At 66.6% G+C, this 55,738-nt stretch carries 54 protein-coding genes (2 of these 54 running past the window's edge); 31 read left to right on the plus strand and 23 right to left on the minus strand.

The window, feature by feature from the left end; translation table 11 throughout:
- Window positions 1-150, plus strand: the 3' end of a protein-coding gene (locus AC1DVR_RS02440; protein ID WP_477998926.1) for an ABC transporter permease. The gene continues 819 nt to the left of window position 1, outside the view; only the last 150 of its 969 coding nucleotides appear in the window; its start codon lies beyond the left edge, outside the window; its stop codon occupies window positions 148-150.
- Window positions 151-199: 49 nt separating this feature from the next.
- On the opposite strand, the gene gloA is transcribed toward AC1DVR_RS02440, so the two are convergent.
- Window positions 200-586 (minus strand): lactoylglutathione lyase, encoded by a 387-nt coding sequence (gloA, locus tag AC1DVR_RS02445; RefSeq protein ID WP_477998927.1) that lies wholly within the window; start codon window positions 584-586, stop codon window positions 200-202.
- Window positions 587-772: 186 nt separating this feature from the next.
- Here gloA and AC1DVR_RS02450 point away from each other — a divergent pair, with 186 nt between their 5' ends.
- From AC1DVR_RS02450 to AC1DVR_RS02480, 7 genes are all read left to right on the plus strand, one after another.
- Entirely contained in the window at window positions 773-2,206 is a 1,434-nt protein-coding gene (locus AC1DVR_RS02450) for an FAD-binding oxidoreductase (RefSeq protein WP_477998928.1), read from the plus strand.
- 13 nt (window positions 2,207-2,219) lie between these two features.
- Window positions 2,220-2,948 carry a FadR/GntR family transcriptional regulator gene (locus AC1DVR_RS02455; protein WP_477998929.1) on the plus strand — a complete coding sequence of 243 codons (729 nt, stop codon included), beginning with the start codon at window positions 2,220-2,222 and terminating at the stop codon, window positions 2,946-2,948.
- A gap of 97 nt (window positions 2,949-3,045) precedes the next feature.
- Entirely contained in the window at window positions 3,046-3,792 is a 747-nt protein-coding gene (locus AC1DVR_RS02460; RefSeq protein ID WP_477998930.1) for a FadR/GntR family transcriptional regulator, read from the plus strand.
- 173 nt (window positions 3,793-3,965) lie between these two features.
- A complete protein-coding gene (locus tag AC1DVR_RS02465) occupies window positions 3,966-4,952 on the plus strand; it encodes an aldo/keto reductase (RefSeq protein ID WP_477998931.1) in 987 nt (328 codons plus the stop codon).
- 78 nt (window positions 4,953-5,030) lie between these two features.
- Window positions 5,031-5,363 (plus strand): hypothetical protein, encoded by a 333-nt coding sequence (locus AC1DVR_RS02470; RefSeq protein WP_477998932.1) that lies wholly within the window; start codon window positions 5,031-5,033, stop codon window positions 5,361-5,363.
- 300 nt (window positions 5,364-5,663) lie between these two features.
- Window positions 5,664-5,819: a hemin uptake protein HemP gene (gene hemP / locus AC1DVR_RS02475; RefSeq protein ID WP_477998933.1), complete on the plus strand. Its 156-nt coding sequence runs from the start codon at window positions 5,664-5,666 to the stop codon at window positions 5,817-5,819.
- A complete protein-coding gene (locus AC1DVR_RS02480) occupies window positions 5,816-6,337 on the plus strand; it encodes a hypothetical protein (RefSeq protein ID WP_477998934.1) in 522 nt (173 codons plus the stop codon). The genes hemP and AC1DVR_RS02480 overlap by 4 nt, the downstream gene beginning before the upstream one ends.
- A gap of 3 nt (window positions 6,338-6,340) precedes the next feature.
- Here the strand turns inward: AC1DVR_RS02480 and AC1DVR_RS02485 are convergent, their stop codons facing one another.
- From AC1DVR_RS02485 to AC1DVR_RS02500, 4 genes are read right to left on the minus strand one after another with little or no spacing between them, the layout of a single operon-like run.
- Window positions 6,341-7,129 carry a heme ABC transporter ATP-binding protein gene (locus AC1DVR_RS02485; protein WP_477998935.1) on the minus strand — a complete coding sequence of 263 codons (789 nt, stop codon included), beginning with the start codon at window positions 7,127-7,129 and terminating at the stop codon, window positions 6,341-6,343.
- Window position 7,130: 1 nt separating this feature from the next.
- Entirely contained in the window at window positions 7,131-8,183 is a 1,053-nt protein-coding gene (locus AC1DVR_RS02490; RefSeq protein WP_477998936.1) for a FecCD family ABC transporter permease, read from the minus strand.
- Window positions 8,184-8,187: 4 nt separating this feature from the next.
- Window positions 8,188-9,072 (minus strand): heme/hemin ABC transporter substrate-binding protein, encoded by an 885-nt coding sequence (locus AC1DVR_RS02495; protein ID WP_477998937.1) that lies wholly within the window; start codon window positions 9,070-9,072, stop codon window positions 8,188-8,190.
- Window positions 9,069-10,106 (minus strand): hemin-degrading factor, encoded by a 1,038-nt coding sequence (locus tag AC1DVR_RS02500; protein WP_477998938.1) that lies wholly within the window; start codon window positions 10,104-10,106, stop codon window positions 9,069-9,071. Before AC1DVR_RS02500 ends, AC1DVR_RS02495 begins: the two co-directional genes overlap by 4 nt.
- A 230-nt stretch (window positions 10,107-10,336) precedes the next feature.
- Here AC1DVR_RS02500 and AC1DVR_RS02505 point away from each other — a divergent pair, with 230 nt between their 5' ends.
- Genes AC1DVR_RS02505 through AC1DVR_RS02520 form a run of 4 tightly spaced genes read left to right on the plus strand, consistent with a single transcriptional unit; the run spans window position 10,337 to window position 14,467 of the window.
- Window positions 10,337-12,469, plus strand: a complete 2,133-nt coding sequence (locus tag AC1DVR_RS02505) for a TonB-dependent receptor domain-containing protein (protein ID WP_477998939.1) — start codon at window positions 10,337-10,339, stop codon at window positions 12,467-12,469.
- A complete protein-coding gene (locus tag AC1DVR_RS02510) occupies window positions 12,463-13,230 on the plus strand; it encodes a MotA/TolQ/ExbB proton channel family protein (protein ID WP_477998940.1) in 768 nt (255 codons plus the stop codon). Before AC1DVR_RS02505 ends, AC1DVR_RS02510 begins: the two co-directional genes overlap by 7 nt.
- 2 nt (window positions 13,231-13,232) lie before the next feature.
- Window positions 13,233-13,646 carry a TonB system transport protein ExbD gene (gene exbD, locus AC1DVR_RS02515; protein ID WP_477998941.1) on the plus strand — a complete coding sequence of 138 codons (414 nt, stop codon included), beginning with the start codon at window positions 13,233-13,235 and terminating at the stop codon, window positions 13,644-13,646.
- Window positions 13,643-14,467 carry a TonB family protein gene (locus AC1DVR_RS02520; RefSeq protein ID WP_477998942.1) on the plus strand — a complete coding sequence of 275 codons (825 nt, stop codon included), beginning with the start codon at window positions 13,643-13,645 and terminating at the stop codon, window positions 14,465-14,467. Before exbD ends, AC1DVR_RS02520 begins: the two co-directional genes overlap by 4 nt.
- Before the next feature lie 27 nt (window positions 14,468-14,494).
- Here AC1DVR_RS02520 and AC1DVR_RS02525 read toward each other — a convergent pair whose 3' ends face one another.
- Window positions 14,495-14,935, minus strand: coding sequence for a hypothetical protein (locus tag AC1DVR_RS02525; protein WP_477998943.1), 441 nt, complete (start codon window positions 14,933-14,935; stop codon window positions 14,495-14,497).
- A gap of 185 nt (window positions 14,936-15,120) precedes the next feature.
- On the opposite strand from AC1DVR_RS02525, the gene AC1DVR_RS02530 reads away from it, so the two are divergent.
- From AC1DVR_RS02530 to AC1DVR_RS02540, 3 genes are read left to right on the plus strand one after another with little or no spacing between them, the layout of a single operon-like run.
- The gene (locus tag AC1DVR_RS02530; protein ID WP_477998944.1) at window positions 15,121-16,041 is read left to right on the plus strand and encodes an alpha/beta hydrolase; all 921 of its coding nucleotides are present in this window, start codon (window positions 15,121-15,123) and stop codon (window positions 16,039-16,041) included.
- Window positions 16,038-16,799, plus strand: a complete 762-nt coding sequence (locus tag AC1DVR_RS02535; protein ID WP_477998945.1) for a class II aldolase and adducin N-terminal domain-containing protein — start codon at window positions 16,038-16,040, stop codon at window positions 16,797-16,799. The genes AC1DVR_RS02530 and AC1DVR_RS02535 overlap by 4 nt, the downstream gene beginning before the upstream one ends.
- A 13-nt stretch (window positions 16,800-16,812) precedes the next feature.
- Window positions 16,813-17,088: a hypothetical protein gene (locus tag AC1DVR_RS02540; RefSeq protein ID WP_477998946.1), complete on the plus strand. Its 276-nt coding sequence runs from the start codon at window positions 16,813-16,815 to the stop codon at window positions 17,086-17,088.
- 10 nt (window positions 17,089-17,098) lie between these two features.
- Here the strand turns inward: AC1DVR_RS02540 and AC1DVR_RS02545 are convergent, their stop codons facing one another.
- The 5 genes from AC1DVR_RS02545 to AC1DVR_RS02565 form a co-directional block, all read right to left on the minus strand.
- A complete protein-coding gene (locus AC1DVR_RS02545) occupies window positions 17,099-18,745 on the minus strand; it encodes an ABC transporter ATP-binding protein (RefSeq protein WP_477998947.1) in 1,647 nt (548 codons plus the stop codon).
- Window positions 18,738-19,553, minus strand: a complete 816-nt coding sequence (locus tag AC1DVR_RS02550; protein ID WP_477998948.1) for an ABC transporter permease — start codon at window positions 19,551-19,553, stop codon at window positions 18,738-18,740. The genes AC1DVR_RS02545 and AC1DVR_RS02550 overlap by 8 nt, the downstream gene beginning before the upstream one ends.
- Complete coding sequence (locus tag AC1DVR_RS02555; RefSeq protein ID WP_477998949.1) at window positions 19,550-20,509, minus strand: ABC transporter permease; 960 nt, start codon at window positions 20,507-20,509, stop codon at window positions 19,550-19,552. Before AC1DVR_RS02555 ends, AC1DVR_RS02550 begins: the two co-directional genes overlap by 4 nt.
- A gap of 9 nt (window positions 20,510-20,518) precedes the next feature.
- Window positions 20,519-22,108 (minus strand): ABC transporter substrate-binding protein, encoded by a 1,590-nt coding sequence (locus AC1DVR_RS02560; protein ID WP_477998950.1) that lies wholly within the window; start codon window positions 22,106-22,108, stop codon window positions 20,519-20,521.
- 111 nt (window positions 22,109-22,219) lie between these two features.
- The gene (locus AC1DVR_RS02565) at window positions 22,220-24,226 is read right to left on the minus strand and encodes a CocE/NonD family hydrolase (protein ID WP_477999288.1); all 2,007 of its coding nucleotides are present in this window, start codon (window positions 24,224-24,226) and stop codon (window positions 22,220-22,222) included.
- Between the two features lie 181 nt (window positions 24,227-24,407).
- Between AC1DVR_RS02565 and betC the strand changes: the two genes are divergently transcribed.
- Entirely contained in the window at window positions 24,408-25,916 is a 1,509-nt protein-coding gene (betC, locus tag AC1DVR_RS02570; protein ID WP_477998951.1) for a choline-sulfatase, read from the plus strand.
- 41 nt (window positions 25,917-25,957) lie between these two features.
- On the opposite strand, the gene otnI is transcribed toward betC, so the two are convergent.
- Both otnI and ltnD read right to left on the minus strand, forming a co-directional pair.
- Window positions 25,958-26,725: a 2-oxo-tetronate isomerase gene (gene otnI, locus AC1DVR_RS02575; protein ID WP_477998952.1), complete on the minus strand. Its 768-nt coding sequence runs from the start codon at window positions 26,723-26,725 to the stop codon at window positions 25,958-25,960.
- Window positions 26,726-26,740: 15 nt separating this feature from the next.
- Entirely contained in the window at window positions 26,741-27,646 is a 906-nt protein-coding gene (ltnD, locus tag AC1DVR_RS02580) for an L-threonate dehydrogenase (protein ID WP_477998953.1), read from the minus strand.
- A 118-nt stretch (window positions 27,647-27,764) separates the two neighbouring features.
- Between ltnD and AC1DVR_RS02585 the strand changes: the two genes are divergently transcribed.
- Genes AC1DVR_RS02585 through otnC form a run of 3 tightly spaced genes read left to right on the plus strand, consistent with a single transcriptional unit; the run spans window position 27,765 to window position 30,670 of the window.
- Window positions 27,765-28,763, plus strand: a complete 999-nt coding sequence (locus AC1DVR_RS02585) for a LacI family DNA-binding transcriptional regulator (RefSeq protein WP_477998954.1) — start codon at window positions 27,765-27,767, stop codon at window positions 28,761-28,763.
- Window positions 28,764-28,787: 24 nt separating this feature from the next.
- Complete coding sequence (otnK, locus tag AC1DVR_RS02590; RefSeq protein ID WP_477998955.1) at window positions 28,788-30,035, plus strand: 3-oxo-tetronate kinase; 1,248 nt, start codon at window positions 28,788-28,790, stop codon at window positions 30,033-30,035.
- Window positions 30,032-30,670 carry a 3-oxo-tetronate 4-phosphate decarboxylase gene (gene otnC, locus AC1DVR_RS02595; protein WP_477998956.1) on the plus strand — a complete coding sequence of 213 codons (639 nt, stop codon included), beginning with the start codon at window positions 30,032-30,034 and terminating at the stop codon, window positions 30,668-30,670. Before otnK ends, otnC begins: the two co-directional genes overlap by 4 nt.
- Window positions 30,671-30,694: 24 nt before the next feature.
- Here otnC and AC1DVR_RS02600 read toward each other — a convergent pair whose 3' ends face one another.
- Window positions 30,695-31,516 carry an IclR family transcriptional regulator gene (locus AC1DVR_RS02600; RefSeq protein ID WP_477998957.1) on the minus strand — a complete coding sequence of 274 codons (822 nt, stop codon included), beginning with the start codon at window positions 31,514-31,516 and terminating at the stop codon, window positions 30,695-30,697.
- Between the two features lie 169 nt (window positions 31,517-31,685).
- Between AC1DVR_RS02600 and AC1DVR_RS02605 the strand changes: the two genes are divergently transcribed.
- From AC1DVR_RS02605 to AC1DVR_RS02635, 7 genes are read left to right on the plus strand one after another with little or no spacing between them, the layout of a single operon-like run.
- Complete coding sequence (locus AC1DVR_RS02605; RefSeq protein ID WP_477998958.1) at window positions 31,686-32,699, plus strand: ABC transporter permease; 1,014 nt, start codon at window positions 31,686-31,688, stop codon at window positions 32,697-32,699.
- 4 nt (window positions 32,700-32,703) lie between these two features.
- Window positions 32,704-33,549 (plus strand): ABC transporter permease, encoded by an 846-nt coding sequence (locus tag AC1DVR_RS02610; RefSeq protein WP_477998959.1) that lies wholly within the window; start codon window positions 32,704-32,706, stop codon window positions 33,547-33,549.
- Window positions 33,546-34,532, plus strand: a complete 987-nt coding sequence (locus AC1DVR_RS02615) for an ABC transporter ATP-binding protein (protein ID WP_477998960.1) — start codon at window positions 33,546-33,548, stop codon at window positions 34,530-34,532. The genes AC1DVR_RS02610 and AC1DVR_RS02615 overlap by 4 nt, the downstream gene beginning before the upstream one ends.
- Window positions 34,529-35,539, plus strand: a complete 1,011-nt coding sequence (locus tag AC1DVR_RS02620; RefSeq protein ID WP_477998961.1) for an ABC transporter ATP-binding protein — start codon at window positions 34,529-34,531, stop codon at window positions 35,537-35,539. Before AC1DVR_RS02615 ends, AC1DVR_RS02620 begins: the two co-directional genes overlap by 4 nt.
- Window positions 35,540-35,563: 24 nt before the next feature.
- Window positions 35,564-36,817 (plus strand): CaiB/BaiF CoA transferase family protein, encoded by a 1,254-nt coding sequence (locus AC1DVR_RS02625; RefSeq protein WP_477998962.1) that lies wholly within the window; start codon window positions 35,564-35,566, stop codon window positions 36,815-36,817.
- The gene (locus AC1DVR_RS02630; protein WP_477998963.1) at window positions 36,814-38,769 is read left to right on the plus strand and encodes a 3-hydroxyacyl-CoA dehydrogenase NAD-binding domain-containing protein; all 1,956 of its coding nucleotides are present in this window, start codon (window positions 36,814-36,816) and stop codon (window positions 38,767-38,769) included. Before AC1DVR_RS02625 ends, AC1DVR_RS02630 begins: the two co-directional genes overlap by 4 nt.
- 9 nt (window positions 38,770-38,778) lie before the next feature.
- Complete coding sequence (locus tag AC1DVR_RS02635; protein WP_477998964.1) at window positions 38,779-40,956, plus strand: dehydrogenase E1 component subunit alpha/beta; 2,178 nt, start codon at window positions 38,779-38,781, stop codon at window positions 40,954-40,956.
- A 20-nt stretch (window positions 40,957-40,976) separates the two neighbouring features.
- On the opposite strand, the gene AC1DVR_RS02640 is transcribed toward AC1DVR_RS02635, so the two are convergent.
- Genes AC1DVR_RS02640 through AC1DVR_RS02650 form a run of 3 tightly spaced genes read right to left on the minus strand, consistent with a single transcriptional unit; the run spans window position 40,977 to window position 44,921 of the window.
- Window positions 40,977-42,434: an NAD-dependent succinate-semialdehyde dehydrogenase gene (locus tag AC1DVR_RS02640; protein ID WP_477998965.1), complete on the minus strand. Its 1,458-nt coding sequence runs from the start codon at window positions 42,432-42,434 to the stop codon at window positions 40,977-40,979.
- Window positions 42,435-42,458: 24 nt separating this feature from the next.
- Entirely contained in the window at window positions 42,459-44,006 is a 1,548-nt protein-coding gene (locus AC1DVR_RS02645) for an acetolactate synthase large subunit (protein ID WP_477998966.1), read from the minus strand.
- 33 nt (window positions 44,007-44,039) lie between these two features.
- Complete coding sequence (locus AC1DVR_RS02650; RefSeq protein WP_477998967.1) at window positions 44,040-44,921, minus strand: SMP-30/gluconolactonase/LRE family protein; 882 nt, start codon at window positions 44,919-44,921, stop codon at window positions 44,040-44,042.
- 169 nt (window positions 44,922-45,090) lie between these two features.
- Here AC1DVR_RS02650 and AC1DVR_RS02655 point away from each other — a divergent pair, with 169 nt between their 5' ends.
- Genes AC1DVR_RS02655 through AC1DVR_RS02675 form a run of 5 tightly spaced genes read left to right on the plus strand, consistent with a single transcriptional unit; the run spans window position 45,091 to window position 49,238 of the window.
- Window positions 45,091-45,861 (plus strand): HpcH/HpaI aldolase family protein, encoded by a 771-nt coding sequence (locus tag AC1DVR_RS02655; protein WP_477998968.1) that lies wholly within the window; start codon window positions 45,091-45,093, stop codon window positions 45,859-45,861.
- Window positions 45,861-46,370, plus strand: coding sequence for a RidA family protein (locus AC1DVR_RS02660; RefSeq protein ID WP_477998969.1), 510 nt, complete (start codon window positions 45,861-45,863; stop codon window positions 46,368-46,370). Before AC1DVR_RS02655 ends, AC1DVR_RS02660 begins: the two co-directional genes overlap by 1 nt.
- Complete coding sequence (locus AC1DVR_RS02665) at window positions 46,367-47,092, plus strand: GntR family transcriptional regulator (protein ID WP_477998970.1); 726 nt, start codon at window positions 46,367-46,369, stop codon at window positions 47,090-47,092. Before AC1DVR_RS02660 ends, AC1DVR_RS02665 begins: the two co-directional genes overlap by 4 nt.
- Window positions 47,089-48,399, plus strand: a complete 1,311-nt coding sequence (locus AC1DVR_RS02670) for an alanine racemase (RefSeq protein ID WP_477998971.1) — start codon at window positions 47,089-47,091, stop codon at window positions 48,397-48,399. Before AC1DVR_RS02665 ends, AC1DVR_RS02670 begins: the two co-directional genes overlap by 4 nt.
- Window positions 48,400-48,422: 23 nt before the next feature.
- Window positions 48,423-49,238: an SDR family NAD(P)-dependent oxidoreductase gene (locus AC1DVR_RS02675; RefSeq protein WP_477998972.1), complete on the plus strand. Its 816-nt coding sequence runs from the start codon at window positions 48,423-48,425 to the stop codon at window positions 49,236-49,238.
- A gap of 42 nt (window positions 49,239-49,280) precedes the next feature.
- Here AC1DVR_RS02675 and AC1DVR_RS02680 read toward each other — a convergent pair whose 3' ends face one another.
- From AC1DVR_RS02680 to AC1DVR_RS02705, 6 genes are all read right to left on the minus strand, one after another.
- Window positions 49,281-50,528: an aminotransferase class III-fold pyridoxal phosphate-dependent enzyme gene (locus AC1DVR_RS02680; protein ID WP_477998973.1), complete on the minus strand. Its 1,248-nt coding sequence runs from the start codon at window positions 50,526-50,528 to the stop codon at window positions 49,281-49,283.
- Window positions 50,529-50,568: 40 nt separating this feature from the next.
- Window positions 50,569-51,222: a class II aldolase/adducin family protein gene (locus AC1DVR_RS02685; protein WP_477998974.1), complete on the minus strand. Its 654-nt coding sequence runs from the start codon at window positions 51,220-51,222 to the stop codon at window positions 50,569-50,571.
- A gap of 60 nt (window positions 51,223-51,282) precedes the next feature.
- Window positions 51,283-52,542, minus strand: a complete 1,260-nt coding sequence (locus tag AC1DVR_RS02690; RefSeq protein WP_477998975.1) for a four-carbon acid sugar kinase family protein — start codon at window positions 52,540-52,542, stop codon at window positions 51,283-51,285.
- Window positions 52,543-53,682: an acyl-CoA dehydrogenase family protein gene (locus tag AC1DVR_RS02695; protein ID WP_477998976.1), complete on the minus strand. Its 1,140-nt coding sequence runs from the start codon at window positions 53,680-53,682 to the stop codon at window positions 52,543-52,545.
- A 78-nt stretch (window positions 53,683-53,760) separates the two neighbouring features.
- Window positions 53,761-54,522, minus strand: coding sequence for a GntR family transcriptional regulator (locus tag AC1DVR_RS02700; protein WP_477998977.1), 762 nt, complete (start codon window positions 54,520-54,522; stop codon window positions 53,761-53,763).
- Window positions 54,523-54,621: 99 nt separating this feature from the next.
- Window positions 54,622-55,738, minus strand: the 3' portion of a protein-coding gene (locus AC1DVR_RS02705; RefSeq protein WP_477998978.1) for a cytochrome P450. It continues 161 nt past the right edge of the window; 1,117 of the gene's 1,278 nt are visible here — the last part of the coding sequence; the start codon falls outside the window, past its right edge; the stop codon is at window positions 54,622-54,624.

Here is a 55,738-nt window from a genome sequence, read left to right on the forward strand (position 1 = left end):
GGGGTGGGCGCGCTGATCATCTCGATCGTCCGCATCGGGATGACCTTCATCGGCATCAACATCTTTGCCGAGAACGTGGTCTTCGGCAGCGTGTTGATCCTCGCCGTGGCGATCACCATCGACCGCAGCAAGATCGCGATCATCAAGTAGGCAGGGCGCAAAAGCGAAAGCCACGACCGCGGTCGTGGCTTTCGTCGTCTTACATCGTGCTGAGGCCGATCAGCTCGATCTTGTAGCCATCGGGGTCTTCGATGAAGGCGATATGCGTGGTGCCATGTTTCATCGGGCCCGGCGGGCGCGGAATTTTGGCGCCCTGCTTTTCCAGCGCGGCGCAGACGGCGTAGATATCCTCGACGCCAAGCGCCAGGTGGCCAAAGCCGGTGCCAAGCTCATAGCCCGCGTCGCGGCCCCAGTTATAGGTCAGTTCGACCACGGTGTCGGTCTCTTCGGGGCCATAGCCCACGAAAGCGTTGGTGAACTTGCCCTCCGGGTAGTCGTCGCGGCGCAACAGCGTCATCCCCAGCATCTCGGTGTAAAAGGCGATCGACTTGTCCAGGTCAAAGACCCGGATCATCGTATGCATCATTCTGAACTTTTCAGGCGTCGCGCCCATGGTCAGAGTCCTTCTGTGAAAGTGGTGTTTCTCCCTGATTTTCCAGAGAATCAGCGGCGGCTTCATCGGTGCCGGCTTGCTGTTCTAAATCAGTGTTGTATGATAACCATGCAAGATATTGCGATGTCCAGCCGATTCAACGTCTGTGGGAGTGCGCGCGTGCAGACCAGTCTTCCCCCCGTTTCCACCGCGCTTGCCGCGCTGCGTTCGGCGCTTCCCGAGGGGCTTTTGCTGACCGATGAGGCCGAGTTTCCACGCTACAGTCTGGACCAGACCGGCAAATTCCACGGCACGCCCCTCGCCGTTGCCCGGCCGCGATCGGTGGAGGAGGTCAGCCTGCTGATGCGCGTCTGCCATGAGCTGCGGATCAGGGTCGTCCCGCAGGGCGGGCAGACCGGCCTGGTCGGCGCCGCAGTGCCAAGCGCTTCAGGCGGCGAAGTGGTGATCTCGCTGGAGCGGATGAACCGGGTCCGCTCTGTCAACCCGCTGGATTTCGCCATGGTCGTGGAGGCGGGCTGCGTGCTGGAGGCGGCCAGAAAGCAAGCCGAGGCGGCGGATTGCCTGCTGCCGATCAGCCTTGGCGCGCAGGGCAGCTGCCAGATCGGCGGCAATGTCGCCACCAATGCCGGCGGCTTCAACGTGCTGCGCTTTGGCATGACGCGCGATCTGGTGCTGGGGCTGGAGGTCGTGCTGGCCGATGGTCAGATCTGGAACGGGCTGCGCACCCTGCGCAAGGACAACCGGGGCTATGACCTCAAGCAGCTTTTCATCGGCAGCGAGGGCACGCTGGGCATCATCACGGCGGTGGCGCTGAAGGTCTTCCCCAGGCCCACGCAGGTTGAGACGGCGCTGATCGGCCTCGCCTCGGTTCAGGATGCGATGGCGCTTTACGCCCGGGCGCGGCGCGAATGCAGCGACCTTCTGTCGGCCTTTGAACTGATCCTGCGCGGCGGGATCGAGATTGCTCTGAATGCCCGCCCCGATCTGCGTGACCCGCTCGGGCAAACCTATCCGGTCTATGTTCTGGTCGAGGCTGCGGCGGGCGGGCGCGTCGATCTCAAGGTCCTGATGGAGGAATTTCTGAACAGCGCAGGCGATCTCGTGCAGGATGGCGTGGTGGCGGCGAACCGGGCGCAGGCCGAAAAGCTCTGGCTTCTGCGCGAGGTGATGGTGGACCGGCAGGGCCGTGGCGGACGCTACCTGCGCACCGATGTCTCGGTCTCGATCTCCCACATCGCGGATTTCGTGGCAGAGGCGCTGGACGGGCTCGACGCCGCCTTCCCCGAAGCGATCAAGGTGACCTATGGCCATGTCGGCGACGGCAACATCCACCTCAATGTTGTGCCGCCGCTCGACATGCCCGCCGAGGCGATGGACGATCTCTTCCATGCGGCGGAGGCCATCATCTTTGACGTGGTGGACGAACATGGCGGCTCGATCAGTGCGGAGCATGGCATCGGTCTGGCCAAGCAGGCGGCCTATCTTGACCGGGTTGACCCAGTGACCCTTGCGCTTGCCGGTCGCATCAAGGATGCCTTTGATCCATTGAATTTGCTGAGTGCCGGGCGCATATTCCCGCGCCCGCCCCGATAGACTGGACCCGGCCATGGCCTTGAAGCTCGACAAAGTTGACCGTGGCCCGCACCTTTCGACGCTGGTGGCCAGTTCAATCTCGCGCGAGATCGCGCAAGGCCGCCTGAAACCGGGCGATCAACTGCCGACCGAGCAGGCGCTGGCCCAGACCTTCGGCGTCAGTCGCAACGTGGTGCGCGAGGCGATCGCCCGCCTGCGTTCGGAGGGTCGGGTCTGGTCCAAGCAGGGCCGCGGCGCCTTTGTCACCGACGAGCCGAACGCCACGGTCCTGACCATCAACCACGACGCCCTGCAACAGGCCGGCGCCTACCGCGACCTGTTTGAACTGCGCGGCATTCTGGAAGTGCAGGCGGCGGCTCTGGCGGCGGAACGGCGGACCGAGGCGGATCTGGCCGCCATGCGCCTCGCGCTCGACACGATGCGGGAGGCGCCCTATGGCAGCGTCACCTGGCTTCAGACCGATCTGGAGTTTCACAAGACCGTCGCCGCCGCCACCGGCAACATCTACATGGTGCAGTTCCTGACCTTCGTTTCGGAAAAGGTGCGCGACAGCATCCTCGTCTCGGGCAACCAGAGGAAATCCGAGGATCTGGCCCAGTTCACCCTGGCCGAACACCACCGCATCCTGGAAGCGATCGCGGCACAGGATGCACCGGCCGCACAGGCCGCGATGCGCGCCCACCTGTCCAATGCAGCGCAGCGGGTCGGCCTGTCCGAGGCCGGCCCCTCAGCCGCCGTCTGATCGGCCGCAGGGCCGTTTTGCTTTTTGTGCCGGGATGGTTTAGGTACGGAAGACAGAGGCGGGCCAAGCCAAACCATGTGCGGGACGATCGGGCAGAATGACGGACAACGACGAGGCAGTGTTCAGCGCGATCCGCCAGGTGCCCAATCTGCGCAGCGAACTGGCTGCTTCGCTGATCGCCCAGATCGAATCCGGTGACCTGAAGCCGGGCGCGCGTCTGCCGACCGAACAGGCGATCATGCTGGCAACCGGGGTCAGCCGCACCATCGTCCGCGAAGCGCTGGCCACCCTGCGCGCCAAGGGCCTGATCACCACGCGGCAGGGGCTTGGCGCCTTTGTCACCAGCGACCCCAGCCCGCGCACCTTCTCGATCCTTCCCAACGATCTGGAATCGCTGGACGAAGTCCTGCACGTTCTGGAATTGCGAATGGGCATCGAATGCGAGGCCGCAGGCCTGGCCGCCCTGCGCCGCACGCCGGAGGATCTGGAGCGGATGCAAAGCCGGCTCGATGCGCTGGATCAGGCGGTCGCTGAAACCGGCCAGGGCCCGCAAGAGGATTTCGCCTTTCACCGCGCCATGCTGGCCGCGACGCAGAACCCCTATTACGGGCGGCTTTTCGACACTTTCGGCAGCCTGATGGTGCCGCATCAATGGGCCCAGTTCGACCGGATGACCGCCGCCGAGCGCCAGCGCCATGCCAAGCGGATGCGCAAGGAACATTACGACATCTTCAACGCGATCGCCCAGGGCAACGAGGCCGCAGCCCGCCGCGCGATCCGCCATCATCTGTCGCAAAGCGCCGGCCGTTTCCGCGGCCTGCGCGACGCCTCGCGTCCGGCATGACGGCAAGGCGCCTTCCGGCTCTGGTATCCAAAAACGCGCTGCGCCGGGGTGCCGGGGCCTTGCCTTCTTGACAGGTTGTCGTACAACGTAACTTTGGCGCCGCCGGATCTCCGGGGGCGATGTGATGCGGGATAGCGTGAGGTATCCCGGCCAGCGACCTCAGGAGGGTGACTATGCGATCCAGGGAATTCGGGCGGACCGGCCGCCAGGTCAGTGAAATCGGCTTTGGCGCCTGGGCGATCGGGGCGGCCTGGGGGCAGGTCAATGACGGCGAGGCGCTGGCCGCGCTGCACACGGCGCTGGATACCGGCGTCACCTTCATCGACACCGCCGATGTCTATGGCGATGGCCATTCCGAACGCCTGATCGCCCAGGTGATGAAAGAGCGCGGCGGCGAGCGCCCCTTCATCGCCACCAAGGCGGGGCGCCGGCTGCCCAGCCAGGCGGTCGAAGGTTACACATTGGAAAACCTGACCAACTTCATCGACCGAAGCCGCAAGAACCTCGCGATGGACACGCTCGATCTGGTCCAGCTGCACTGCCCCTCGACCGATGTCTACTATCACCCCGAAGTCTTTGACAGCCTCGAGACGTTGAAGGCGCAGGGCAAGATCGCCAACTACGGTGTCAGCGTCGAGCGGGTGGAAGAGGCGCTGAAGGCGCTGGAATATCCCGGCGTGGTCAGCGTCCAGATCATCTTCAACGCCTTCCGCCTGCGCCCTGCCGAGCACTTCTTCGGGCAGGCCAAGGAAAAGAACGTGGCGATCATCGCCCGCGTACCGCTGGCCAGCGGGCTTCTGTCCGGCAAGTTCAGGAAGGACACCACCTTCGAAGCCTCCGACCACCGCCAGTTCAACCGCCATGGCGAGGCCTTCGATGTGGGCGAGACCTTCTCGGGCGTGCCCTACGAGGTCGGGCTTGAAGCGGTGGAGCGGGTGCGGCCACTCGTTTCGGGCGATACGACCATGGCGAAATTCGCGCTGCGCTGGATCCTGATGTTCGATGCGGTGACCGTGGCCATTCCGGGCGCCCGCAACCCGGCGCAGGCCCGTTCCAACGCCGAGGCCGCCGATCTGCCGCCGCTGTCGCAGGCCACGATGGATGAAATCCGCGCGATCTATGACAGCAGCATCCGGCCCTACGTGCATCAGCGCTGGTAGGCGCGGGCCTTCGGGCCTCGATGACGTCGCAGTCCCCGAGCATTCACGGATGGTGCAGAATGACCCGCGTGGTGTTGATTGGCGAATGCATGGTGGCGCGGCCAAAGCGCGGAGCCGACGCTGGCGTCTGATCCCGCCGCCCTGCAAGACTTTCGCGCACAGGGCGGCAAGATGGCCTGCGACCCGAACCTGCGGTCAAGGCTCTGGACCTCGCCCGAGGAGATGCGCCAGGCGATCAGCCTTGCCGCCACCAGCGCCGATGTCGCGCTGCCCTTTTCCGAGGACGAGGCGCCGTGGTTCGGCAATGCCAGCCCGGAGGCCTCCGCCCGGCGCTACGCCGGTGCAGGGGCGGCTTGCGTGGTGGTCAAGAACGGCGGCGGCGAGACGGTCTCGCTGCTATACGGCGCCTAGGCAACGCACACGTGCAGGCCCGTGGCCGATATGGTCGATACGACCGCCGCGGATATTGCTGCGCAGGTCATCGGGCAGCGCGGGGCGCTGATGACTGTTCGAAGTCCCTCGGCGTGAACGCGGCCTAATAGTTGACTAAAAGAATCTGATTTACAAAGTTGACTAAATAACTCAGAAATAAGCATGCGCCCAGCCACCCGTTTCTCGGGAAGCCCGGACCTGATCCGTGACCGTCCTGATTTCAGAGGAACCGATGACACAGCTGCTCTTTCCCCCCACCGCTCCGTGCAGGGCAGGCCGATGATGGCGCTTGCGATCACCGCCCCCGCCTCCGCCGTGCCGACCTATGATGCCCGCGTGCTGACTGCGGGCCAGACAGTGGCACAGATCGTGCTGGACGATCACGTCTACACCCTGCGCATCACCAAAGCCGGAAAGTTGATCCTGACAAAATGAGCAAACCCTGGTTCATCTCGCCCTCGACGCCGGGGGCTTTCGCGCCGCGCGGTGCCGCCCCGGTCGGGGTGGTGGTCGATCTGCCCGTACTGGAGCAGGGGGCCGTCCTTCTGATGCGGCACTGGTGTGACAGCCCGGCGGGCCGCAGCGCCGTGGCGGAGGATTTCACCATGACCCTCGGCCCCGACCGTGCCGCAGAGGCGGTGGCGGCGCTTGATCACCTGATCACGCTTCTGGTCCATCACGGCCGCCGCCCCTTCATGCGCCATGACATCCGCTGTACCTGTCTGGGCGGCGATGAAAGCGCCTTCGCCCTCCTGGTCGCCGCCGCCATGGCCGGAGATCGCGAGGATGCGATGGCGCTGGCCCTGACCATGCTGCCCGCCGACCTCGCCTTCGAGGCCGTCCAGACGGCAGAGCCGCTGGGCCGCCTGATCCTCGCCATGGCGCGGCGGTTGCGCGGCCAGCGGGTGGCGGAGCCCACCTTTGCCATGCCGCCCGGCACAAGGCCGCATTGACCCCTAAAGCGCCGCCGCGCTCCGGCACGATTGCGGCACGAACCAGGGGCCGGCGGCGGGGGGCGTGTTCATCGCGACCTCGCAGCCGTAAGCCTGCCGCAGCCTGGGCGCGGTCAGCACTGCCGCGGGCGCATCGCAGGCGGCGACCCGGCCCGCCACGACCAGCGCGATCCGGTCGGCGAACATGGCGGAAAGGTTGAGGTCATGCATCACCGCCACCACCCCGCCCCCGCCATCGGCAAAGCCGCGCGCCAGTTGCATGACCTGCAGCTGCTGGCCGAGGTCGAGGCTCGCCACCGGCTCATCCAGAAACAGCCAGCGCGAACCTTGTGGCCCAACGGGCTGCCAGACCTGCGCCAAAGCGCGCGCCAGGTGGGTGCGTTGCTTCTCCCCGCCCGACAGGGTCTGAAAGTCGCGCGCCGCGACATGGGCAAGCCCCACCGCGGCCAAGGCCTTTCGGGCCAGGCCGGGCATCTGGGCGAAATCGCCAGCCTCCTGCCCCATTTCCACAATCTCCTCGGGGCGAAAGCCGAAAGCCACCTGGGTGTCCTGCGGCAGCACGGCGCGGAGGCGGGCCAGAACGGCAGGCGGGGTTTTGGCCACATCCAGACCGTTCAGGGTCAGCCGACCCTCGGCCCGGATCTCGCCCAGGGCGGCGCGCAGAAGCGTGCTTTTGCCTGCGCCATTCGGGCCGCAGATCGCCAGGACCTGCCCGGCCCGGGCGGTCAGGTTGATGCCGTGCAGGATGGTTCTGCCGCCCAGCCGGGCGGAAAGATCGGTGATCTGCAGCATGTCAGAGCCCTCTCGCGCCTTGCTGGCGCAGCAAGATCCACAGGAAGACCGGCGCGCCCAGGAGGGCGGTGATGATGCCGATCGGCATCTCCGCCGGAGCCACGATCTGGCGCGCGGCCAGATCGGCCAGCACCAGAAGTCCGGCGCCCAGAAGCGCGGCATTGGGCAGAAGCCGCCGGTGATCCGGCCCCTGCGCCAGCCGCAGAAGATGCGGCACCACGATGCCGATAAAGCCGATCCCGCCCGAGATCGCCACGGCGGCCCCGGTCGCGGCAGCCGTGCCAAACACCGCCAGATGCTTCACCCTTTGCACATCAATGCCCATATGCCCGGCCTGCGCCTCGCCCAGGGCCAGCGCATTCAGCCCCTTGCCCAGACGCGGCGCCAACGCCAGCACAGCCAGGATCAGCGGCAGGCTGGCGCCGAGCTTGCCCCAGGTCGCCCCGGCGAGCGAGCCCATTGCCCAGAAGGTCAGATCGCGCAACTGCCGGTCATCGGCGAGATAGACCAGCACGCCGGTCACCGCCCCCGCCAGCGCGCCGAGGGCAATCCCGGCCAGCAGCATCGTGGCCACCTGGGTCCGCCCGCCCGTGGTCGCCAGATGGTACAGCACCAGCGTCGCAAGCCAGCCGCCGCCAAAGGCCGCCAGCGGCACCAGATTGACGCCGAGCACTGCCATGACCGAGGCCGGCAAAAGCCCGCCCAGCACGATGGCCAGCACCGCGCCCAGCCCGGCCCCGGCGCCCACGCCGACAATCCCCGGATCGGCCAGCGGATTGCGGAACAGGCCCTGCAACAAGACCCCCGACACCGCCAGCGCCGCGCCCACCGCCAGCCCCATCACCAGCCGGGGCAGGCGGATGTCGAACAGGATCACCCGGTCGCGCAGGGCCACCTCGCCGCCGGACAGGGCGGTCAGCACCGCGCGCCAGCCCATGTCCGCCGCCCCCGTCGAGAGGGAAAGGGCCGAAACCACCAGCACCCCCAACACCAGCGCGGGGGTGAGGACCCCCGCCCTCGGAAGCGAGGGTCGCGTGGCCAGAACCATCGCCATAACCTCAGCCCCCGGAACCGGAAACCGCGCCGGATGCGCCGTAAAGCTGGCTGTAAAGGGCGTCGGCCGCCGCGGCGGTGCGCGGGCCAAAGCCCAGAAGCAGCATCCCGTCCATCCGGATGATCGCGCCCGACTTTGCCGCCGGGGTCTGGGCCAGAGCCGGTTGCGCCAGCACATCGGCATCCGACATCGCCAGCGCCCCTTCGCGTGCCATCATCAGGATGACATCGGGGGCAGCCTCCAGCACCGCCTCATCGGTCATCGGCTTGTAACCGGCAAAGCCTGTGGCGGCGTTCTGCCCGCCGGCCAGCCGGATGATCCCCTCGGCCGAGGTGCCTGTCCCCCCCGCCATCACCCGCCCGCCCTGCAGGGACAAAAGGAACAGGACCTTTTTCGGCTGCGTCACCGCTGCGGCGCGGGACGTGGCGGCGGCCAGATCCTTGCGGACCTTTTCGGCAAGGACCTGACCCTCGGGGGTCAGATCGAGGGCCTTTGCCACGGCGGTGATCTTGTCCACCACCCCGTCGGGGGAAGGGGTGCCGGGCATGGTTTCATAGGGAATACCCGCCCCCTTCAGCACCTCGATCGCGGCGGGGGGGCCGGCGTCGTGCTCGGCCAGCACAAGGTCGGGCGAGAGCGACAAGACGCCCTCGGGCGACAGGGCGCGCAGGTAGCCGACATCGGGCAGGGCGAGAACACTCTCGGGATAGGTCGAGGTGCTGTCGCGCCCGATCAACCGCGCTTCGGCGCCCAAAGCCACCACGATCTCGGTCACCGAACCGCCGAGGGACAGAACCCGCGCCTCTTCGGCCATAGCCGGGCCCGGCAGCGCCAGACCCAGAAGCAGCGCCAGACCCGGCAGGCGCAGAGTGCTTGCGGCCAGGGTCATGCGAAGGCCTCCTCAAGCGGGGGGAGGGCTGCGATCATCGCATTCCAGGCCTCGGCCGGGGCATCCTTGCGATAGCCGAACATTTGCAGGATCAGCCCGCCCTCGGCGTCAAAAGCCTCGACGCTGAACACGTCGCCGGTGCGGGTGGGTTTCCAGACGCTGTAGACCTCGGCGATATGGTCGGCGCGCAGATGCAGGTTGAAGCGCGGGTCCATCACGTTGATCCAGGGGCCCATCGGCACGACCCTCTCGATCAGGCCGGAGTGGATCTGGATGCAGCCCGGGTTGCCGACGAAGATCATCAGGGGGATCGCCTCTTGTGCGACCGTCTCCAGCACGCGGGTCACGGCACCGCTGGCCAGCGGCTGCACATAGGGCGCGCCGGCGACGCGGTAAGCGCCGAGCCGGTTCATGCCCTGTGCCTTCACCATGCCGAGGAACTGATGGGTGTCACCCATCGCATTCCAGGCGCTGCGCAGTGCCGCGGCCCCGGCAGGGGTGCCCCGGGCGGGTTCCACCACCGCGCGCTTGGTCAGGGTCAGCTGGCTCGCCTGTTCGGGATGGCGCAGGCCGCGGATCAGGGCCGCGAACTGGTCATGCGCCGATTCGGGCTTCAGATGCACCTTGTGGACCGCATCCCCCGCCGCATCAAAGACCTGAAGGCTGCGCTTCGGACCTTCAGGCCCGTCTTCCTCGACGGCAAAGGCATGGACCCAGTGCGACTGGAAGATGCGCAGGTCGATCTCGGCGCCCAGAACCATCGCGGCAAAGGCGCCGGTGCGATAGTCGTTATAGGTGCCGCGCCGTTCGTGGACGCAGGATTCGTTGCGCGTCAGCGCCATCACATCGCCGAGCTTGCCGATCCAGGGCATCAACCGGTCGGGGTCGGCGACCAGCACATGGGTGCCATGGCCGACAAAGGCCGCCACCAGTTCGGCCTCGGTGATGCCAAGGCTTTGGGCGAAGTCGCGGGCGCGGGCTTTGGGGTTTTCAAGTCGCAATGTGCGGATCGTGGCGGGCATGAGCGTGGCCATGTTGCATCCTTCCTGTGGTTCGGGGGGACGCGCATCTCTGGCGGATAGCTGGGGCGCGGATTTCCGTGACGCCGTTTTACCAGTCGGCGGGCGTCAGGGTATACTTGACAAATTCTGTCACCTTTCATAGAGGCTATTCGTGACAGTTCAAGTCAGAAATTTCTGCCCGCCAGCTTAAGCCCCTCCCGGCCCGGCCAGCCCTTCCGCAGACAGGACCCGAAGGGACGACCATGCCGACGCGCCACACGCCTGCCCTGCGCAGGCAACTTCTGCTTTCCGCCACCGCCATTGCACTGTGTATCCCGCTCGCCCCCGGCACGGCGGCAGCGCAGGCCGCGCCGCAGACCCAGGATGAAGGCCTGTTCCAGATGCTGGGCCGCATTATCCTTGGCACGGGGAGTGCAAAGCTCGCCATCGACACGCCACAGGCGGTCAGCGTGCTGGATCAGGACGACCTCGACCGCGCCCAGCCCGAGACGATCAGCGACCTCTTCGCCTCGGTCCCCGGGGTCAAGGCGGCAGGGGCTTCGGCCCGGCCCTTGGGGCAGGCCTTCAACATCCGCGGCATCGGCAATGCCGAACAGGCGGCCTCCGAATCGCGGATCGCGGTCACGGTGGATGGCGCGCCGAAGTTCTACGAATCCTATCGGATGGGGTCTTTCTTCGGCGACCTTGACCTGTACAAACGGGTGGAGGTGCTGCGCGGCCCGGCGTCATCGACGCTCTACGGCGCGGGAGCGATCGGCGGGGCCATCGCTTTCACCACCAAGGACCCGGCGAATTTTCTGGGCGAGGGCGACGGCACCGCTCTGAAACTGTCGGGCGGCTATTCCAGCAACGGCGATGGCACGCGCGAGGGCGTGATCTGGGCGCAGCGCCATGGCCAGACCGAGTTTCTGGCCGCGCTGAACCACTCCGAAGGTGGCGACATGCAGGATGGCAGCGGTGTCACCATCCCCGGCACGGCGCATGCCTCGTGGTCGGGCCTCGTCAAGGGCGTCTGGCATATCGCGGGCGATCAGACCCTGGCCTTCTCCGGCTCGCGTACCGATACCAAGCTGGATGACGCTTCGGTCGCGATGACCGGCGATCTGGTGTTCTTCGGCACCACGCCTTCCTCGGCGGCGGCGAATTTCGGGACCAATGACGTCCATGCGGTGGATGACACGCTCAGCCTGGCCTGGGACATCGGCGATCTGAAGGTGCAACTGTCGCATACGAAGACCGAGGTCGACAAATCCGACTTCTCGCTCGGCGTGGCCTGTGCGCCGGGTGACAGCCAGGTCCTGTGCGACAGCAGCTATTCCTATGCGACGACGGCGCTGAAGGTTGAACAGAAGTCGGAATTTGCCTTTGGCAACAGGAAGAACAGCGTGATCTACGGCGCGCAGCTGTCCTCTCAGGACCGCAGCGCTGTGTCGAGCCTGGGCGCCTTGTCCTTCCACCCCGAGGGCACCGACCAGAAGCTTGGGCTTTATGTCCAGGGCGAGTTCGTCTGGAATGACCGGCTGACCGTGATCCCCGGCCTGCGCGCCGACTTTGGCAACCTGTCGCCCTCGGCGGTGGCCAAGGCCAATGGTGGCGCGGACAAGGATTATACCGCGCTCTCGCCCAAGCTCGCCGCGATCTACAAGCTGAACAGCGCGTTTTCGGTCTTTGGCTCGCTGGCCCATACCGAGCGGATGCCCTCGCTGGACGAACTGTATCAGTACAACCCGACCGCCGGACGGGTGCCGCAGCGCACCGCCTCGCTGGGGCTGAAGAAGGAACAGGCCAATACGGGCGAACTGGGCGTGTCCTGGCAGGGCAAGGATCTTTTGTCCGAGGATGACAGCCTGCAGATCAAGCTGACCGGCTTTGACAACCATCTGAAGGACAAGATCGCCACGCGCCCCTCGACAGATTCCGCGCCGGGTCAGTCCTATTACCAGAACATCGCCGCCGCCCATATCTGGGGCACCGAACTGGAGGCGAGCTATGACGCCACGCGCTGGTTCAGCCAGGTCGCCTTCTCCTCCATCGGGTCCAAGGACAAGACCACCGGCAAGACCCTTGCCGATACCCCGGCCCGCAACCTTGCCGTGACGCTGGGGGCCAAGATGCCCGATCAACATCTGGTCATCGGCTGGCGCGCCCAGATGTTCGACGGGATCACCACCTCCTCGCTCAGCACCTCGGCCAGCGGCTATACCAGCCACGATCTGTTCGTGACCTGGACGCCGGAAACCGGTGCTATGGCGGGGCTCAGCGTGAATTTCGCCATCGAGAACGTCTTCGACAAGACCTATCGCAACAACCTGACGCTGGACAACGGGGTCGGGCGCAATGCGAAACTGACCATCGCAAAGACCCTGACATGGTAAGACGCGCTCCCCTGTCGCTTGCGGTTTTCGCGCTGGCACTGGCGGTGACGCAGGCCGCGGCGCAAGTCGCGGCCCCGCCCTCGGGCAGCGTCCTGCCCGAGGGGGAAAGCGCCGTGCTTGCGCTGGTGCTCAAGGCTCATCCGGTGGTGCAGGGGGTCATGGCGCTCCTCGGTCTTGCGAGCTTTGTCGTGCTGACCGTGCTCTTGTTCAAACTGGCGGAGTTCGCGCTGCTCTCGGCCCGGCTGTCGCGGTCGATGCGGGCGCTGGCGAGCGGCAAGGCGGTGGCGAGCCCGCATTGTCCGCTGGCGCAAAGCGCCCGCGCGGTCGAGGCGGAAATCTCCTGCCTGGCTGCCCCCCTGACCGCTGATCTGCGCGCCTCGGCGCGTGAACGGCTGGACCTCGCCCTGGCGCGGATCGAGGCGGGCGCGGTGCAGCGCCTTCGCGCGGGCACCGGGCTTTTGGCATCGATCGGGGCGGTGGGGCCCTTCGTCGGTCTGTTCGGCACGGTCTTCGGCATCATGAACAGCTTCATGGCGATTTCGGCCAGCCAGACCACCAACCTTGCCATCGTCGCCCCTGGCATCGCCGAGGCGCTGCTGGCCACGGCTCTGGGCCTGACTGCGGCCATTCCGGCGGTGCTTTTGTACAACCACCTGATGCGCCGGATCGCCGGCTTTCGTCACCGCCTCGCCGATGGCATGGCCGAGGTTCTGCGCCAGTTCAGCCATGCCGCCGATGCGCGGATGTTCACAGGAGGCTGAGCATGGGACTGCACATCGGGACGCCGGAAGAGGCCGAACTGGCCGAGATCAACGTCACCCCCTTCATTGACGTGATGCTGGTCCTGCTCATCGTCTTCATGATCGCGGCGCCCTTGTCGACGGTAGATGTGCCGGTGAACCTTCCCGGCTCTGCCGCCCCGCCGTCAGTGCGCCCGCAGGACCCGGTCTGGCTGACCGTGACCACCGACCTCTCGGTCCTTCTGGCCGATAACCCGGTGCCGCCCGGCACGCTGGCCGCAGCGCTGGATGCCCGCACGGCAAGCCAGCACGACACGCCGATCTTTCTGCGCGCCGACCGCAGCGTGACCTATGCCGCGCTGATGCGGGTTCTCGATGACCTGCGGGCGGCGGGCTATCTGAAAGTGGCCCTCGTCGGGCTGGAGGGTGCACCATGAGCCCCCTGTCCCCCGCCTCCCGCCTGCGTCCGGCTCTGGGCTGGCTTGGTGCGGCAGGGGCTGCGGCGGCACTCCTGACCGGCGCCGCCGCACTGGCGATGAACGTGCGCGCGCCGATGGATGCTGCGCCGCTGATGCTTGACCTTGGCAGCGCGCCGCCCGCCGCCCCGGCGCTGGCCGCATTGGCAGAGGCTGCACCGCAAGCGGTGGACGAGGCGCCGGATCTGCCGGCACCCCTGGCGGACCCCACCCCGCCGCCGACGCCAGTCGCTGCGCCTGCCTCGACTTTGCCTGCGAAACCGTCAGCCCCGGTCCTCCCGCTGCCCCGGATTTCCGACCTTGCGGACTTGGCCCTGCCGACGCCCGCTGCACCAGAGCCGCCCGCCAAGTCCCCCGATCCCGAACCCGTGGCCAAGACGCAGAAGCAACCAATCGAGAAGCCGGTTCAGCGCAAGGCCAAGACCGCCAAAGCGACGCCGCCCAAGGCAAACCCGGCACAAGCCAGCTCCGCCGGCGCCAGCGCCCCGAAAGTGGCGGCCAAGGCCAGCGGCGGGGCGGCAACCTCGCCTGCGACCTATGCCAAGGCGGTGATGAAGAAGGTGCGCGCGACCAGCAAGGCATCGGGTGCCGGCCGGGGCAGGGTGGTTGTGGGCTTTACCGTGGCGGAAAGCGGCGCGCTCGCCGGCGTGCAGGTGCTGCGCAGTTCGGGTGACAGTGGGCTGGATCAGATCGCGCTGAACCACATCCGCCGTTCGGCCCCGTTCCCGGCCCCGCCAGAGGCCGCCGGGCGCAGCTTTTCCTTCGAATTCGTCGGCAAGTGAGGTGCAGACTTCGCACCCGGCCTTTGGTCAAAGGGCGCGATAGGCCAGCCGGTCGCGCAGGGCATGTTCAAAGCCGACCTTCAGCGACACCGCCGAGACCGGCGCCCGCAGTTGGGTCGGCGCGTTGCGGTCCTCGGGGAAACGCTGCTGCTGGCATTCGTTCGAGACGAGGATTACCGGCACCCGCGCCACCAGATCGCCCATCATCTTGGTGGCCCGGAGGCCGCCTTCCAGCCCGCCCGCATTGGTCGTGTCGCAGTCCATCACCAGAAGCGCATAGCCGATCGGATCGTCGATCACGTCAGACAGCGCGGTGAACATCTCGTCGATCACATCGACCTGCGCCCCAAGCGCCGCCAGCCGACACGCCAACTGCCCGCCATCGGCCTCTGCCGACACAAGCAGCACCTTGCAGGCAAAGCCGATCGGGGTGGCCGCATTTTCGTGGAGGGCGCGGATGATTTGCATCGGAGACTCACATTGGCATGGCATTTGATTCAAACTATCCGGGCCACAAGGCGGAAATGAGGGCGAAATCTGGCCGGAACCGCGCCACAATCGGGCGCCCTCGCCTGAAATTCCGCGCAGCGCGCATGTCGGCGGGAGATTGTCTTGGCGGACGGTTTGCGCCACTCTCGCGGGGTGAGGTGAAGATGACGTATGACAGCCTGATCGACGCGGAGACCTGGGCCTTCATCAAGGCCACGGAAGACGCCTATCCCCCTGATGCGGCAAGCCTTTCCATCGCCGACCAGCGCAAGGTCTATGATCGGATGTGCCGCTCGTTCCACCGCGGTTACCCGCCGGGTGTGACGGCGCAGGATCAAAGCCTGGCCGGCGTGCCCTGCCGGATCTTTGACGGCGCTTTGCCCGCAATCCTTTACCTGCATGGCGGCGGGTTTGTGGTGGGCGGCCTTGAAAGCCATGATGACGTCTGCGCCGAGATTTGCGCGGCGACCGGGCTGAAAGTGGTTTGCGCCGATTACCGGCTTTCGCCGGAACACCTGCATCCGGCGGCCCTGGAGGATGCCCTGGCTGTGGCGCATTTTCTGGGCGCGGAGGGGCCGATCCTTCTGGCGGGCGACAGCGCGGGCGGCAACCTCTGCGCCGCCGTGGCGCGCGCCCTGCGCGGCAGCGCGGTGCGGGTCCTCGGCCAGGTGCTGATCTACCCCGGCCTTGGCGGCGATATCAACGCGGGCAGCTATCTGACCCATGCCCATGCGCCGATGCTGACGCGGGAGGATGTCCTCTTCTACGGCGGCATCCGCCATGGCGGCCGGGTGCCGCAGGGCGATGCCAGCGTCTCGCCCCTGCAGGACAGCGACTTTTCCGGCCTGCCACCGACCCTCTGCCTTGGCGCCGAATGCGACCCGCTCTGCGACGATGCCCATGCCTATGCCGCAGCCATCACCCGCGCCGGGGGCCGCGCCCATGCCGTGACCGAGCCCGGTCTGGTCCACGGCTATCTGCGCGCCCGCCATACCGTTGGCCGCGCCCGCGCCAGCTTTGCCCGCATCACATCCGCCCTGTCCGCCTTCGCCGCCGGCGAATGGCCCTATGGAGACCCCAAATGAACACCCATGTCCCCACAGCCACCCCGAACATCACCCATTGGCAGGAACGCGTCGATCTCGCCGCCGCCTTCCGCTGGACGGTGAAGCTGAACCTGCATGAGGCGGTGGCCAACCACTTCTCCCTCGCCGTCAACCCCGAGGGCACGCGCTTTCTGATCAACCCCAATGGTCGCCATTTCGGCCGGATCACCGCCTCCTCGCTCGTCGAGATTGACGCAAACGATCCGAAAACGATGGAGCGCCCGGATGCGCCCGATCCGACTGCCTGGGGCCTGCACGGCTCGATCCACCGCGCGCTGCCGCATGCGCGCTGCGTGATGCATGTCCATTCGATGCATGCGACGGTGCTGGCGAGCCTGGCCGACAGCACCTTGCCGCCGATCGACCAGAACTCCGCCATGTTCTTCAACCGCCATGTGGTGGATGGCCATTACGGCGGCATGGCTTTTGAGGAGGAGGGTGCCCGCTGCGCCCATATGCTGGCCGATCCGAAGGTGACGGCGATGGTGATGGGCAACCATGGCGTGCTGATCATCGGCCAGACGGTGGCCGATGCCTTCAACCGCCTGACTTATTTCGAACGCGCCGCCGAGACCTATATCCGCGCCCTGCAGACCGGAAAGCCGCTGCGCGTCCTGTCCGACGAGGTGGCCGAAAAGACCGCCCGCGAATGGGAGGCCTATCCCGGCGGCGCCGATTTCCACCTGAGGGAGATCAAGGCGCTCTTGGATGAAGAGGGTGCGACCTACGCCCAGTGAGAGAACCGTCAACATGAGCGATTTAGCGCGATACAGCCAACTGATCTTGATGATCTTCCTGTTATTCAACGGGTTCAGGGTGATGTTCTGGATGTTCGCGCTCTTGTTCAAGAGCAACGAAACATCGTCAGGCTCCGGTGTTCCGGACAATATTGAGTTTCTCAACAACATTTTCGCAGGCGACAGGCAGGCCAAGACGCGAAACAAATTGCAACGCGCGGTCCTTTGGTCGTTCTTTTTCCTGTTTTTGTTGGGCGGGCATTGGTTGGTGTTTAGGTTAAGTCTGTGAACTATACCCTTCAGTTGCCCGCGCTGGCCATCTTGCGGGTCTTCAGCACCTCTTCCAGCCAGCCCAGCTTCATCTCGGGCACCGAGGACAGCAGAAGGTCGGTGTAATCGTCGAAGGGCGGCGCCAGCACGTCGCTCTTCTGGCCGTAGCGGACGACCTGGCCGCGGTACATCACTGCAATCTTGTCGGCGATGGCGCGGACAGTGGCGAGGTCGTGCGTGATGAAGAGGTAAGCCACGCCCTCCACCGCCTGCAGATTGAGCAGCAGTTTCAGGATGCCATCGGCGACCAGGGGGTCGAGCGCCGAGGTCACCTCGTCGCAGATGATCAGCTTGGGCTTGGCGGCCAGCGCCCTTGCGATGCAGACCCGCTGCTTTTGCCCGCCGGAAAGCTCCGCCGGATAGCGGTTCTCGTAGCCCTTGCCCATCTCGATCTCTTCCAGAAGCTCCTGGATCCGGGCCTGTTTGGCAGCGCCCTTGAGACCGAAGTAGAATTCCAGCGGGCGGCCGATGATGGTGCCCACGGTCTGGCGCGGGTTCATCGCGGTATCGGCCATCTGGTAGATCATCTGCAACTCGCGCAAATCATCCTTGCTGCGGCTGGCGAGGTCGGGCGACAGGGTGCGCCCGGCGAAGGTGATCTTGCCGGCGCTGGCGGGCAGAAGCCCGGTGATCACCCGGGCGAGGGTGGACTTGCCCGAGCCGCTTTCGCCGACGATGGCCAGGGTCTGGCCCGCCGCCACGTCGATCGTGACCTTCTTCAACACGTCGAAGTCGGTGCCGCGGTAGCGCGCGGTGATCGCCGTCGCACTCAGCACCGGCGCGGCCGCAGGCTTTTCGGTGTGGTCGATGCTGCGGACCGAGACGAGGGCTTGGGTATAGGCCTCGGTCGGGGTGTTGATGATATGGTCGGTGGTGCCGTATTCGACGGTCTTGCCGTGGCGCAGCACCATGATCTCATCCGCAACCTGGGCCACCACGGCAAGGTCATGGGTGATGTAGATGGCGGCCACGCCGGTATCGTGGATCGCCTCCTTGATCGCGGCCAGGACGTCGATCTGGGTGGTGACATCCAGCGCCGTGGTCGGCTCGTCAAAGATCACGAGGTCGGGTTTGGGGCAAAGCGCCATCGCCGTCATCGCGCGCTGCAACTGCCCGCCCGAGACCTGGTGCGGATAGCGGCTGCCGAAGTTTTCCGGGTTGGGCAGGCCAAGCTTGCGGAACAGTTCGACCGCCCGCGCCTCAGCCTCGGCCCTTGGCATGACCTTGTGCAGGAGCGTGGTCTCGATCACCTGCTCCATCAGCCTTTTGGCCGGGTTGAAGGCCGCGGCGGCGGATTGCGCGACATAGGTCACTTCCTTGCCCCGCAGGGCGCGCAGGCCCTGGGCCGAGGCGCCGCGGATCTCGCGCCCGTTCAGCAGGATCTGCCCGCCTGACAGCCGCACCCCGCCCCGCCCATAGGACATGGCGGCGAGACCGATGGTGGACTTGCCCGCACCGGATTCGCCGATCAGCCCCAGCACCCGGCCTTTGGCCAAGGACACCGAGACGTCATCGACCAGCACCACATGGCGCGGCGCCTCGCCCGGCGGGTAGGAGGTGGCCTCGATCCTGAGGTTCCTGATCTCCAGCAGATCAGCCGCACGTGTCTCAACCATTGCGGCCTCCCTTCAAGCTGGTGGTGCGCGACAGCACCCAATCGGCCACCAGGTTGACCGAGATTGCAAGCAAAGCGATGGCCAGTGCCGGCATCATCGCCGCGGCCTTGCCGTAGACGAGGCCATCCTTGTTCTCCCGCACCATGCCGCCCCAATCCGCGAGCGGCGGCTGGATGCCAAGGCCGAGGAAGGAGAGGGTGGAGATGAACAGCACCGCGAAGATGAAGCGCATGCCGAATTCCGCGACCAGCGGCGACAGGGCGTTCGGCAGGATCTCGCGGAAGATGATCCAGCCCTGACCCTCGCCGCGCAGCTTGGCTGCCTCGACGTAATCCATCACCGCGATATCCACGGCGACGGCGCGCGACAGGCGGAAGACGCGGGTGGAATCCAGCACCCCCATCACCAGGATCAGCACGGTCAGATTCAACGGCAGCACCGACAGCACGACCAAAGCCACGATCAGCGAGGGCACCGCCATCATCAGATCGACGACCCGGCTCAGAACCATGTCGACCCAGCCGCCACGGGTGGCAGCCAGAAAGCCGAAGAAAGCCCCCATCGAGAAGGACAAGAGCGAGGAGACCAGCGCCACGAAAATCGTGATCTGCCCGCCATAAATCAGCCGGCTGACGATATCACGCCCGATCGTGTCGGTGCCCAGCCAGTAGCTGGCCGAGGGCCCCTCCCACACTTTTCCGACGGCAAGATCAATCGGATAGGGGGCGATCAGCGGCGCGAAGATCGCCGCGAGGATGAAGGCAGAGGTCAGGGTCAACCCGATCAGCGCCGAAATTGGGATTCTCATTTCGGGTGCCTCAGCCTGGGGTTCGAGATGATGCCGACAAGGTCCGCCAGGATGTTCAGCCCGATGTAGACGGCGGCGAAGATGATGCCGACGGCCTGCACCACGGGCAGGTCACGCTTGGCCACATGGTCGACCAGATATTGGCCGAGCGCGTTGTAGCTGAACACCACCTCGACCACGACGACGCCCACCACCAGATAGGCCATGTTGATCACCACGACAGCAATGATCGGCGCAATCGCATTGGGCAGAGCATGATGCCAGATCACCTGCATCGGGCTCAGGCCCTTCAATTCGGCGGTCTCGATATAGGCCGATTGCATCACGTTCAGGATCGCGGCCCGCGTCATCCGCATCATATGCGCCAGAACCACCATCACCAGCACGATGACCGGCAGGGCCACCGCATGCAGCTTGGCGAAAAAGCCCATGCCGGGCAGCACCATCGAGACCGGCTGGAACAGATGCACGACCTGCGTCAGCAGGTAGATGACGAAATAGGCCGCCACAAACTCGGGCAGCGAAATCGTGGCCAGGGTGATGCCGGAGATCAGCTTGTCCGGCCAGCGCCCGTTGAAGCGCGCGGCGACCAGCCCGAGGATGATCGCCAGAGGCACCGCGATCATCCCGGCGCAGCTGGCCAGGAACAGCGTGTTGCCGAAGCGCTGCCCGATGGACTTGGAAATATCCTGCCCGTTGGTCAGAGCCTTGCCGAGATCGCCTTGCAAGGCATGGCCCAGCCAGCGGAAGTACCGCACATAGGCCGGATCATTGAGGCCGAGGCTGGCGCGCAGGTTGGCCAGCGCCTCGGGCGTGGCCGATTGGCCAAGGATCGCCTGCGCCGTATCACCGGGCAACATCTCGACGCCGAGAAAGATCACCACCGACACGGCCAAAAGCAGGATCAGGCCCAGCGCAATGCGCTGGACCACGAGTTTAAGGAGCGGATGTACCATCACCCCGGATCAGGCTTTCAGCCAGCATTTCTGCAGGGCCTTGCCGTTCATCAGTTCCTGGTTGGCATCGCCATACCAGCCGCCGACGGTGTCGGAGACGGCCTCGACCCAGTCGTTGAACATCGGCACGATGACGCCGCCGGTGTCGCGCACCAGATGCGCCATTTCCGAATATTCGGCCTTGCGCTTGGCCGTATCCAGCTCGCCCCGGGCGGATTCCAGCAGTTCGTCGAACCGGGCGTTGACGAATTTGGTGTCGTTCCAGTCAGCTTTCGACTGATAGGCCGTCGAATACATCTGGTCCTGCACCGGACGCCCGCCCCAGTAGCTGGCGCAGAAGGGGGCGACGTTCCAGACGTTGGTCCAGTAGCCGTCATCGGGCTCCAGCTTCACGGTCAGCGGAATGCCCGCCGCATTGGCCGATTGCGCGAAAAGCTGGGCCGCTTCGACCGCACCCGGGAAAGCGCCCGGAGCAACCTGCAGCACGATGGGCGAGCCGTCGTGGCCGGACTTCTTGTAAGCCTCGGCTGCTGCCGCCGCATCGTATTCACGCTGCGGAATCGAGTCGTCGAACAGGGGATAGGCCGCGTTGATCGGGAAGTCGTTGCCCATCGAGCCAAGGCCGCCGAGGATCTTGTCCACCATCTCCTGCCGCTTGATCGACAGCTTCAGCGCCATCCGCAGGTCGTTGTTGTCGAAGGGCGGCTTGTTGCATTCCATGATGAAGACATAGTGGCCGCGACCGGCCGCCGATTTGATCGAGACGCCCGAGGCGCCTTTCAGAAGCTCGGCGATCTTGGGGTCAACCCGGTCGATCATCTGGACCTGACCCGACTGCAGGGCGGCGGTCCGGGCGGTGTTGTCGTTGATGATCAGGACTTCGACCTTGTCGGCATGGCCGCGCTCGGCATCCCAGTAATCGGCGAACTTCTCGAAGGAGCAGATGACACCCGGCTCGAAATTCGCAACCTTGTAGGGGCCGGTGCCGATGCCGGCCGCCGGATTGTCCACGCCGCCGCCGGGCTGGATCATCAGGTGGTAGTCGGCCATCAGGAAGGGCAGGTCGGCATTGGCGCTGGCGAGCGTCAGGGTGATGCTGTCGCCCTCGACCTTCATGTCGCTGATGCCCTTGACCACACCCAGCGCGCCAGACTTCGACTTCTCGTCGGTGTGGCGCTTCAGCGTGGCCAGCACGTCATCGGGGGTCATCTCGGCGCCGTTGTGGAACTTGACGCCCTTGCGGATCTTGAACTTCCACTGGGTCGCATCGGCATTGGCCGAGACTTCCTCGGCCAGGCGCATGATGATCTCGTTCTTCTCGCTGACCTCGACCAGGGTCTCACCCCAGGTGGAGTTGATCAGGAAGGGCGCGGGCGAGGCGGCCAGCGCCGGGTCCAGCGTGTCGGTGCTGTCACCGCCCTGCACACCGGCGCGCAGCGTGCCGCCCTTGACCGGGGTATCGGCATGGGCCGCGGTGGTCAGCAAAGCGCCCGCCATCGCGGCAGAGACGCCCAGCGCCCCGGCGCGGCGCACGAAATCCCGGCGGTTCATCCGACCGGCGGTGGCTTGGCTCAGAAGATGGCTCAGTTCGTTTGACATTCTCGTTCCCTGTCTGGTTTCCCGAGTGGTCGGGTTTTTCTTGATTGCTGGGTCAATAAAAGCGTGATTCGTCGTTTGGACCAAGGATTATTTCGCCCTTGGTCCGGTTCTTCAGACAAAACGCCGTGGTACGGCGTCGTCCCAATGGCGTTCGAACACCACCGTCTCGCCCTCCCAGGCGGTCAGGGTGGCTTTCATCCGCAGATGCGTGGCGGTGCAGGTCATCTCGGCATGGGCCTTGGTCCGCACGGCCCAATCGCCGCGCGACAGCCGTTGCTCCCAAACGTGGATCGCTTTGGCCGAGGTCGGATCGGCGGGAGAAATCTCCCACCGCTCGCTCATCGTCTCGCCGGTGATCAGGCCGTGGGTCAGGTTTTCCTTGTCGCCCAGATCATCCTCGACCACCAGGGCCTGCGTGCCGGTGATCAGGTCGCTCTCGATCCTGCGGGCCGATTTGGCCGGGCGTAAAACCTTGTGCGCCCAGGGGGTTGCGGTCTCAGCCGCCGGCGGAATCCATTCATTGGCAGAGCCCTGATGCACCGGCAGATCCAGCGATCCGCCCGTCACCGTCAAACTGCCCGCCTCCGGCGAGGGCCAGACAAAGGGCCAATAGCTGTTGGACAAAGCCAGCCGCAAGCGATGCCCCGGCGCCAGCCGGTAGGCCATCTGGTCAATGTCGAAGGCCACCTCAACCGCCTCACCCGGCACCATCGCCTTGGGCGTCTCGCGGCTCTCGCGGTGGCACAGATTGAACATGCCATGCGCAATCCGGACCGAGGCGCCATCCGGCGCCACATCACAAAGCCGCGCCACCACAAACCCCAGGGGCTTGTCCGAAGCCACCCGCAACCGCAGCCGCGCCGCCCCCAGCAAATCCAGCGGCGCAGTCAGAACCGCGCCGTCAAAGCACAGCGACATGGCATCATCGCCGCGCTGATCCCCCGGCATCTCGGCATTCAGCCCCATCGGAAAGAACTCTCCCGTGTGCATCCCCAGATGCTGCGGCGTCGCGATCACCCCGGCCAGCGGCGCGTTTTCATTCTGGCCCAAATATCCATTTTGGCCAGCCGGGCCTGCGCCCAGACCCAGAACCTGCCGCGCCACCCGGGGCGAGGGCCACGCCGCCTCGGCCACCCAATGCCCTTCGCGGTGCGCGGGGCTGGCATCCGGGGCTTCGGAATGGATCATATAGGCGCGATAGGCCGGGTCCTGCCCGGCGCCGTTGTCGATGCCTTTCAGCCAGCGGTCCCACCAGCGGATCGCCTCTTGCAGGAAGCCGATCCGCGGCCCTGGCACGGCGGTATGCGGATACTGGTGGACCCAGGGCCCGACGATCCCCTTCGATCCCGGCACGTTTTCGACAATCGCCGCAACCGTGTTCATGTAGTTGTCCGCCCAGCCACCCCAGCTGATCACTGGCACCGTCATCCGGCCGTAATCCTCGCAGATCGAGCCGTGTTTCCAATAGGCCGACCGCTCTTGCATCTCGGCCCAGCGCGGGGCAAGCCAGGGCTCGTTCTCCAGCCGGTCGAGCCACATCTCGCGCCAATCCGGGCGCAGCACCGGGTCCGGCGGGCGCGAGGAATAGGACAGCATCACCGCCCCCCAGCCGAAATTCTCGCCCAGAAGACAGCCACCCTTCCAGTGGATGTCGTCGGCGAAACGGTCGGTGGTCGAACAGACCGAGATCACGGCTTTCAGCGCCGGGGGTTGCAAATACGCCGTCTGCAGGCAGTTGAAGCCGCCCCAGCTTTTGCCCATCATCCCCACGGTGCCGCTGCACCAGGGCTGGGCGGCCAGCCAGGCAATCACCTCGACCGCGTCATCCATCTCCTGCTGGGTGTATTCATCCGCCATCAGGCCTTCGCTGTCGCCATTGCCGCGCATGTCGACGCGGATGCAGGCATAGCCATAACCCGCGACATAGGCATGCATCATCTCGTCGCGCGGCAGGGTGCCGTCGCGCTTGCGGTAGGGGATATATTCCAGCACCGCCGGAACCGGGTGCATCCCGGCATCTTCGGGCATCCAGACCCGGGCCGACAGACGGCAGCCGTCCGAGAGGACGATGCCCATGTCAGGCTCTTCCACGATGCGGTGGGGGAATTCGGTTCGCACGGTCAAGGGAGTCTCCATTGTTACCGGCATCAGGCGGCAGGATCGGCGGCGAACCCCGTCTTGATGCGGCACTTTGGTGTCTGATTGCGACAACCGTTTGTAGGCGAGCAAATTCTTCACTTGCCCAAGGCGCAAACACGCGCCACCCATGGTTGCACCTGCCCAAGTCAAGGTTTCCGACATGCAAAAGCGCCCCAATATCCTGATCCTGATGGTTGACCAGCTGACCGGCACTTTGTTCGCCGATGGCCCTGCCGACTTCCTTCATGCGCCCAATCTGCGCAAACTGGCCGCCCGTTCGGTGCGCTTTGGCAATGCCTATACGCCCTCGCCGCTTTGTGCCCCGGCGCGGGCGGCCTTCATGTCGGGCGCCCTGCCGCGCCGCACGCGGGTCTATGACAACGCCGCCGAATTCGCCTCGGATATCCCGACCTATGCCCACCACCTGCGCCGCGCCGGCTATCAGACCGCACTGTCGGGCAAGATGCATTTCGTCGGTCCCGACCAGCTGCATGGCTTTGAGCAGCGCCTGACGACCGACATCTACCCCGCCGACTTCGGCTGGACCCCGGATTACCGCAAACCGGGCGAGCGGATCGACTGGTGGTATCACAACCTCGGTTCCGTCACCGGGGCAGGGGTGGCCGAGATCACCAACCAGCTGGAATATGACGACGACGTGGCGCATCAGGCGGTGCAGAAGATCTATGACCTCTCACGCGGCCTCGACCCCCGCCCGTGGAGCCTGACAGTCTCCTTCACCCATCCGCATGATCCCTTCGTTGCCCGCCGCAAATACTGGGACCTCTACGAAGGCGTGCCGGAACTGGAGCCGCCCAGCCAGCTGACCTACGAGGCGATGGACCCGCATTCCAAACGCCTGATGGATGCCTGCGACTGGCGCGGGCTGGAGGTGACGGCCGAGCATATCCGCCGCGCCCGCCACGGCTATTTCGCCAATATCTCTTACGTCGACGACAAGATCGGCGAGGTGCTGGCCGCCTTGGAGGCTTCGCGGCAGGAAGCGATCGTGGTCTTCGTTTCCGACCATGGCGAGATGCTGGGCCGCAAGGGCCTGTGGTTCAAGATGAACTTCTTCGAAGGCTCGGCCCGGGTGCCGCTGATGATCGCCGCCCCCGGGCTGGAACCGCATCTGGAGGAGACCCCGGTTTCGACCATCGACGTGACGCCGACGCTCTGCGATCTGGCCGGGATCTCGATGGAGGAGGTCATGCCCTGGACCGATGGCGAAAGCCTGGTGCCCCTGGCCAAGGGGCAGGAGCGGACCAGCCCGGTCGCGATGGAATATGCCGCCGAAGGCTCGATCACGCCGATGGTCTGCCTGCGGCAGGGCGCCTGGAAATACATCCGCTGCAAGGCCGATCCCGACCTTCTGTTCGATCTGGCGCATGACCCCGAGGAGGAGACCAACCTCGCCGCCGACCCCCGCGCCGCTGAGATCCTGGCGCATTTCCAGCTTCTTGCGGAGGAGAAGTGGGACCTTGCCGCCTATGACAGCGAGGTGCGCCAAAGCCAGGCCCGGCGCTGGGTGGTCTATGAGGCCTTGCGCAACGGCAGCTACTACCCTTGGGATTACCAGCCGCTGCGCGCCGCCTCGGAACGTTACATGCGCAACCACATGGATCTGAACGTGCTGGAAGACAACAAGCGCTTCCCGCGCGGCGAATAAATCCAGCGGAGGCGGCAAGGTTTCTGCCGCCTCCGCTGTCGTTAGAGACGCACAAGCCAGTCCAGACCCTCGGCCGTGGTGGTCCGGGGACGGTATTCGCAACCGACGAAACCCTGAAATCCGATCGCATCGAGGTGGCGGAAGATCGCGTAATCATCCAGCTCGCCGCTGCCGGGCTCGTGGCGCAGAGGGACGGATGCGGTCTGGATATGGCCGATCAGGTCCTTCATGTCCCGCAGGGTGTTCATCACGTTTCCATGCATCAGCTGGCGATGGTAGATGTCGAACTGCAGGCGCAGGTTGGGCAGGGCCATCTCGGCAATCATGTCCGCGGCGGCGTTGAAATCGTTCAGGAAATAGCCGGGCACGTCGATCGGGTTCAAAGGCTCGATCAGGATCGTGAGCCCGAGCGGAGCAGCGGCCAGTGCGGCCTCGGTCAGGGCCTCGCGGTAGCGGGCGGCGTGGGGCGCGCTGCCTGAAGGGGCGATCCCGGCCATCAAATGCAGGCGCGGCACCGCCAGCACCTGCGCATAGTGCAGCGCCTGTGCCAGCCCTTCGGAGAACTCCGCCCGCCGCGCTTCAAATATGGACGTGCCGCGCTCGCCCGCCGCCCAGTCGCCGGGCGGCATGTTGAACAGCACGATCTCGACCCCGGCGGCTTTGGCCCGGGCGCGGATCTCCTCAGCGGGCCAGACATAGGGGAACAGGAACTCCACCGCGCTGAACCCGGCCTCCGCAGCGGCGGCGAAGCGGTCGAGGAAGGGCAGTTCGGTGAACATCATCGTCAGGTTGGCGGCAAAGCGCGGCATGGCGTTCCCCTTGGCTCAGGCGGTTTGCTTGACGGCGGGGAGGGCGACGCCCGCCACCTGCGCCAGAAGCCGCGCGACCGAGGCGTCATCGTCGCGCCCCATGCCCGAGGCCGCCGTCGCCACGAACATCTGCAGCGCGGTCGAGGCGAGGTTCAAGGGAAAGCTTTCCGCCAGCCCGATATTGGCGATGATGCCCAGATCCTTGGTGAAGATGTTGACCGCGCTGCGCGGGGCATAGTCGCCGTCGAGGATATGYGGCACCCGGTTTTCGAACATCCAGCTGTTGCCGGCTGACCCGGTGATCACCTCGTAGACCTTGGGTAGATCGAGGCCCAGATGGGCGGCGAAGGTCATCGCCTCGCAGGCGGCGGCAATGTGGACGCCGGCCAGCAGCTGGTTGACGATCTTGTAGGCCGCGCCAAGCCCCGCCGTGTCGCCCAGGTGATGGACCTTGGCGGCAATGGCATCCAGCACCGGGGCGGCCTTGGTGAAGGCCGCTTCCGGGCCCGAAGCCATGACGGTGATCTGCCCCTCGGCGGCACGAACCGACCCGCCGCTGATTGGCGCATCAAGGTAGAGAAAGCCCGCCGCCTCGGCCCGCGCCGCCAGCTGGCGTGCGGCATCCGGCGCCATCGTGGCCGAGGACAGGATCACCGACCCCGCCGGAAGCGTGCTCGCCGCGCCTTCCGGCCCGAAAAGCGCCGCCTCGGTCTGGGCCGCGTTCACCACCATCAGGATGAGGACCGAGGCGCCCGCGGCGGCCTCGGCCGGGGTTGGCACCGCCGTGCCTCCCGCTGCGGCAAAGCTCTCGCGTTGGGCGTGGTTCAGATCGCAACCGGCGCACTCGAAACCCGCCCGCAAAAGCGACGTCGCCGCCCCCATTCCCATCGACCCCAGGCCTATGACCCCGACACGCTGCATGGCATTCCCCTCTGGCTCCGCGCCGAATGACAGCGCTGTCATCGGAGTGATATACAGCCTTGCAGCTCTGACGCAAGGCTGTATGTTATCGCTGTCATTCCTGCCGTGGAGCCTGTTCTTGTCCAGCCCGACCACCCTGCGCGATGTCGCCCGCCTGGCCGAGGTCAGCGAGATCACCGTGTCGCGCGTTCTGCGCGGGTTGGAGGGCATCCGCCCTGATACCCGCGCCCGGGTGTTGGAGGCGGTGCAGCGCACCGGCTATGTCGCCAACCGGCTGGCGGGCAGCCTGTCTTCGGCGCGGTCGAACCTGGTGGGGGTGGTGCTGCCTTCGCTATCGAACAACGTCTTTCCCGAGGTCATCGCCGGCGTCAGCGCAGCCCTGGCGCAATCGGGTTTTGAACTGGTCGTAGGCGTCAGCGATTATGACCTCGGTGCCGAGGAGGCGGTCGTTCGTTCGATGCTGGCCTGGAAGCCGGCGGCGATGATCCTGACAGGCTTGGATCACAGCGCGGCCACGGTGCGGCTGGTGGCCGATGCCGGGGTGCGCGTGGTCGAGATCATGGACACCGGCGGGCGGCCCATCGACACGGCGGTCGGCTTTTCGCATCGGGCGGCGGGGGCGGCCACGGTGCGCCATCTGGTCGGGCGCGGCTATCGCCGCTTTGGCTTTGTCGGCCACGACCTGACCCGCGACCGCCGCGCCGCGCTGCGGCTGGAGGGGATGACGGAAGCCCTGCAGATGGCCGGCCTCGCGGCCCCGCGCCTGCATCTGACCGGCGGGCCAAGCTCGGTGCAGGGCGGGCGGCAGGGGCTGGCGGCGCTTCTGGCCGAAGGCGCCGCTTGCGATGTGGTGATCTTTTCGAATGACGACATGGCGGTGGGCGGGGTCTTCCATTGCCTCGCCGCCGGCCTCCGGATGCCTCAGGATCTGGCGCTCTTCGGCTTCAACGGGCTGGAGGTGGGCCAGGCCCTGCCGCAGCCCCTGTCCACCCTGCGTTCGGACCGCACGCGGATTGGGGCGCTGGCGGTGCAGGCGATCCTCGCCCCGCCGCCCGCGACCGAGGCCGCGCGGCTGGTCGAGACCGGGTTCGAGATCCTGCCGGGCGCCACCGCCTGAGATGCGCAGCAAGAAGGGGCGAGAATGTTCATAGGTGCCATTGCCGATGATCTGACCGGGGCGACCGACCTGTCCCTGATGCTGGCGCGCAGCGGGATGCGGGTGATCCAGATTGCCGGCATTCCTGAAAGCACGGCGGATTTCGGCGATGCCGAAGCGGTGGTTGTAGCGTTGAAATCGCGGACCATCCCGGCGGCGGAAGCGGTGGCGCAATCGCTGGCTGCGGCGCGCATCCTGCTGCAGGCGGGGGCGGCGCAGTTCTTCTTCAAATACTGCTCGACCTTCGATTCCACCGATGAGGGCAACATCGGCCCGGTGACCGAGGCGCTGATGGCGCTTCTGGACGTGCCTTTCACCATCGCCTGCCCGGCTTTTCCGGCCAATGGCCGCAGGGTTTATCGCGGGCATCTGTTCGTGGGCGACCAGCTGTTGTCCGACAGCAGCATGAAGGACCACCCGCTGACCCCGATGCGCGATGCCAATCTGGTCAGGGTCTTGCAGCGGCAGATCGCGCAGCCGGTCTCGCTGATCGCGCAGGAGGTGGTGGCTGGCCCCGCCGCAGGTCTGGAGGCCCGCTTTGCCGAAGGGTGCGGCATCGCGATCGTCGATGCGATTTCGGACGATGACCTGATGCGGATCGGCCATGCGGCGCGCGGATTGCGGCTGGTGACCGGCGGGTCGGGCGTGGCGCTGGGTCTGCCTGCGAACCATTTGCCGCCCGACCGTGCACCGGGCGCGCCGCCTCTGCCGGTGCCGGCGGGACGGGCGGTGGTGCTGGCCGGGTCCTGCTCGGCCGCGACGCGGGGGCAGGTGGCCGTGGCCATCGCCGCCGGAATGCCCGCGCTGCGACTGGACGCGATGGAGATTGCCGCGGGCCGGATGAGCGTGACGCAGGCGCGGGATTTCGTTCTGGCCCAAAGCGACCCCCTGCCGCCCCTGGTCTATTCCAGCGCCGACCCCGCGATCATTGCCCAAGTGCAAGACGCGCTTGGCCGGGATCGGGCGGGCGGCTTGGTCGAGCATTTTCTGGCCGAACTGGCCGAAAGCCTTGCCGCTCAAGGCTTCAACCGGTTTCTGGTCGCGGGGGGCGAAACCTCGGGGGCGGTGGTTGCCGGCCTTGGCGTGCGGCGGCTGGAGATCGGCGCCGAGATCGACCCCGGCGTACCCTGGACCCGCGCCCATGGCAGGGGAGGGCCGCTGGCGCTCGCCCTGAAGTCGGGCAATTTCGGCGCTGAGGATTTCTTCCTGAAAGCATGGAGGCTTCTGCCATGACCGGCATCCTTTCCGAGGCCACGCGGACCCGCGACGAGATCGTCGCCGTGGGCCGCTCGCTGTTCGACCGCAGGCTGACGGCGGGGTCGACCGGCAATATCTCGGTCCGGCTGGGCGATGGCAGCCTGTTGATGACGCCGACCAATGCCTGCCTGGGAGAGCTGGACCCGGCCCGGCTTTCCCTGCTGGATGCCGAGGGCCACCACCTGTCGGGCGACAAGCCGACGAAAGAGGCCTTTCTGCACAGCTGTCTGTACTGCCGCAGACCCTCGGCCCATGCGGTGGTGCACCTGCATTCGACGCATTCGGTCGCGGTCAGCATTCTGGCCGACACTGACCCGAGCGACGTGTTGCCACCCCTGACCGCCTATTACGTCATGCGGGTCGGGCGCTTGCCGTTGATCCCCTATCACCCGCCGGGCGACCCGGCTTTGGCGCTGGCGGTCGAGGCGCACGCCGCCTCCCATCATGCGATGCTTCTGGCCAATCACGGCCCGGTCGTGGCCGGCACCACCCTGCGCGAGGCGCAATATGCGACCGAGGAGCTGGAGGAGACCGCCAAACTGTTCCTGATGCTCGCAGGCCGCGCCATCCGCCCGCTGACCGCCGCACAGGCCGCCGCCCTGCGCAAGTGACGCAAGGGGCCGCAGCCCGAGGCGTCACTCCGGCTGGGCGCGGGTGCGGCCGTTCAGCTGGTCGTCCAGCCTGTTCTTGACCTCCAGCAGCATCGGGCCGATCTTTTCCAGGCAAACGCTGCGCGGCAGGATGTCCACGATCCCGCCGCAGGTCAGCGCCACGACGGGAGAGCCGTCACTGGGGCGGAAGCAGACGCCGACGGCGTTGATATAGCTGTACCACGTGCCGAACACGCCGATGAAACCGCGGGTTGCCAGGTCCTGCACCGCCTCGGCCAGAACGCTGCGGGTCTGGGCCTCATGCGTGGGGTCTGCCGCGACGATCTCTTCCAGAAGCTTCGCCCGTTGCTCTTCGGCGGCGCCGGCCAGCCAGGCGATGCCCATCGCCGTGCGCCCCATCGGAATGCGCGAGCCGATGTTCAGCCGCAAGGAGACCGGGGCCATCGACCGGCAATTGGCCACATAGACCATGTCCAGCCCGTCGCGCATGCCGATCGCCACCGCAGCGCCGGTTTCGTCGGCCAGCTGCTGGATCAGGGGCTGTGCCATGGCCACCACGGCGCTGGAGCTGAGCGCGGAATAGCCCAGCGACACCGTGGCCGGCCCGATGCTGTAGCGCCCCAGGGCGGTGTCGTAATGCAGATAGCCCAGCCCGACGAGCGAGGATGTCAGGCGCGACACCGTGGCCTTGGGCAGCCCGGTACGGTCGATCAGGTCCTGGTTGCCCAGCGTCGTGTCGCTGGCGCTGAAGGCGCGCAGGATGTCGAGACCGCGTGTCAGAGAGGCCGCAGGGCTGGAGGCATCCGCGTCATCGCTGCCATCGGCGGGCTTGTTTCGTTTACGCATCGCTCATTCCTTCAGCTTTACCTTGCCTGCCCCGTCACCGCATTTTTAAAATCAGAACAAAATTTCATTTATGTTGACGGCGCCGGGCAAGCTTGTCAATGATTGTCCAAAGCGCGCCCGTTTCCATCCGACTGTCCCGACCAAGGCAGTACCTTCAGGAGCCTTGCCCGTGATCCGCTATATCCTGCGCCGCCTGTTTGCCATACCCTTCCTTGTGCTCGGGATCGTCACCCTGGCCTTCCTGTTGACCACTGTGGTCAAGGGCGATCCGCTCAGCGCCATCGTCTCCGAACGCCAGATGAACAACCCCGAGGTGGTCGCGGCGGCCAAGGCGCGCTGGGGTTTGGACAAGAGCCTGCCGGAACGCTACGCGATTTATGTCACCAATCTGGTGCGGGGCGACATGGGGACCTCCTTCATCACCCGGCGCCCGGTGGCGCAGGATGTGCTCTACCGCCTGCCCGCCACGATGGAGCTGGTGCTGGCCGCCATGGTCTTCGGCTCGGTCCTTGGCGTGTCCCTCGGCGTGCTGGCCGCCTATTACCGCAACACGGCGGTGGACCATGTGGCCCGTCTGGTGGCGCTGTTCGGGTCATCTATCCCGGTGTTCTGGCTGGGCCTTGCGCTGCTTTATGTGATGTCAGTGAAATTCGGGGTCTTGCCCGGTCCGGGGCGGGTGGATGCCCGCGCGGCGCTGCCGCCCTCGGTCACCGGGCTTCTGACCATCGACACGCTTCTGGCGGGCGATTTCAAGCTGTTCGTCGATGCGCTCTGGCATCTCCTTTTACCAGCCTTCGTGCTGGGCTGGTCCGTCGCGGGCACCATCTCGCGCCTTGTGCGGGCCAATATGCTGGAGGTTCTGGGCCGTGAGTTCATCCTGACGGCGCGCGCCAAAGGCGCGGGAGAGTTCCGTGTCGTCGTCCGCCACGCGCTTCTGAACACGCTGGTGCCGACGCTGACGGTGATCGGCTATTCCTTTGCCTATCTCCTGACCGGGGCCGTCCTGACCGAGACGATCTTCTCCTGGCCCGGCATGGGGTCCTATGCGGTGGAGGCGGCGCGGGGCCTGGATTTCCCGGCGATCATCGGGGTGACCATCGTGGGCGGGGTGATTTTCCTTCTGACCAACCTGATCACCGACATCGCCTATGTTTTCGTCAATCCGCGCGTCAGGTTGGGGTGATCTGATGACCTCTGTTCCCGCTCCGCGCCTGCGCCGCTTCCAACGTCCGCGCTGGCTTTCCCTGCCGATGGCGATTGGCCTTGCGATGATCCTGTTCTGGCTTCTGGCCACGGTCGCAGCGCCGGTGATGAGCACCTATGACCCGCTGGACATGGTGGCCCGCCGCCTGCAGGCGCCAAGCTGGGCGCATTGGCTGGGCACCGATGCCCTGGGGCGTGACGTCTACACCCGCACGATTTACGGCGCGCAGCATTCCCTGCCCATTGCGGCGATCGTGGTGGCGGCGGCGGTCAGCATCGGGGCCTTTCTGGGCGCAATCTCGGGCTTTGTCGGGGGCTTTGTCGGTTCCGCCATCATGCGGCTGGTCGATGTGACCCTGGCCTTTCCGCCGATGCTGCTGGCCATGGCGGTCGCAGCCTCGCTCGGGCCGGGCCTCGGCAATGCGGCGGTGGCGATGGTGATCGTCTGGTGGCCGGTCTATGCCCGCCTGATGCGCGCCCAGGTGCTGGAGGTGCGCGAGCGCGAACATGTCGAGGCGGCGGTGGCCGCCGGTGCCGGACGGGCCCGGGTTCTGTTCCGCCATATCCTGCCCTTGTGCTGGACCCCGGTCCTGATCAGCGCGACGATGGATCTGGGGCAGGTGATCCTGCTTGCGGCCTCCCTGTCCTTCATCGGGCTTGGCGCCACGCCGCCGACGCCGGAATGGGGCTCGATGATCTCGGACGGGGCCTCGCAGTTCTATTCCTGGTGGATCGCCCTGGGGCCGGGTCTGGCGATCCTCACCGTGGTTCTGGGATTCAACTTCATCGGCGACGGCCTGCATGATTACTTCGACCCGAGGTCCAAATGACCACAGAACCGCTGTTTGAAGTGCGCGACCTGCGCGTGGGGTTTGGCCGGGGCGGGGTTTATGCCGATGCGGTGCGCGGGATCAGCCTGCATGTGAACCCCGGCGAAGTACTTGGGATCGTGGGGGAATCCGGCTCGGGCAAGTCGGTGGGCATGCTCGCGTCGATCGGGTTGCAGCCGGAAGGCGCGCGGGTCACCGGATCGGTGCGCTTTCGCGGGCAGGAACTGGTCGGCATGTCGCGGCGCGAGTTGCAGCGCCTGCGCGGGTCACGGATCGCGATGATCTTTCAGGACCCTCTGTCCTCGCTCAACCCGGTGATGACCGTGGGCGCGCAGATTGCCGAGGCGGTGCGGCTACACAATCCCGACCTGTCGAAGAAGGCGGCCTTTGACCGCGCCAAGGACCTGCTGGCGCTGGTCGCGATCCCGCAGCCCGACCGGCGCTTGCACCAGTATCCGCATGAGTTTTCTGGCGGGATGCGCCAAAGGGTGATGATCGCGATGGCGGTGGCCAATGACCCCGACCTTCTGATCGCGGACGAGCCTACGACCGCGCTGGACGTGACGGTTCAGGCGCAGATCATGGAGGTTCTGGCCGATCTGCAGCAGCGCCTGAACCTCGGCCTGATCCTGATCACCCATGACCTTGGCGTGCTCGCCGGTCATGCCGACCGGGTGGCCGTGGTCTATTCCGGCCAGATCGTCGAGGAGGCCGGGGTGGATGACCTCTTCGCCCGCCCGAACCATCCCTACACCCGCGGGCTGATCGCCTCGATCCCCAACATGGCGCTGCAAAGCGAGCGGCTTTATTCCATCGAAGGCACGCCGCCCGCCCTGGGCAAAGTGCCCAGCGGCTGCGCCTTCCATCCGCGCTGCGCCCAGGCGCAGGACATCTGCCGCGCGCTGGCGCCGCCGGTGCATGTCACCGGACTGCACCGCGCCGCCTGTCATTTTGCCGAAGGCACCGTGGAGGCCGCACTATGACCGACATGACCCCGATCCTTTCGGTCCGCGATGTGGTCAAGCGCTTTCCCGTCAAGGGTGGCATCCTGATCGAGCGGGATGTCGGCCATGTGAACGCGGTGGCCGGCGTCTCCTTCGACGTGGCGGAGGGCGAGACCCTGGGGCTGGTCGGCGAATCCGGCTGTGGCAAATCCACCCTTGGCCGCTGTCTTCTGCGCCTGATCGAGCCGACCAGTGGCCAGACCCTCTACCGCGGCAAGGATATCAACCTGGCCCCGCCGGAGGAGATGCGCCAGCTGCGCCGCAAGATCCAGCTGGTGTTTCAGGACCCCTATGCCTCGCTCCATCCCCGCATGCGGATATCCGAGAACATCGCCGAGCCCTTGCGGATCAGCGACCTATCGCACGACGCGCGCAAGGCGCGGGTGGCCGAGATGCTGGAACTGGTCAGCCTCAACCCCGAACACGGGTTGCGCTATCCGCATGAGCTGTCGGGCGGGCAACGCCAGCGCGTCGCCATCGCAAGGGCGCTGGCGCTGAAGCCGGATGTTCTGGTGCTGGATGAACCGGTCTCGGCGCTGGACGTCTCGGTTCAGGCGGGGGTTCTGAACCTGCTGAAAGACGTGCAGCGCGACTATGGCACGGCCTTCCTTTTCATCGCGCATGACCTGTCAGTGGTGCAGCACATCAGCGACCGGGTCGCGGTGATGTATCTGGGCAAGATTGTCGAGATCGCGCCCAAGGCCGCGCTTTATGGCTCGCCCATGCATCCTTACACGCAAGCCTTGATGTCAGCGGTGCCTCTGGCCGACCCGCCGAGAGAGCGGGCGCGGACACGGATCGTGCTGAAAGGCGATGTGCCCAGCCCGATGAACCCGCCGTCCGGTTGTCATTTCCGGACCCGCTGCCCGATTGCCACCGCCCGCTGTGCCGAGGAGGCGCCGGTTCTGACCGAACTGGCGAGCGGCCATTCGGTGTCTTGCCATTACCCCGCTGCCGTCGCGACGGGACTGACTGCCCACGGCTGAGCCGCGGGATCGAGGGAGGATAAGATGACAAAGGCGACCCTGCCTCTTGCGGGCATCCGGGTGCTGGACCTGTCGCGGGTTCTGGCCGGGCCTTGGGCCACGATGAGTCTGGCCGATCTGGGTGCCGAGGTCTGGAAGATCGAGCATATCAGGGGCGGCGACGACAGCCGCGCCTGGTCGGTGCCAAGCTACAAGGGTGTGAGCACCTATTTCCTTTGCACAAATCGCGGCAAGCACAGCATCGCGCTGAACCTCAAATCGCCCGAGGGGTTGCAGATCGCGCTCGACCTTGCGGCCAAAGCCGATGTCGTGGTCGAGAATTTCCGCGCCGGAACGGTGGAGCGTCTGGGCATCGGCTACGAGGATGTGCGCAAGATCAACCCCGGCATCGTCTATTGCTCGATCTCAGGCTATGGCCAGACCGGACCGGAGCGGACGCGGCCCGGCTATGACTTCATCATGCAGGCCGAAAGCGGGCTGATGTCGATCACCGGGCAGGCAGATGGGCCGCCGAACCGTCTGGGGGTGGCGTTCACCGATGTCGTGGCGGGGATGGTCGCCACCCAGTCGATCCTCGCGGCACTTTACCAGCGGCGCGACACCGGGGAGGGCCAGTTCATCGACCTCGCCCTGCTGGAATCCACGCTGAACCTTTTGATCAATGTCGGCAGCGGCTATCTGAACGGCGGGGCTGAACCCGGGCGGCACGGCAATGCACATCCCAGCGTGGTGCCCTATCAGCTGTTTGACACGGCCGATGGCAGTCTGGCCATCGCCGTGGGCAATGACCGGATGTTTCTGGATTTCTGCGAACAGGTCATAGGTCAGCCCGCACTGGCCAAGGACCCGCGCTTTGTCACCTCGCACCAGCGGGCGTTGCACCGCGAGGCTTTGATTGCGGTGATCCAGCCGATTGTCGCGTCCCGCCCCTCGCAACACTGGCTGGCGGCTTGCTTGGCCGCTGATGTGCCCGCAGGTCCGGTCAAGACCGTGGCCGAGGCGCTGAATGCGCCCTCGGTGGTGGAGCGCGGGGTGATCCAGCGGCTTGACCACCCCGAGCTTGGCCCGATCTCGCTGATCCGCGCGGCGCATGGGCTGGCGGCGCAGCAGGCGCAAAAGCCCAAGGCGCCGCCCTTGTTGGGGGAGGATACGCTTGGCGTGCTGCGTGATGTGCTGGGGCTGGAGGAGGCCCGTATCGCGGAGCTTGTGGCCCGAGGCGTGATCTCCTGCCGCAAGGCCGTGGAAATGGAACCGCAAGCCGAGGTCGCCGCAGGATGACCGTCAGGAGAGAGCAATTCGGCACGGTCGCCCTGGTCACGATCGACAACCCGCCGGTGAATGCGCTGGCGACCTCGGTCCGTGCCCGTCTGCTGGCTCTGGCCGATGAGCTGGACGCCGACCCCGGCGTGGAAGCGGTGGTGCTGACCGGCGCGGGCAAGATCTTCGTCGGTGGCGCCGATATTGCCGAGTTCGACCGCCCGCCCGAAGCGCCGGTCTTGCCCGCCCTGATCCTGCGGATCGAGGCGGCGAAGAAGCCCTGGATCGCCGCCCTGAACGGCCTGGCGCTGGGCGGCGGGCTGGAAATTGCGCTGGGCTGCCGGTTTCGCCTGGCCTCCCCCGGGGCCAGTTTCGGCCTGCCCGAGGTCAATCTCGGCCTGATCCCCGGCGCGGGCGGCACCCAGCGTCTGCCGCGGCTGATCGGTGTTGAAGCGGCGCTTCCGGTGGTGGCCGAGAAGGTAATGCTGGATGCGGCAAAAGGGCTGGCCCTGGGCCTGATCGACCGCGTGATCGAGGGGCCGCTGATCGCCGGCGCCCTGGACTTCGCCGCCGATCTGGCAGGGCAGGCGCTGCCCCCGCTTGCGGCGCAGCGCCCGCTCGCCGACCCGGGCGCGGCGTTCTGGACCGCGGCGCAGGCCCGGATCGCCAAGGCGGCAAAGGGCCAAAGCGCGCCCTTGGCTGCTTTGGAGGCGATGCGCTTCGGGGTGGAACATGGGGTGGATGCCGGGTTCGCCCACGAACGCCAGACCTTTCTGCGGCTGAAGTCCAGCCCGGACTCCGCAGCCCTCCGCCATCTGTTCTTCGCCGAGCGCGCCGCCCCGCGCCCTTCGGCGCTGCGCGGCATTCCGCCCGTGCCGCTGCGCAGCCTGGGCGTGGTCGGGGCCGGCACCATGGGGGTGGGCATCGCGGCGGCGCTGGCCAACGCCGGATTTACGGTCCTGCTGTCCGAGCGGGATGCGGCGACCCTCGCCCGCGGCATGGATAACCTGACCCATATCTTCGAGGCCGCAACCAAACGCGGACTGACCAGCAGCGCCGAGGCCGAACTTCGCCGCGCGCGCGTCACCGGACAGGTCGGGCTGGAGGCTCTGGCCGACTGCGGCCTGGTGATCGAGGCGGTCTTCGAAGACCTCGCTGTCAAGCGCGTGGTCTTCACCGCCCTCGGTGCGATCTGCCGCCCCGATGCGATCCTTGCCACCAACACCAGCTACATCGACCCGCGCCTGATCGCCGAGGGCGTGCCGGGGCTGGAGCGCTTTGTCGGCCTGCATTTCTTCAGCCCGGCGCAGGTGATGAAACTGCTGGAGATCGTGCCCCTGCCGCAAACCGCGCCCGCCACGCTGGCCACCGCCTTCGACCTCGCGCGGCGGCTGGGCAAGGTCCCGGTGCGCGCGGGCATCTGTGACGGCTTCATCGGCAACCGCATCCTCAAACGCACCCGCGCCGCGGCCGAGGCCTTGTTGGCCGAAGGCGTGCACTATGCTGCCATCGACCGCGCGCTGCGGGGCTTTGGCTATGGCATGGGCCTGTTCGAGATGCAGGATATGGCCGGCCTCGACATCAGTTTCCTGAACCGTGCGGCGGCGCGGGCGCGGGGCGAGGCGGTACGGGAAACCCCCGGCGATCTTCTGGTCTGCGCCGGGCGCAGCGGGCAGAAGTCCGGCGCCGGCTGGTACGACTATGCCCCCGGCGACCGCAGCCCGCGCCCCTCGCCCGTGGCGGAGCGCATCATCGCCTCGCTGACCGGGCCGCTGGATACCGTCTTGCCGGAAGCCGAGATCGTCGCGCGCATTCTTGCGGCCATGGCCGAGGAGGGCCAGATGATCCTGAATGAAGGCATCGCGGCCAGCGGGGCGGATATCGATCTGGTGATGGTGCATGGCTACGGCTTTCCCCGCGTCAAGGGTGGGCCGATGTTCCTGAAATCGCACCCTTTGTCCTCCAATACATAAAGGTTCAGCATGGCTCAGAAACTTACGCTTTCCGCCTCGGCGCCCTGGTTTCGCTTCGTGCCCGATGCGGCGGATTGGGCTTCGGTCCCGTCGCGGGAGCTGATCCAGTGGTATGGCCAGATGCTGCTGGTCCGCCGGTTCGAGGAGAAGCTTCTGGATCTGGAAAAGGCCGGGCTGATCCATGGCCCGGTCCATACCTCGCTTGGGCAGGAGGCGGCGGCGGTCGGGGCCATGTCGGTGCTGGGGCGGCGCGACAAGATCAACGGTACACACCGCGCGCATCATCAGGTGCTGACCAAGCTGATCAACGCCGACCTGCCGGAGGGCTTTGACCCACGCCACGACGCCTTCACCCCGGCGATGGACGAGGCGGTCCACGCCTTCATGGCGGAAATCATGGGCCTTCGTCCGGGCTTTTGCGGCGGCCGTGGCGGGTCGATGCATGTGCGGGCCGATGCGGCGGGGGTCGTGGGCTCCTCTGCCATCATCGGCGGCAACCCGCCCCATGCGGTGGGCTATGCGCTGGCCGACAAGCTTCTGGGGCGGAACGAGATCTCGGTCACCTTCTTTGGCGACGGGGCGGCGCTGGCGGGCGGGTCTTACGAGGCGATGAACATTGCAGCGGCCCAGCAGGTGCCGGTGATTTTCTTCATTGAAAACAACCTCTACGGGGTTGCCACCCATATCGCCGACGTGACCCGCGAAACTAGGCTGTCGTCACGCGGGGCGATGCTGGGGATCCCTTCGATCGAATGCGACGGGATGGATGTGGTGGCCGTCCACCTCGCCATGGCCGAGGCGCGGCGGATCATCGGCGAGACCGGCGGCCCGGTCGTGGTGGAGGCGATGTGCTACCGCCATTTCCACCAATCCGGCGGCAGGGCCGGAAGCGATTTCGGCTATCGCAGCAAGGAGGAAGAGGCCGAATGGCTGGCCCGCGACCCGATTGCCCAGGCTGAGGCGCGGTTGACAGGGATGGGCTTGGCCAGCGCCGCCGACCTTACCCGCATCGGGCAAACCATGGCGGATGCCGTTGCCGCAGCGGCGGCGCGGCTGACCGAGCCGGTGCCCGGCGGCAATGCCCTGCGCATCCCGGCAGAGCTTTGGCCCGATCCGGCGACGCTGGACGCAGGGATCTTGGGCGACCTGTCCGAGATGGCGGGCAGCCGCTATCTCGACCATGCCGACCTCGCCCATCTGCCGCTGGAGCGGGTGAAATTCGTCACCGCCGCGTCAGAGACCCTCGCCGCCGCCATGGCGCGTGACCCGACGATCATCGTGATGGGCGAGGATGCCCACCGCCTGCGCGGCGGGGTCAGCGGATTCACCAAGGGTGCGCTGGAACTCTGGCCCGACCGGGTTCTGCCGATGCCGATTGCGGAGAATGGCTTTACCGGGGTGGCGCTGGGCGCCGCGCTCAACGGGCTGCGCCCGGTGGTGGAGATCATGTTCGGCGACTTCTGCCTTGTCGCCGCCGACCAGATCGCCAATGGCATCGGCAAGGTGCGCCACATGTTCGGCGACGGCTTCCCGGTGCCCATCGTGCTTAGGGTCCGCGTCTCGCCCCATACTGGCTACGGCTCGCAGCATTCGGGCGACCCTTCGGCGCTGTTCGGGATGTTTCCGGGCTGGCGGATCATCGCGCCGACCACGGCTTTCGACCATATCGGCCTGTTCAATGCGGCCCTGCGCTGCAACGACCCGGTGGTGCTGATCGAACATGCGGCTTTGTACCAGCAAGAGTTCGACGTGCCGAAGGGCGACCGGGAGTTCTGCATTCCCTTCGGTCGCGCCCATGTCGTGCGGAAGGGTTCGGCCTGCACGGTGCTGGCGACGACCGTGATGGTGGGCTTTGCCGTGACCGCGGCAGAGGAGTTGGGCGTGGATGCCGAGGTCATCGACCTGCGCAATCTGGATGAGCATGGCATCGACTGGGAGACGATATCGGCCTCGATCCAGAAGACCGGGCGGGTGGTGATCGCCGAACAGACGGCGCGCCGACTGTCGATGGGGGCGACCTGGGCCGCGCAGATTCAGGAGCGGCTGTTCGACTGGCTGGATCACGAGATCCTGCGCGTGTCCGGCGGACTGGCAGCACCCACTGTCTCCTCGGTGCTGAACGCGGCAGCCTTGGGCTCGGTCGAGAAGATCAAGGAGGCCTTGCGCCAGATCGCCCCGCCGCGCTGAGGCGGGCGGGGCGTTTGCCGTCAGTCCACCTGCAGGTGGCTGACGAAGCGGGCGTTGAGATAGGGCTCCACCGCGTCCGCGCCGCCCTCGGTGCCATAACCGGAATCGTTGATGCCGCCGAAGGGCACCTCGGGCAAGGCCAGGCCGAAATGGTTGATCGACAGCATGCCCGCCGGCACCTCATCGGTCAGCCGGCCCGCCTGCGCGGCCGAGCGGGTGAAGCCGTAGGCGGCAAGGCCGAAGGGCAGGCGCTGCGCCTCGGCCAGCATGTCGTCGAGCGAGGCCATTCGGACCATCAGGGCGAGCGGGCCGAAGGGTTCATCGTTCATCGCGCGGGCCTGCACCGGCACTTCGCCCAGAACGGTGGGTTCAAAGAAGTATCCCTTGTTGCCGATCCGGTTGCCGCCAGTGACCAGCCGCGCACCGGAGGCGACCGCATCCCCAACCAGCATCTCCATTGCTGCCACACGGCGGTCGTTGGCGAGGGGGCCCATCTGGGTGCCCTCGGTCAAGCCGTTGCCGACCCGAAGCTTGCCCGAAGCCTCGGCAAAGGCATCGACGAAATCGTCATAGACCGGTGCCTCGACCAGAAACCGCGTGGGCGAGACGCAGACCTGCCCGGCGTTGCGGAACTTGGCGGCCACAACCGCCGCTGCGGTCCTGCCGATATCGGCGTCCTTCAGGACGAACACCGGGGCATGGCCGCCCAGCTCCATCGTCACCCGTTTCATGTGCTGACCGGCCAGTGCCGCCAGATGTTTGCCGACTGGGGTCGATCCGGTGAAGGACACCTTGCGGATCACCGGATGCGGGATCAGGTGGGTGGAAATCTCGGCCGGCGTGCCGAAGACCAGCCCGATCACCCCGGCCGGAATCCCCGCATCGGTGAAGCAGCGGATCAGGGCGGCGGGCGAGGCGGGGGTTTCCTCCGCCGCCTTGACGATGATCGAACAGCCGGTGGCGAGGGCGGCGGCCAGTTTGCGGACCAGCTGGCTTAAGGGAAAGTTCCACGGCGTGAAGGCTGCGACCGGGCCGACCGGGTCCTTGATCACCATCTGGCGGACATGGGCCAGACGGGCGGGGATGATGCGGCCATAGGTGCGGCGGCCCTCTTCGGCGAACCAGTCGATCAGGTCGGCGGTCGAGGCGACCTCGGTCCGCGCCTCGGCCAGAGGCTTGCCGTTTTCCTGGGTGAGCCAGCTGGCCACCGTCTCGGCCCGTTCGCGCAGAAGCTGGGCTGCCGCGCGCATCAGGCGGTAGCGTTCAAAGACCGAGGTGGCGCGCCACACACGAAAGCCCGCGTCGGCGGCGGCAAGGGCCTCGTCCAGATCGGCGATGCCGGCATGGGCGACATGGCCGATCACCTCTTCGGTGGCGGGATTGATCACCGGCAGGCGGCGGCCGTCGCCAGCAGCGCGCCACTTGCCGGCGATCAGCAGCAGGGTGTCGGGATAGGCGGTGATGGCTTGGTCCGGCATGGCGGGCTCCTTCGGCAAGGCGGTTCAGGGAATGACAAGTTCGATCAGGAAGGGGCCGGGGCGCTGGTTCGCGGCGCTGAAGGCCTCGGCGAAGGCGGCAAGCGTGTCAACCCGTGCAGCCGGAACGCCAAAGCCCGCCGCAAGCGCGGGCCAGTCGATGTCGGGCCTGCCCAGGTCGAAGAGGCGGGCGCTGGCCGGGCCCTCCGCCGCGCCGACATTCTTCAACTCGCCGTCCAGGATGGCATAGCGACGGTTGGACAGGATCACCGTGGTGACATCCAACCCTTCCCGCGCCTGGGTCCAGAGCGCCTGCAGCGAGTAAAGGGCCGAGCCATCCGCCTGCAGCGTCACGACCCGCCGACCCGGCGCCGCAACGGCAGCTCCGGTCGCCAAAGGCAAGCCGCAACCGATGGCGCCGCCGGTCAGCTGCAGCCAGTCATGCGGGGCGGCATCGGCGGTGCCGGTATAGAACTCGCGTCCGAAGGTGACGCTTTCATCCACCACCACGGCATTTTCCGGCAGCAGTGCCTGAAGGACAGCAGCGACCGAACCCGAGGTGATCGCGGTCCCTGCCAGCAGGGGCAGGGCGGGCGGCGCCAGGCGCGGGGCGGGTGCGGCGGTCACATCCAGAAGCTTGGCGAGACGCTCCAGCGCCTCCACCGCGTCCTCGGCCGGGGTGGCGAGGCTGTGGAGCGTGCAGCCCGCCGGCTCCGGCACGCCGGGCTTGCCCGGATAGGCGAAGAAGGCGACCGGACGCAGCGCACCGGCGAGGACAAGCTGCGTGGTGCCGGCCAAAGCGGCGACGGCCTCGTCGACCGGGTAGGGCAGGCGGGTGACGCCATGCCGCCCGGCGCCGCGTTCCACCCTTGCTATATGGGTCGGGCCGAACAGCCGCGCACCGGTCTTGGCGGTGATGGCGGCGGCCAGGGCCAGCGGGCGGGCGCGCAATGCCGCATCGCCCAGCATCAGCACCGATTGCCCCGGCCCCATCAAGAGCTCTGCCGCCTTCTCAACCGCCGCCTCGTCGGCAAGCGCCGCAGCGGGCAGGTTCAGCCGGGGGGCGACCACGCCGCCGGGGTTCCAGCAGGTGTCGGAGGGCAGGGCCAACACGGCCACGCCGCAGGGCTGGGTCGCAGCCTCGGCCACGGCCCGCGCGGCATCCTGTCCGACATCCGCCGCCTGAAGACTGCGGCGGACCCATTTCGCCACCGGCTTTGACAGGCTTTCGATGTCCGAATTCAGCGGCGGGTCCAAAGGCGCGTGATAGGTCGCCTGATCGCCCACGAGGTTGACCACCGGGCTGCGCGCCCGCATCGCGTTGTGCAGGTTGGCAAGCCCGTTGGCGAGGCCCGGCCCGCAGTGCAGCAGCGTCGCGGACGGCCTCTCGGCCATCCGGGCATAGCCGTCCGCGGCGCCCGTCACCACCGTCTCGCTGAGGCAGGGCACCGCCCGCATCTGGGGGAATTGGTCAAGGGCCGCGACGAAATGCATCTCGCTGGTGCCCGGATTGGCAAAACACGTGTCGATCCCGCTCGCCAGCAGGCTGCGCACCAAACTCTCTGCACCCAACATTCCCGTCTTCCCTTCCATCATATATCAAACAGCCTATAGCGACGCCCCGAAACGCGCCACCGGGGCGCCCGCGACATCCGCGCGGCAGGCGATCAACCGCCCGGGCGAGATGATACGCGCGCCATCCCGGCGTGTCAGGCCGGTAACGAACAGGGTTTTCATATCAGCACCCCCAAAGCAGGGCATCGTCGGCGCCGCCATCGGCACCGCGATCCTCCGGAGCAGGCTTCCGTCCGGGGCAAAGACATTCAGGCAACCGACCGAGACGCCCGCGCTCCAGTAATTGCCTTCGACATCGATGGCCGCGCCGTCGGGCAGGCCTGTGGCCTCGTCGGGGGCGGCGAAGATTCTGGGGTTGCGCGTGGCGCCTGTGGCGGGATCAAAGTCATAGGCCTTGATGAAGGGGCCGCGGGAATCGGCGTGATACATGGTGCGGTGATCCGGGCTCCAGGCCAGACCGTTGGAGACATGCAAGCCTTTGGAATGCGTGGTGCATTCCCCTTCAGGCGTGATCCGGAACAGGGCGCCGGTCGGCTGGGCCGGTCGCGCCACATGCATCGAGCCCACCCAGAAGCAGCCGTCGGGGCCGACCTTGCCGTCGTTCAGCCGGTTGACCGGCGCGCCAACGTCAGGGGTCGCCAGAAGTTCCAGCTTGCCGGTCGCCGGGGTGAAGAAATGGACCGCAGTCCGCAATGAGACGATCAGCCGGTCATCCGTCGTCAGCCCGATGCTGGTCACCTGATCGGGCATGTCGTGCCGCGTCACCTTGCCGCTGCCCGGCGCGTGGCAGTAGAGGGCGGCGGCGGGGATATCGACAAACCACAGGACGCCCCGCTCGGCATCCCAGACCGGCCCTTCGCCGATCCCGGTTTCAAGGTCGACACACTCGGTAAAAACCCATGAATCCTTGGGCATATGGCCCCCTTCCGGCGCCTCAAGCCCCGGTATTGCTGCCGACACGCCTGCGCGCGCCGGGTTTTGATGTTTCAGCCCGTGAAAACCGGCCAGATCGAAGTTGCGTGGATGCAATTTGTCATACAGGATATATCAAAACCAGCAGAATCATGCAGCCAAGAGGGTTAAATTGCGGAACAAACTGCGCCAGCGGCTTGCCTCGGGGGAGGTTTGCGCCAATGGCTGGCTCTCGCTTCCCAGCGGCTACAGCGCCGAGGTCATGGCGCGCTGCGGCTGGGACAGCCTCACCGTCGATCTTCAGCACGGGGTCCAGGACTACATGAGCCTGGTGAGCTGCTTTCAGGGCGCCGCTGCCTCGGGGGTGCCGCTGATGGCGCGGGTGCCCTCGAACGAGACGGGGATCATCGGCAAGGCGCTGGATGCGGGGGCCTGGGGGGTGATCTGCCCGATGGTCAACAGCGCCGCCGAGGCCGAGGATTTCGTCGCCGCCTGCTATTATACGCCGAAGGGCGCGCGCTCAAACGGGCCGAACCGCGCGGCGGCCTATGGGGAACCGGGGGCCACGTACCAGAGCTTCGCCAATGACGAGGTGCTGGCGATCCCGATGATCGAGACGGTGCAGGCCGTGGCGGCGCTGGAGGAGATCCTGGACGTGCCGGGGGTCAGCGGCGTCTATGTCGGCCCGAGCGATCTGTCCTTCACCATGGGCTATGCCCCGGCCTTCGACCGCAATGAGCCGGATGTGCTGGAGGTCTATCGCCGGATCCTGGCTGAAACGGCCAAACGCGGCCAGTTCGCCGGCATCCACTGCATCTCGCCCGAATACGGGCGCCGGATGGCAGCGATGGGTTTCCGGCTGATCACGCTGGCCAGCGATGCCGCGCTGATGGCCCTTGCGGCGCGGGAATGCCTTGGCACGTTTCGCAAGGCGGAGGGGTGATGCTCCTCCCCTCACAACGCCTGGCGGAGTTGGGTTTGCACTTGCCGCCGCCGCGCCCACCTGTCGGGAATTTCGCCACGGCGGTGCGGCACGGCGATCTGCTGTTCCTCTCCGGTCAGGGGCCGGTGACGGCGGAGGGGGTCAAACACACTGGCAAGGTGGGTGCTACGGTGACCGAGGTGGAAGCGCGGACCCATGCGAGGCTCGTCACGCTGAACCTGCTGGCGGCGGCCGCGGCGGAACTCGGTTCGATCGACCGGATCGGGCGGATCATCAAGGTCCTGGGTTTTGTCAACGCCGCGCCGGACTTTGCGCGCCACCCCGCCGTCATCGACGGGTGTTCCGACCTTTTGCTGGACATTTTCGGGCCGGAGCGCGGCCGCCATGCCCGCTCGGCCATCGGCGCGGGCAGCCTGCCAGGCCAGATCACCGTCGAAATCGAGATGATCGTCAGTTGCGCCGCCCCCGATGCGCCCGGGCTGACCCCAACGCAGGATCATGCGGCATGACCGGGAGCGCGGGCGAGCCACTGGGCATCGGGGCCAAACCAAGCCTGTCCGAGCAGGTCTATCGCAACCTGCGGCTTTCCCTGATGTCGGGTGAGTTTCTGCCCGGGACGCGTCTCAACATCAGCCGGCTTGCCGAAGGCTTTGGCGTCTCGGCCACGCCGGTGCGTGAGGCCGTCTTTCAGCTGGTCCGCGAACAGGCGCTGGAGCTGCGGCCCGGTCACCAGCCCCGGGTGCCCGTGCTGGAAATCGGGCGCTACATCAACCTGCGCGAGACCCGCGCCCCGCTGGAGCGTTTGGCCACGGAACTCGCGGTGGCCCATATGACCGACGCCGATCTGGCGACCTTGCACGCCCTGCATGACCGTTTCGTCGAGCGGGAGCGCGCCGAAGACTGGCGCGGCGCGCTGGGGGCCAACCGCGCGTTTCACTTCCACGTCTATGCCGCCGCGCGCAATCCGGTCCTGATCGGGGTGATCGAGAACCTTTGGCTGATCGCCGGGCCCTTCACCGCCAACCAGTATCCGGGCCTGCGCAATGCCCAGATCTCTCCGCATCCGCATGAGATCCTGATGGAGGCCATCGCCCGCAGATCCGCGACCGAGGCCGGCGATGCGATGGTGAACGACCTGCGCGACGGGTCCTTCCGTCTGTTGCGCCAGATGGAGGCGGAGCGGGCGCAGGACACTCCCCCTCCCAACCCGATACAGGACGAGACGCCATGACCGCCAAAGCCGCCCTTCATGCCCCGCGCCACTGGGAGGCGCCCTTGACCGCGCTGGACAAGGGCGTGCCTGCCCTCGCGGCACCTGTGCCGCTGGATCAGGTGGCGGCCCAAGGCTGGAACCTGCTGCGCGAGGATCTGCCCCTGCCGGTCGCCGTGATCCGGCAGGAGCTTCTCTTGCACAACAGCGCCTGGATGCGCGGGTTTTTGGCCGATGCCGGGGCGGATATCGCGCCGCATGGCAAGACGACGATGGCCCCCGCCCTCTTCGATCTGCAACTGGCCGACGGCGCTTGGGCGATCACCGTCGCCACGATGCAGCAGTTTCAGGTGGCCGTGGCCTTTGGTTACCGGCGGATGTTCATGGCCAATCAGGTGGTGGGTCGTCAGGCCATGCGCGATCTGGCGGCGACGCTGAAGGCCCATCCCGAGGTGGAATTCTTCTGTCTGGTCGATGACCTGGCCAATGCTGCAGCCCTTGCGGCGGCGGCGCGCGCGGGGCGGTTGGACCGCCCGCTGAAGGTTCTGGTCGAACTCGGCTATGAGGGCGGGCGCACCGGATGTCGCACCGTAGATGGCGCCCTGATGCTGGCGCGGGCTGTGGCGGCAGAGGCCCCCGCGCTTTGCCTTGCGGGGATTGAGGGCTTTGAAGGCCTGATCCGCAACGATGGCGCGGCGGAGTCGCTGGCGCAGGTCAATGCCCTTCTGGACGGGATGGTCACCCTCGCCGAAACCGTCGAGGCCGAGGGGCTGTTCGACCCCGGCGAGGTGCTGCTTTCGGCCGGCGGTTCGGCCTATTACGACATCGTGGCGCAAAAGCTGGGGGCGGTGCAGCTGCGCCATCCCAAGCGCGTGCTGATCCGTTCGGGCTGCTACATCACCCATGACTCGATCCTTTACACCCGCGCGCAGCAGGCTTTGCGCCAGCGCGATCCGGACCTTGCCAACAGGGGCGGCGGCCTTCAGGCGGCGCTGGAGGTCTGGGCCTATGTCCAGTCGCGGCCAGAGCCGGGCAAAGTCATCGTGGCATTCGGCAAGCGCGACACCTCCTATGACGATCTGCCGCTGGCGCTGAAATGGTTCCGAACCGGCATGTCGGCGCCAGAGACCATGCCGGAAGGCCATGTCGTGCTGCGCCTGAACGACCAGCATTGCCATCTGCAGGTACCCGAGACCTCGCCCCTCAAGGTCGGCGACATGATCGGCTTTGGCATCTCGCACCCCTGCCTCACCTTCGACAAATGGCGGCTGATGCATCTGGTGGACGAGGGCTACACCGTCACCGGATCGCTGCGCACCTATTTCTGACCGCCCCTTCAAGGAGACCCCCTATGACACAAGGCAAAGTCGTGATGATCACCGGTGCCGCGATGGGCATCGGTGCTGCCACAGCGCGGTTGGCGGCAGAGGCGGGGTACCGCGTGGTGCTGGCCGACATCAACCTGGAGAAGGCCGAGGCTGTGGCGGCGGCCATCGGGCAGGGGGCCAGGGCCCAACGGCTCGACATCTGTTCCGAGGCGGAGTGGACCGCCGCCTTGGATGCGGTCTGGGCGCGCGAAGGGCGGCTCGACTGCCTGATCAACAATGCCGCCATCGTGCACACGGGCTGGGTCCGCGACGTCTCGCTGGCCAAGCACCATGCGACGATGGAGACCAATTTCTTCGGCGCGGTGATCGGCATGACCCTGGCCCTGCCGCGCTTCAAGGCGCAGGGGTCGGGGCATCTGATCTCGGTCTCCAGCATGAACGGCTTCATCCCCTATCCGGGGATTGCCAGCTATGCCGCAGCCAAACACGCCCTGCGCGCCTTCCACGCCGCCTTTGCGATTGAAGAACGTGGCGGGCCGGTCGATTTCACCCTGATCTACCCGACCGCGACCGAAACCCCGATGCTGGCCAAAGAGGCCGAGGATGACGCGATGGCGCTGGCCTTCTCGGGCACGCCCGTGACACCCGAAACCGTCGCCGCCCGCATTGTCGAGGCGATGGCGACCCGCCCGGTCGAGGTCTTCGTTCCGCCAGAGCGGGGCGAGGCGGTCAAGCAACTAGGCATCAGCCCAAGCGCGATGCTGGACTATGTCGAGAAGAACGAGGCGATCGGGCTGGAAAAGCTGCGCCTGCGCCGCGCGCAAGCGGCAAAAGGCTAGCGGGGCGTCGGCCCCGGCGGTTCAACCCGCCGGGGCAAGGTTTCAACGCCGCAGACGGGCGAGGGCGGCGAAGGCGTCTTCGGTGGCCGTCAGCGCCCCGTCGATCACCGCGGCGTCATGGGCGGTGGACAGGAACATGTTGTGGCGGTGGTTGAGGTAAACCCCGCGCATCAGCGCTTGCTGGCAGAACTGCTCGCCCAGCGAATTGGTCGCATCGTCGCCCTTGAACAGCAACAGCGGCATCACCGCTGGGCCGGAGATTTCGATCTGAAAACCATGCCGGGCCGATTGTTCGTAAAGCCCGGCCGCAAACCGCTCTCCTGCCGCTTTCATCACGGCGGGACCGCCGATCCGGTGCAGAACCTTCACGGTGGCGACTGCGGCGGCCATGGGCGCGCCGGCATACCAGAAAGACCCGGTGACAAAGACCTTGGCTGCGGCTTCGCGGAAGGCCTCGTTTCCGGTGACGGCGGCGAGCGCCTGACCATTGGCGATGGCCTTGGAATAGGCGGACAGGTCAGCCTGGACGCCCACCTCCTCCCAGCTGCCACCAAGGTTCAGCCGGAAGCCCGCGCGCACGTCATCGACGATCAGCGCGGCGCCCAGCCGGTCACAATGGGCGCGGGCGGCGGCGGCAAATTCGCGGGTCGGCAGCTCCTGCGTCTGGGCAAGGTCATGGCGGTAGCCCGAGACGATGATGGTGGCGAGATCGTCGCCAGCCTCGGCCACCGCCGCCTCAAGGCTGGCGACGTCGTTGAAGGTAAAGCGGATCAGATGCACCCGATCCTCGGCCGTCACCCCCACCAGCGACGGCGAGCACCAGGGCGCTGCCCCGTGATAGGCGCCCTTAGCCGCCAGCACCTTGCGCCGCCCGGTGCCCGCCCGCGCAATGGTGACGCAAGCCGTCATCGCGTCGGTGCCGTTCTTCTGGAACATGGCCCAATCCGCATGGGGGATGGTCTCGGTCAGAAGTTCGGCCAGTTCCACCAGATGCTCGGTCGGGCCATCGACGCAATCGCCCTTCTCAAGCTGGCGGCGCACCGCCTCGTCCACCTCGGGATGCTGGTAGCCCAGAACCATCGGCCCCCAGGCGCACATGAAGTCGATGTAGCTTCTGCCATCCACATCGGTGACGCGCGCACCCTTTCCGCCGCTGAAGAACTGCGGAAAGCCGCGCGGCACGGCGGCGGCGCGCTGGTGACCCCAAAGGCCGCCCGGCACGACCCGCGCCGCACGGGCGCGCAGCTCGGCATCGCGGCCAGAGATTTCGAGGGGCAAGACATCTTTCATGGCATTCTCCTGCATCATCTGCGGTTTCAGCATTGCGGGGTCAGCGCGGCATCCGCGCCTGACCGTAATAGGGGTAACGGCGGTGGACCTCGGCCATCTCGGCCTCGGACAGAAGCACGGGCTCACCCGCCTGCCGGGCGAGGATGTACTGGCGCGCCAGCATCTCGAGCTTGACCGCCAGATCCAGCGCCTGGGTCAGCGTGGTGCCCAGGGTGATCATGCCGTGATTGGCCATGAGGCAGGCCTTGTGGCCAAGGCTCGCCTCCACCACCGCATCGGCCAGCGCGTCTGAGCCTAAGGCCTCATACCGGGCGCAGGGGATCGTGTTGCCGCCAAAGCTCGCCACCATGTAATGGAACGGCGGGATCGGCTGGCGCAGGCAGGACAGGGCGACGCAATTGTCGGCATGGCTGTGGACCACGGCCTGCACATGCGGATTGTGGCGCATCGCCTCGGTATGGAGCCGCCATTCGGTCGAGGGGACGCCGGAGGTGCCGGGCACCAGTTCCCCGTCCAGATCAAGCGCCACGATGCCTTCTTCCGTCAGGTTCGAGGCCCGCGCCCCTGTCGGTGTGATCAGGATATGGTCGCCGTGCCGGAGACTGATATTGCCGGAACTGCCGTGGTTCAGGCCCGCCTCCTCCAGAAAGGCGACAGCGGCCACCATCTCAGCGCGTTTTATCGTTTCGGTCATGCGCAGGGGCCTTTCCGCTGTGTCATCATGGGTTTGGCGGTGCGTGGGTTCATCTGTCCCTCATCTGCGTTGCATGGCGTCAAGGGCGCGGGCCAGCACATCCTCCGGCCCGATCTTGCCTGACTTCAGGAACAGCGCCATCGGCACCGGCAGCTCGGCCTGGCAAAAGCCGCTGCCCAAGGGGCCATCGGGCAAGGCGCGCATCCGGCGGATGCCGAGGGCGGCCACCACCGCGCCCGAAGTCTCGCCGCCCGAGACGACAAGACGGCGGATGCCCCGGTCGCGCAGACCTGCGGCGACGGCGGAGAGCAAAGCCTCGGCCCGCCGCGCGGCGCCGATCGGGCCGAGGGTTTTCTGTGCGCGCTCCACTCCAGCCTCGGTGGTTTCGGTGGCGACGCAGAACGGGGTGGGGCCGATGCGTGGCGTCGCCCAGTCCAGCGCCGCGGCGATCAGCGCCGCATCGGGGCGCGGGTCGGCGGGGTCAAGGGTGAAGACCGGGCCATGTTCGGCGAAGCGGGCGATCTGCGCGGTGGCGGTGGGCCCCACACTGCCCACGATCACCGCGCCCGGCCCTTCGACCCGCGCGAGCGGCGCCTTGCTTGCCGTCTCAGCGGCCAGCCCCAGCGCATAGCCGATGATCAGGGGATCGCTCCCCACCACAACCGAAGCGCGGCGGAGCGCCAGCGCCACGGTCACCGCCACATCGCCGTCGTCGCTGGTATCGGAGAGGACATGCCGCGCACCGCCGTCAAGCAGCACCTGCCAAGCGGCTGCGGCCACCTCGACGCCCTGGCGCAGCACCGAATGCGGCAAGAGGGCCACCGGGCTGCGGGTCTGACCGGACAGGAAGCGCGCCAGATCCGGGTCGGGCATCGGGGTGAGGGGGTCCTGCCGCTTGATCGATTCCGTCACCAGCCGCCCGCGATAGAAGAGATAGCCCTGATGCACCGTGATGCCATAGGCGGGGAACCCCGCGCTCATAAGCACCGGCGCGCCCCCGGCGCGGTCGCTGAGGAAGTCGGCGGCGGGGCCGATGTTGCCCTCTGCCGTGCTGTCGAAGGACCCGCTGGCCTTGTAGGCCAGACGCGGGCAACCGGCGGCAGACAGCGCCTCGGCTGCGGTGGCGATGAAGCCCAGCGCCTCTGGCACCGGCAGAAGCCGGGCGCGGGTGGCGAGGATGGCGATCTGGCCCGAGGGCCCCTCGGCCAGGCCTTCGGGCAGGAAGGAGACCGGGGCTTCGATGCCCAGGGCCTCCAGCTTGCCCGCGACCAGCATGGCGCCGGTGAAATCGTCCGCGATGATGCCCAGATTTGCCGCCATCTAATCCCTCAACATTTCGCGGGCGATGATGATCTGCTGGATCTGCGAGGTGCCCTCGTACAGCCGGAACAGCCGCGCATCGCGGTAGAAATGCTCGACCGGCGAGGCGCGCATATAGCCGGCACCCCCGTGGATCTGCACGGCGCGGTCCGCGACGCGTCCCACCATCTCGGAACAGAAGAGCTTGGCACAGGCGGCGTCCTGCACGATGCTTTCGCCCGCATCGAAGCGGCGGGCGGCGTCCTGCACCATGGCGCGGCCGGCGAAGGTTTCGGCCGCGCTGTCGGCGAGCATGGCCTGGATCAATTGGTGCGCGCCGATCGGCTTGCCGAATTGCACGCGGGTCCGGGCAAAGCTGACCGATTCCTCGCACAGCCGCTGCGCAAGGCCCGCGCAGACGGCGGCAATGTGCAGGCGGCCCCGGTTCAGCACCTTCATCGCGGTCTTGAAACCTTGCCCCTCGACCCCGCCGATCACGGCATCAGCGGAAATTTCGCAGTCCTGCAGGATGACGTCGCAGGTCTTGGTGCCGCGCTGGCCCATCTTGGCGTCGATGGGGCCAAGGCTCAGACCCTTGGCATCGCGCGGCACCAGAAACGCCGTCACGCCCGAGGCGCCCGGCCCCCCGGTGCGCGCCATCAGGGTGAAGACATCGGCATGCGGGGCGTTGGTGATATAGCGTTTGGTGCCGTTCAGGATATAGCGGTCACCTGCGCGCCGCGCCGTGGTCTTGACCGAAGCCGCATCCGAGCCGACATCGGGTTCGGTCAGGGCGAAGGAGCCGATCACTTTACCCGTAGCCATCTGCGGCAGCCAGTGGCGCTTCTGCGCCTCGGTCCCGTCGGCGATGATGCCCTGCGAGCCGATCCCGTTGTTGGTGCCAAAGACCGAGCGGAAGGCGGGCGAGGTCTGGCCGATTTCCAGCGCCACCCGGACCTCTTCCTCCATCGTCAGGCCAAGACCGCCGTATTCCCCGGGGATCGACAGGCCGAACAGGCCCAGATCGCGCATTTCTGCGATGAGACGGGGCGGGATGGCGTCGGTCTCTTCGACCTCGGCCTCGGCGGGGACCAGCCGTTCGCGGACAAAGCGGCGCACCGTCTGCACCAGGCTTTCCAGCAGCTCCGCGTCCCTGATCACCTGCGCCTCCATTCCGGCTTCCGGGGCAGACTGGCACAGTCACCAGCATGTCGCAACAAAAATGGTCATAAATTCCACTTACGAATGCGGGACTGCAGCCCCCACCTTGGCCTTGTCCGTCACCGCCGGATCAGGCTGACCCGACTTGCGGCCCTTGCGGCTCCGCTTGCGGCCCGCCGGGTCGTGCAGCCGGCTGATGATCCGCTGCGCGCCTTCGCGCAAATCGCGCACCAGCAGGTCGCCGGCCTCCATCGGCGAGCGGCGGCGCAGGGCGTCGAGGATCATCAGATGCGGGTGGGCGTCGGTGGGCATTTGCACCGCATGGGGTAACTGCTCGGCCACGAAGGGGCCGGACAGAAGCCAGAGGTTTTCAATCACACCGACCAGAACCGCATTGCGCGAGGCGCGGTAGAGGCTGAGATGGAAAGCCTGATTGGCCAGCACCGCCGCGCGCCAGTCGCGGTCGTGGATGCCCTGAGCATAGGCGTCATGGAACGTCTTCAGGGCGTCAATCTCGTCCGGCGTGATATGGACGCTCGCCAGTTCCCCGGCCAGACGTTCCATCGGTACACGGGTGTCGCGGATGTGAAGATAGGCCGTCAGATCCAGCACCGGCACGCGCGGCTGAAAGCCGGGCCGCAGCTCCAGGGCCCCTTCGCGGATCAGCTGGAACACCGCCTCGCGCACCGGGGTTGGCGAGGTGTCGAGCCGTATCGCCAGCTTGCGGATGCTGATCCGGCTGCCCGGCGCATGCAGGCCCGTCATCAGCTCGTCGCGCAGATGGGCGTAGATCCGGGCCGAGAGGCTGTCGCGCGTGATGTCGGGGTCGGGTTCAGCCATGGTCTGCTTGCTTTCCGGCGGTTCATTCCCGCCCCTTCCTGACAGAGATCCTTGCCCGGGCAAGATGAAACCGGAATGGCCAGGCGGGCAGGGTGCCGGTCAGGCGCGCCTGTCCACCTGCATCGGCAGGCTTTGTAGCTGCCCCATGATATGGCCGGGAATCCACTCCGCCGCCTGTGTCCCGGGAGAGAAGTGCAGGTCGCGCGCGGCGAAGCCTTCCAGCAAAAGGCGCGTCAGCATGACGCCGACATAACGGCCCGGGCAAATATGGGCGCCGCCGCCAAAGGTCATCAGGCCCTGCTGCCGGCGGTTCGGGTCGAACCGCCCCGGGTCGGGAAAGGCCGCCGGGTCCAGATTGCCCGCGCCCCACATCATCACGACCATGGTGCCGGCAGGGACCACCATCCCGTCACGTTCAAAATCCGCGAGCAGGTAACGCTTCAGATACAGAACCGGCGGCTCCATCCGCAGCGCCTCGGCAATCGCCTTGGCGAGCAGGGGGGGAGAGGAGCGCATCTCCTCCAGCACTTCGGGATGGCGGGACAGGCTGAAACAGGTGTTGGCGGTGGCAAGGGCCGCGGTGTGAAAACCGTCGATCAGATTGCCCGAGAGGACCTGCCCGACGCTGCGGGGCAGGATGCCGGTGACATGGATATCTTCAGGGAAATCAAGGTCCTTGATCTGACGCTCGATCTCCAGCAAGTCGGGGTCGCCGCGTGCGAGGCCGCGCTCGGCGGCGGCATCAAGGATCTTGGCATAGGCGTCAAAGGCCAGATCCAGCAGCGCCAGATCGTCCAGATTGCGCTGCAGGACAAAGAGGCGGGTCATGCGGCGGACGGCTTCGGTCATCCGCGCCACCTCATCCGCGGTCAGCTGCAAGAGCCGGGCCCAGAAGCCGACGGTAAGCGCTTCTGCGACCAGGGGCACGAAGTCGATCTCGGTGCCGATGGGCAGACCGTCGAGGATTTCGTCCACCAGGGCGCGGACCAGACCCTCCATGTCGCCGACCCTCTTGGGGCCGATCCAGTTCAACAGGATGCGGCGGGTCGCGCCGTGGATCGGCGGGTTGGTGAAGAAGATCTGGGTCGCCAACACCTCTGCCACGCGCTTGCCGGCGGCCGGAACGGTGCCCGGCGGCGCATCGAGCCGCCCCGGAAAGGCCACGCCGGGCGGCACGTTGCCGACCTGAGCGGCGGTGCCAAAAGCCAGAAGATCG

This window comes from Rhodobacter sp. P2_H5 (genome assembly GCF_056403335.1).

Excerpts from the sequence above, each read along its gene's own strand:
- gloA (WP_477998927.1), bottom strand. The coding sequence starts at position 586 with ATGATGCATACGATGATCCGGGTCTTTGACCTGGACAAGTCGATCGCC.
- AC1DVR_RS02455 (WP_477998929.1), top strand. The coding sequence starts at position 2,220 with ATGGCCTTGAAGCTCGACAAAGTTGACCGTGGCCCGCACCTTTCGACG.
- AC1DVR_RS02460 (WP_477998930.1), top strand. The coding sequence starts at position 3,046 with ATGACGGACAACGACGAGGCAGTGTTCAGCGCGATCCGCCAGGTGCCC.
- AC1DVR_RS02465 (WP_477998931.1), top strand. The coding sequence starts at position 3,966 with ATGCGATCCAGGGAATTCGGGCGGACCGGCCGCCAGGTCAGTGAAATC.
- hemP (WP_477998933.1), top strand. The coding sequence starts at position 5,664 with ATGATGGCGCTTGCGATCACCGCCCCCGCCTCCGCCGTGCCGACCTAT.
- AC1DVR_RS02480 (WP_477998934.1), top strand. The coding sequence starts at position 5,816 with ATGAGCAAACCCTGGTTCATCTCGCCCTCGACGCCGGGGGCTTTCGCG.
- AC1DVR_RS02485 (WP_477998935.1), bottom strand. The coding sequence starts at position 7,129 with ATGCTGCAGATCACCGATCTTTCCGCCCGGCTGGGCGGCAGAACCATC.
- AC1DVR_RS02490 (WP_477998936.1), bottom strand. The coding sequence starts at position 8,183 with ATGGCGATGGTTCTGGCCACGCGACCCTCGCTTCCGAGGGCGGGGGTC.
- AC1DVR_RS02495 (WP_477998937.1), bottom strand. The coding sequence starts at position 9,072 with ATGACCCTGGCCGCAAGCACTCTGCGCCTGCCGGGTCTGGCGCTGCTT.
- AC1DVR_RS02500 (WP_477998938.1), bottom strand. The coding sequence starts at position 10,106 with ATGGCCACGCTCATGCCCGCCACGATCCGCACATTGCGACTTGAAAAC.
- AC1DVR_RS02505 (WP_477998939.1), top strand. The coding sequence starts at position 10,337 with ATGCCGACGCGCCACACGCCTGCCCTGCGCAGGCAACTTCTGCTTTCC.
- AC1DVR_RS02510 (WP_477998940.1), top strand. The coding sequence starts at position 12,463 with ATGGTAAGACGCGCTCCCCTGTCGCTTGCGGTTTTCGCGCTGGCACTG.
- exbD (WP_477998941.1), top strand. The coding sequence starts at position 13,233 with ATGGGACTGCACATCGGGACGCCGGAAGAGGCCGAACTGGCCGAGATC.
- AC1DVR_RS02520 (WP_477998942.1), top strand. The coding sequence starts at position 13,643 with ATGAGCCCCCTGTCCCCCGCCTCCCGCCTGCGTCCGGCTCTGGGCTGG.
- AC1DVR_RS02525 (WP_477998943.1), bottom strand. The coding sequence starts at position 14,935 with ATGCAAATCATCCGCGCCCTCCACGAAAATGCGGCCACCCCGATCGGC.
- AC1DVR_RS02530 (WP_477998944.1), top strand. The coding sequence starts at position 15,121 with ATGACGTATGACAGCCTGATCGACGCGGAGACCTGGGCCTTCATCAAG.
- AC1DVR_RS02535 (WP_477998945.1), top strand. The coding sequence starts at position 16,038 with ATGAACACCCATGTCCCCACAGCCACCCCGAACATCACCCATTGGCAG.
- AC1DVR_RS02540 (WP_477998946.1), top strand. The coding sequence starts at position 16,813 with ATGAGCGATTTAGCGCGATACAGCCAACTGATCTTGATGATCTTCCTG.
- AC1DVR_RS02545 (WP_477998947.1), bottom strand. The coding sequence starts at position 18,745 with ATGGTTGAGACACGTGCGGCTGATCTGCTGGAGATCAGGAACCTCAGG.
- AC1DVR_RS02550 (WP_477998948.1), bottom strand. The coding sequence starts at position 19,553 with ATGAGAATCCCAATTTCGGCGCTGATCGGGTTGACCCTGACCTCTGCC.
- AC1DVR_RS02555 (WP_477998949.1), bottom strand. The coding sequence starts at position 20,509 with ATGGTACATCCGCTCCTTAAACTCGTGGTCCAGCGCATTGCGCTGGGC.
- AC1DVR_RS02560 (WP_477998950.1), bottom strand. The coding sequence starts at position 22,108 with ATGTCAAACGAACTGAGCCATCTTCTGAGCCAAGCCACCGCCGGTCGG.
- betC (WP_477998951.1), top strand. The coding sequence starts at position 24,408 with ATGCAAAAGCGCCCCAATATCCTGATCCTGATGGTTGACCAGCTGACC.
- otnI (WP_477998952.1), bottom strand. The coding sequence starts at position 26,725 with ATGCCGCGCTTTGCCGCCAACCTGACGATGATGTTCACCGAACTGCCC.
- otnK (WP_477998955.1), top strand. The coding sequence starts at position 28,788 with ATGTTCATAGGTGCCATTGCCGATGATCTGACCGGGGCGACCGACCTG.
- otnC (WP_477998956.1), top strand. The coding sequence starts at position 30,032 with ATGACCGGCATCCTTTCCGAGGCCACGCGGACCCGCGACGAGATCGTC.
- AC1DVR_RS02600 (WP_477998957.1), bottom strand. The coding sequence starts at position 31,516 with ATGCGTAAACGAAACAAGCCCGCCGATGGCAGCGATGACGCGGATGCC.
- AC1DVR_RS02610 (WP_477998959.1), top strand. The coding sequence starts at position 32,704 with ATGACCTCTGTTCCCGCTCCGCGCCTGCGCCGCTTCCAACGTCCGCGC.
- AC1DVR_RS02615 (WP_477998960.1), top strand. The coding sequence starts at position 33,546 with ATGACCACAGAACCGCTGTTTGAAGTGCGCGACCTGCGCGTGGGGTTT.
- AC1DVR_RS02620 (WP_477998961.1), top strand. The coding sequence starts at position 34,529 with ATGACCGACATGACCCCGATCCTTTCGGTCCGCGATGTGGTCAAGCGC.
- AC1DVR_RS02625 (WP_477998962.1), top strand. The coding sequence starts at position 35,564 with ATGACAAAGGCGACCCTGCCTCTTGCGGGCATCCGGGTGCTGGACCTG.
- AC1DVR_RS02630 (WP_477998963.1), top strand. The coding sequence starts at position 36,814 with ATGACCGTCAGGAGAGAGCAATTCGGCACGGTCGCCCTGGTCACGATC.
- AC1DVR_RS02635 (WP_477998964.1), top strand. The coding sequence starts at position 38,779 with ATGGCTCAGAAACTTACGCTTTCCGCCTCGGCGCCCTGGTTTCGCTTC.
- AC1DVR_RS02640 (WP_477998965.1), bottom strand. The coding sequence starts at position 42,434 with ATGCCGGACCAAGCCATCACCGCCTATCCCGACACCCTGCTGCTGATC.
- AC1DVR_RS02645 (WP_477998966.1), bottom strand. The coding sequence starts at position 44,006 with ATGTTGGGTGCAGAGAGTTTGGTGCGCAGCCTGCTGGCGAGCGGGATC.
- AC1DVR_RS02650 (WP_477998967.1), bottom strand. The coding sequence starts at position 44,921 with ATGCCCAAGGATTCATGGGTTTTTACCGAGTGTGTCGACCTTGAAACC.
- AC1DVR_RS02660 (WP_477998969.1), top strand. The coding sequence starts at position 45,861 with ATGCTCCTCCCCTCACAACGCCTGGCGGAGTTGGGTTTGCACTTGCCG.
- AC1DVR_RS02665 (WP_477998970.1), top strand. The coding sequence starts at position 46,367 with ATGACCGGGAGCGCGGGCGAGCCACTGGGCATCGGGGCCAAACCAAGC.
- AC1DVR_RS02670 (WP_477998971.1), top strand. The coding sequence starts at position 47,089 with ATGACCGCCAAAGCCGCCCTTCATGCCCCGCGCCACTGGGAGGCGCCC.
- AC1DVR_RS02675 (WP_477998972.1), top strand. The coding sequence starts at position 48,423 with ATGACACAAGGCAAAGTCGTGATGATCACCGGTGCCGCGATGGGCATC.
- AC1DVR_RS02680 (WP_477998973.1), bottom strand. The coding sequence starts at position 50,528 with ATGAAAGATGTCTTGCCCCTCGAAATCTCTGGCCGCGATGCCGAGCTG.
- AC1DVR_RS02685 (WP_477998974.1), bottom strand. The coding sequence starts at position 51,222 with ATGACCGAAACGATAAAACGCGCTGAGATGGTGGCCGCTGTCGCCTTT.
- AC1DVR_RS02690 (WP_477998975.1), bottom strand. The coding sequence starts at position 52,542 with ATGGCGGCAAATCTGGGCATCATCGCGGACGATTTCACCGGCGCCATG.
- AC1DVR_RS02700 (WP_477998977.1), bottom strand. The coding sequence starts at position 54,522 with ATGGCTGAACCCGACCCCGACATCACGCGCGACAGCCTCTCGGCCCGG.